Source organism: Streptomyces sp. CBMA152 (genome assembly GCF_014596475.1).
Lineage (GTDB): Bacteria > Actinomycetota > Actinomycetes > Streptomycetales > Streptomycetaceae > Streptomyces.
Map to the genome: position 1 here is coordinate 1 of NZ_MECJ01000014.1, position 57,671 is coordinate 57,671.

Annotated in this window: 49 protein-coding genes and 5 pseudogenes (1 of these 54 running past the window's edge); 21 read left to right on the forward strand and 33 right to left on the reverse strand. The window is 69.2% G+C overall.

The genetic code is table 11. The features are described 5' to 3' along the window. Positions 1-124: 124 nt before the first annotated feature. Positions 125-418: pseudogene (locus tag BG418_RS12750) on the forward strand (integrase core domain-containing protein); the annotation flags it as partial. Between the two features lie 299 nt (positions 419-717). On the opposite strand, the gene BG418_RS12755 reads toward BG418_RS12750, so the two are convergent. Together BG418_RS12755 and BG418_RS12760 are read right to left on the reverse strand one after the other, a co-directional pair. After that, a complete protein-coding gene (locus BG418_RS12755) occupies positions 718-1,245 on the reverse strand; it encodes a hypothetical protein (RefSeq protein ID WP_188273927.1) in 528 nt (175 codons plus the stop codon). 190 nt (positions 1,246-1,435) lie between these two features. Continuing rightward, complete coding sequence (locus BG418_RS12760; RefSeq protein ID WP_317453630.1) at positions 1,436-1,843, reverse strand: nuclear transport factor 2 family protein; 408 nt, start codon at positions 1,841-1,843, stop codon at positions 1,436-1,438. A gap of 433 nt (positions 1,844-2,276) precedes the next feature. On the opposite strand from BG418_RS12760, the gene BG418_RS12765 reads away from it, so the two are divergent. The 4 genes and pseudogenes from BG418_RS12765 to BG418_RS41165 all read left to right on the forward strand — a co-directional run. Continuing rightward, the gene (locus BG418_RS12765) at positions 2,277-2,816 is read left to right on the forward strand and encodes a transcriptional regulator (RefSeq protein ID WP_188273929.1); all 540 of its coding nucleotides are present in this window, start codon (positions 2,277-2,279) and stop codon (positions 2,814-2,816) included. After that, positions 2,813-4,099 (forward strand): MFS transporter, encoded by a 1,287-nt coding sequence (locus BG418_RS12770; RefSeq protein WP_188273930.1) that lies wholly within the window; start codon positions 2,813-2,815, stop codon positions 4,097-4,099. The genes BG418_RS12765 and BG418_RS12770 overlap by 4 nt, the downstream gene beginning before the upstream one ends. A 649-nt stretch (positions 4,100-4,748) precedes the next feature. Further along, positions 4,749-5,924, forward strand: coding sequence for an agmatine deiminase family protein (locus BG418_RS12775; RefSeq protein WP_188273931.1), 1,176 nt, complete (start codon positions 4,749-4,751; stop codon positions 5,922-5,924). 148 nt (positions 5,925-6,072) lie between these two features. Then, positions 6,073-6,321: pseudogene (locus BG418_RS41165) on the forward strand (5,10-methylene tetrahydromethanopterin reductase); the annotation flags it as partial. Positions 6,322-6,704: 383 nt separating this feature from the next. Here the strand turns inward: BG418_RS41165 and BG418_RS12785 are convergent. Both BG418_RS12785 and BG418_RS12790 read right to left on the reverse strand, forming a co-directional pair. Beyond that, the gene (locus BG418_RS12785) at positions 6,705-6,851 is read right to left on the reverse strand and encodes a hypothetical protein (protein ID WP_188273933.1); all 147 of its coding nucleotides are present in this window, start codon (positions 6,849-6,851) and stop codon (positions 6,705-6,707) included. A 365-nt stretch (positions 6,852-7,216) separates the two neighbouring features. Then, positions 7,217-7,444, reverse strand: coding sequence for a hypothetical protein (locus tag BG418_RS12790; RefSeq protein WP_188273934.1), 228 nt, complete (start codon positions 7,442-7,444; stop codon positions 7,217-7,219). A 202-nt stretch (positions 7,445-7,646) separates the two neighbouring features. Here BG418_RS12790 and BG418_RS12795 point away from each other — a divergent pair, with 202 nt between their 5' ends. Then, the gene (locus BG418_RS12795) at positions 7,647-8,459 is read left to right on the forward strand and encodes a hypothetical protein (RefSeq protein ID WP_188273935.1); all 813 of its coding nucleotides are present in this window, start codon (positions 7,647-7,649) and stop codon (positions 8,457-8,459) included. Positions 8,460-8,732: 273 nt separating this feature from the next. Then, entirely contained in the window at positions 8,733-9,377 is a 645-nt protein-coding gene (locus BG418_RS12800) for an SIMPL domain-containing protein (RefSeq protein ID WP_188273936.1), read from the forward strand. A gap of 460 nt (positions 9,378-9,837) precedes the next feature. Here BG418_RS12800 and BG418_RS41170 read toward each other — a convergent pair whose 3' ends face one another. Together BG418_RS41170 and BG418_RS12810 are read right to left on the reverse strand one after the other, a co-directional pair. Further along, the gene (locus BG418_RS41170; protein ID WP_398998570.1) at positions 9,838-10,119 is read right to left on the reverse strand and encodes a hypothetical protein; all 282 of its coding nucleotides are present in this window, start codon (positions 10,117-10,119) and stop codon (positions 9,838-9,840) included. A 508-nt stretch (positions 10,120-10,627) separates the two neighbouring features. Further along, positions 10,628-11,575 (reverse strand): hypothetical protein, encoded by a 948-nt coding sequence (locus BG418_RS12810; RefSeq protein WP_223184755.1) that lies wholly within the window; start codon positions 11,573-11,575, stop codon positions 10,628-10,630. A 384-nt stretch (positions 11,576-11,959) separates the two neighbouring features. Here BG418_RS12810 and BG418_RS12815 point away from each other — a divergent pair, with 384 nt between their 5' ends. Together BG418_RS12815 and BG418_RS12820 are read left to right on the forward strand one after the other, a co-directional pair. Continuing rightward, positions 11,960-12,181 carry a hypothetical protein gene (locus tag BG418_RS12815; RefSeq protein ID WP_188273938.1) on the forward strand — a complete coding sequence of 74 codons (222 nt, stop codon included), beginning with the start codon at positions 11,960-11,962 and terminating at the stop codon, positions 12,179-12,181. Continuing rightward, positions 12,178-12,873 carry a restriction endonuclease gene (locus tag BG418_RS12820; RefSeq protein ID WP_188273939.1) on the forward strand — a complete coding sequence of 232 codons (696 nt, stop codon included), beginning with the start codon at positions 12,178-12,180 and terminating at the stop codon, positions 12,871-12,873. The genes BG418_RS12815 and BG418_RS12820 overlap by 4 nt, the downstream gene beginning before the upstream one ends. A 269-nt stretch (positions 12,874-13,142) precedes the next feature. On the opposite strand, the gene BG418_RS12825 is transcribed toward BG418_RS12820, so the two are convergent. Next, positions 13,143-13,673 carry a hypothetical protein gene (locus BG418_RS12825; RefSeq protein WP_188273940.1) on the reverse strand — a complete coding sequence of 177 codons (531 nt, stop codon included), beginning with the start codon at positions 13,671-13,673 and terminating at the stop codon, positions 13,143-13,145. A gap of 89 nt (positions 13,674-13,762) precedes the next feature. Between BG418_RS12825 and BG418_RS12830 the strand changes: the two genes are divergently transcribed. Then, positions 13,763-14,128 carry a hypothetical protein gene (locus BG418_RS12830; protein WP_188273941.1) on the forward strand — a complete coding sequence of 122 codons (366 nt, stop codon included), beginning with the start codon at positions 13,763-13,765 and terminating at the stop codon, positions 14,126-14,128. 105 nt (positions 14,129-14,233) lie between these two features. On the opposite strand, the gene BG418_RS12835 is transcribed toward BG418_RS12830, so the two are convergent. After that, positions 14,234-14,872, reverse strand: coding sequence for a hypothetical protein (locus tag BG418_RS12835; protein WP_188273942.1), 639 nt, complete (start codon positions 14,870-14,872; stop codon positions 14,234-14,236). 1,137 nt (positions 14,873-16,009) lie between these two features. Here BG418_RS12835 and BG418_RS12840 point away from each other — a divergent pair. Next, on the forward strand, positions 16,010-17,062 hold the full coding sequence (locus BG418_RS12840; protein ID WP_223184756.1) for a hypothetical protein: 1,053 nt from the start codon (positions 16,010-16,012) through the stop codon (positions 17,060-17,062). A 144-nt stretch (positions 17,063-17,206) separates the two neighbouring features. Here the strand turns inward: BG418_RS12840 and BG418_RS12845 are convergent, their stop codons facing one another. Continuing rightward, positions 17,207-17,947 carry a histone-like nucleoid-structuring protein Lsr2 gene (locus BG418_RS12845; RefSeq protein WP_188273943.1) on the reverse strand — a complete coding sequence of 247 codons (741 nt, stop codon included), beginning with the start codon at positions 17,945-17,947 and terminating at the stop codon, positions 17,207-17,209. Between the two features lie 336 nt (positions 17,948-18,283). Between BG418_RS12845 and BG418_RS12850 the strand changes: the two genes are divergently transcribed. Beyond that, positions 18,284-18,733 (forward strand): hypothetical protein, encoded by a 450-nt coding sequence (locus BG418_RS12850; protein ID WP_188273944.1) that lies wholly within the window; start codon positions 18,284-18,286, stop codon positions 18,731-18,733. Positions 18,734-18,940: 207 nt separating this feature from the next. Here BG418_RS12850 and BG418_RS12855 read toward each other — a convergent pair whose 3' ends face one another. Continuing rightward, on the reverse strand, positions 18,941-19,783 hold the full coding sequence (locus BG418_RS12855; RefSeq protein WP_223184757.1) for a hypothetical protein: 843 nt from the start codon (positions 19,781-19,783) through the stop codon (positions 18,941-18,943). A 1,145-nt stretch (positions 19,784-20,928) separates the two neighbouring features. After that, on the reverse strand, positions 20,929-25,635 hold the full coding sequence (locus tag BG418_RS12860; protein WP_188273945.1) for an RICIN domain-containing protein: 4,707 nt from the start codon (positions 25,633-25,635) through the stop codon (positions 20,929-20,931). A gap of 441 nt (positions 25,636-26,076) precedes the next feature. Between BG418_RS12860 and BG418_RS40845 the strand changes: the two genes are divergently transcribed. Continuing rightward, complete coding sequence (locus tag BG418_RS40845) at positions 26,077-33,339, forward strand: polymorphic toxin-type HINT domain-containing protein (protein ID WP_188273946.1); 7,263 nt, start codon at positions 26,077-26,079, stop codon at positions 33,337-33,339. 86 nt (positions 33,340-33,425) lie between these two features. Then, complete coding sequence (locus BG418_RS12870) at positions 33,426-33,677, forward strand: hypothetical protein (RefSeq protein ID WP_188273947.1); 252 nt, start codon at positions 33,426-33,428, stop codon at positions 33,675-33,677. 650 nt (positions 33,678-34,327) lie between these two features. Here BG418_RS12870 and BG418_RS12875 read toward each other — a convergent pair. Next, positions 34,328-34,705 (reverse strand): annotated as a pseudogene (locus tag BG418_RS12875) (transposase); the annotation flags it as partial. Between the two features lie 397 nt (positions 34,706-35,102). Here BG418_RS12875 and BG418_RS12880 point away from each other — a divergent pair. Then, positions 35,103-36,338, forward strand: a complete 1,236-nt coding sequence (locus BG418_RS12880) for an IS110 family transposase (RefSeq protein ID WP_188273948.1) — start codon at positions 35,103-35,105, stop codon at positions 36,336-36,338. Positions 36,339-36,371: 33 nt separating this feature from the next. Here the strand turns inward: BG418_RS12880 and BG418_RS12885 are convergent. The 16 genes and pseudogenes from BG418_RS12885 to BG418_RS12955 form a co-directional block, all read right to left on the reverse strand. Further along, positions 36,372-36,743, reverse strand: a pseudogene (locus tag BG418_RS12885) (transposase family protein); the annotation flags it as partial. Positions 36,744-36,883: 140 nt separating this feature from the next. After that, positions 36,884-37,165, reverse strand: a complete 282-nt coding sequence (locus BG418_RS12890; protein ID WP_188273949.1) for a hypothetical protein — start codon at positions 37,163-37,165, stop codon at positions 36,884-36,886. Further along, a pseudogene (locus BG418_RS39835) lies at positions 37,164-37,322 on the reverse strand (alpha/beta fold hydrolase); the annotation flags it as partial. The pseudogene BG418_RS39835 and the gene BG418_RS12890, both read right to left, overlap by 2 nt. A gap of 183 nt (positions 37,323-37,505) precedes the next feature. Then, positions 37,506-38,255: a BTAD domain-containing putative transcriptional regulator gene (locus tag BG418_RS12895; RefSeq protein ID WP_188273950.1), complete on the reverse strand. Its 750-nt coding sequence runs from the start codon at positions 38,253-38,255 to the stop codon at positions 37,506-37,508. Positions 38,256-38,465: 210 nt separating this feature from the next. Then, positions 38,466-39,203: a 2-hydroxychromene-2-carboxylate isomerase gene (locus tag BG418_RS12900; protein WP_188273951.1), complete on the reverse strand. Its 738-nt coding sequence runs from the start codon at positions 39,201-39,203 to the stop codon at positions 38,466-38,468. Further along, the gene (locus BG418_RS12905) at positions 39,200-40,351 is read right to left on the reverse strand and encodes a beta-ketoacyl synthase N-terminal-like domain-containing protein (RefSeq protein WP_223184758.1); all 1,152 of its coding nucleotides are present in this window, start codon (positions 40,349-40,351) and stop codon (positions 39,200-39,202) included. Before BG418_RS12905 ends, BG418_RS12900 begins: the two co-directional genes overlap by 4 nt. Then, a complete protein-coding gene (locus BG418_RS12910; protein WP_188273952.1) occupies positions 40,348-41,556 on the reverse strand; it encodes a beta-ketoacyl synthase in 1,209 nt (402 codons plus the stop codon). The genes BG418_RS12905 and BG418_RS12910 overlap by 4 nt, the downstream gene beginning before the upstream one ends. Before the next feature lies 1 nt (position 41,557). Further along, a complete protein-coding gene (locus BG418_RS12915; protein ID WP_188273953.1) occupies positions 41,558-41,812 on the reverse strand; it encodes an acyl carrier protein in 255 nt (84 codons plus the stop codon). A gap of 44 nt (positions 41,813-41,856) precedes the next feature. Next, positions 41,857-42,597, reverse strand: a complete 741-nt coding sequence (fabG, locus tag BG418_RS12920) for a 3-oxoacyl-[acyl-carrier-protein] reductase (RefSeq protein WP_188273954.1) — start codon at positions 42,595-42,597, stop codon at positions 41,857-41,859. Beyond that, entirely contained in the window at positions 42,597-43,484 is an 888-nt protein-coding gene (locus BG418_RS12925; protein ID WP_188273955.1) for an arylamine N-acetyltransferase, read from the reverse strand. Before BG418_RS12925 ends, fabG (BG418_RS12920) begins: the two co-directional genes overlap by 1 nt. 255 nt (positions 43,485-43,739) lie before the next feature. Continuing rightward, positions 43,740-45,302, reverse strand: a complete 1,563-nt coding sequence (locus BG418_RS12930) for an MDR family MFS transporter (protein WP_317453632.1) — start codon at positions 45,300-45,302, stop codon at positions 43,740-43,742. 99 nt (positions 45,303-45,401) lie between these two features. Further along, positions 45,402-46,178, reverse strand: a complete 777-nt coding sequence (locus BG418_RS12935; RefSeq protein ID WP_188273956.1) for a thioesterase II family protein — start codon at positions 46,176-46,178, stop codon at positions 45,402-45,404. After that, entirely contained in the window at positions 46,175-46,618 is a 444-nt protein-coding gene (locus BG418_RS12940) for a MaoC/PaaZ C-terminal domain-containing protein (RefSeq protein WP_188273957.1), read from the reverse strand. The genes BG418_RS12935 and BG418_RS12940 overlap by 4 nt, the downstream gene beginning before the upstream one ends. Further along, positions 46,615-47,079 carry a MaoC family dehydratase N-terminal domain-containing protein gene (locus tag BG418_RS12945; protein ID WP_188273958.1) on the reverse strand — a complete coding sequence of 155 codons (465 nt, stop codon included), beginning with the start codon at positions 47,077-47,079 and terminating at the stop codon, positions 46,615-46,617. Before BG418_RS12945 ends, BG418_RS12940 begins: the two co-directional genes overlap by 4 nt. After that, a complete protein-coding gene (locus tag BG418_RS12950; RefSeq protein WP_317453633.1) occupies positions 47,076-48,509 on the reverse strand; it encodes a class I adenylate-forming enzyme family protein in 1,434 nt (477 codons plus the stop codon). Before BG418_RS12950 ends, BG418_RS12945 begins: the two co-directional genes overlap by 4 nt. Positions 48,510-48,523: 14 nt before the next feature. Continuing rightward, positions 48,524-49,642, reverse strand: coding sequence for a 3-dehydroquinate synthase II family protein (locus tag BG418_RS12955; RefSeq protein ID WP_188274023.1), 1,119 nt, complete (start codon positions 49,640-49,642; stop codon positions 48,524-48,526). Between the two features lie 295 nt (positions 49,643-49,937). Between BG418_RS12955 and BG418_RS12960 the strand changes: the two genes are divergently transcribed. From BG418_RS12960 to BG418_RS12985, 6 genes are read left to right on the forward strand one after another with little or no spacing between them, the layout of a single operon-like run. Further along, positions 49,938-50,717: a 2-amino-3,7-dideoxy-D-threo-hept-6-ulosonate synthase gene (locus BG418_RS12960; protein WP_262928581.1), complete on the forward strand. Its 780-nt coding sequence runs from the start codon at positions 49,938-49,940 to the stop codon at positions 50,715-50,717. A gap of 43 nt (positions 50,718-50,760) precedes the next feature. Then, positions 50,761-51,039, forward strand: a complete 279-nt coding sequence (locus tag BG418_RS12965; protein ID WP_188273960.1) for an acyl carrier protein — start codon at positions 50,761-50,763, stop codon at positions 51,037-51,039. After that, entirely contained in the window at positions 51,036-51,305 is a 270-nt protein-coding gene (locus BG418_RS12970; protein ID WP_188273961.1) for a hypothetical protein, read from the forward strand. Before BG418_RS12965 ends, BG418_RS12970 begins: the two co-directional genes overlap by 4 nt. Further along, on the forward strand, positions 51,295-52,512 hold the full coding sequence (locus BG418_RS12975) for a beta-ketoacyl synthase (RefSeq protein WP_188273962.1): 1,218 nt from the start codon (positions 51,295-51,297) through the stop codon (positions 52,510-52,512). The genes BG418_RS12970 and BG418_RS12975 overlap by 11 nt, the downstream gene beginning before the upstream one ends. 52 nt (positions 52,513-52,564) lie before the next feature. After that, positions 52,565-53,266, forward strand: a complete 702-nt coding sequence (locus BG418_RS12980; RefSeq protein ID WP_188273963.1) for a beta-ketoacyl synthase chain length factor — start codon at positions 52,565-52,567, stop codon at positions 53,264-53,266. Between the two features lie 41 nt (positions 53,267-53,307). Further along, complete coding sequence (locus BG418_RS12985; protein ID WP_223184760.1) at positions 53,308-54,423, forward strand: LLM class flavin-dependent oxidoreductase; 1,116 nt, start codon at positions 53,308-53,310, stop codon at positions 54,421-54,423. A 119-nt stretch (positions 54,424-54,542) separates the two neighbouring features. On the opposite strand, the gene fabG (BG418_RS12990) is transcribed toward BG418_RS12985, so the two are convergent. The 5 genes from fabG (BG418_RS12990) to BG418_RS13010 form a co-directional block, all read right to left on the reverse strand. After that, positions 54,543-55,247 carry a 3-oxoacyl-ACP reductase FabG gene (gene fabG, locus BG418_RS12990; protein WP_188273964.1) on the reverse strand — a complete coding sequence of 235 codons (705 nt, stop codon included), beginning with the start codon at positions 55,245-55,247 and terminating at the stop codon, positions 54,543-54,545. Between the two features lie 35 nt (positions 55,248-55,282). Further along, on the reverse strand, positions 55,283-55,819 hold the full coding sequence (locus tag BG418_RS12995) for a flavin reductase family protein (RefSeq protein ID WP_188273965.1): 537 nt from the start codon (positions 55,817-55,819) through the stop codon (positions 55,283-55,285). Positions 55,820-55,845: 26 nt separating this feature from the next. After that, entirely contained in the window at positions 55,846-56,238 is a 393-nt protein-coding gene (locus BG418_RS13000; RefSeq protein WP_188274025.1) for a PaaI family thioesterase, read from the reverse strand. Between the two features lie 274 nt (positions 56,239-56,512). Then, the gene (locus BG418_RS13005) at positions 56,513-57,139 is read right to left on the reverse strand and encodes a TetR-like C-terminal domain-containing protein (RefSeq protein WP_188273966.1); all 627 of its coding nucleotides are present in this window, start codon (positions 57,137-57,139) and stop codon (positions 56,513-56,515) included. Between the two features lie 19 nt (positions 57,140-57,158). Further along, positions 57,159-57,671, reverse strand: partial view of a response regulator transcription factor gene (locus BG418_RS13010; RefSeq protein WP_317453634.1) — the 3' portion only. It continues 180 nt past the right edge of the window; only the last 513 of its 693 coding nucleotides appear in the window; its start codon lies off the right edge, out of view; its stop codon occupies positions 57,159-57,161.

Genomic DNA, 57,671 nt, shown 5'->3' on the forward strand with positions numbered 1-57,671 from the left:
GCCGTCGCCATGGCGATCAACAACCGGCCCCGCAAGGTCCTCGGTTGGCGGACGCCGGCCGAGGTCTTCGAAGAACAGCTACGCTCGCTGCAACAACCCGGTGTTGCAACGACTGGTTGAACTCGCCCAATTCCGGTCCCGGAAGTTCGTCCGGGCCCTCGGCCATCACCGGATCGTCGGCTCGATAGGGCGGGTTGGGGCGGCCGGCGACAACGCGGCCATGGAGTCGTTCTTCAGTCTGCTGCAGAAGAACGTCCTCGACCGCCACAGCTGGGCCACCCGTCAAGAACTGCGAACCGCGATCGTGACCTGGATCGAGAAGACCTACCACCGGCGTCGCAGACAAGCCTCGCTCGGCCGGCTGACCCCCGTTGAATTCGAGACCGTCATGACCACACCGGCCCTCCGGGCCGCGTGACAGAACCTGTCACCCATACCTGCAGCAGACCCGAGGCGGTTCGTCAGCCGGTAGCTGGGACCGTTGATGGAGATCACGTCGCAGTGGTACAGAAGCCGGTCAGGGATCGATGGCAATCACCGAGGCCTCCCCCACGCCCTGACCCATCGGGTCGCCTCCGGCATCTCTGCCGCGGCCGAGCGAGGACCTGGCCCCACGGGCCACCGATCGTGCACGGCCACATCAGTCAGACCTGTGACCTATGGTTGGCCACTCTGAGGGTCATAGTTGGCCGCCGGATAGCCTCGACATCCGGCTGATCAACCGCCCGTCGCGAAGCCGTAAAGATCGCGAAGCCGAGCAGCGATGGCTCTCGTTGCTGCTTGGTTGGCTTCGAAGAACTCGCGGCGATGATTCGGATCGCTTCCAGACTCACGAGTCCAGTACATCGGGTAAGCGGCAGTTGTCAGACGCTCGACCGCTTCGATCACCGGAGGATGCAACAGCAGTGCGGACTCATGACTGCACCTCACGGTCGCGTGCATGGCCGCCGCTTTCAGCTCCTGCCCGCCATCGCTCTCGCGCCAGTCCAGACCCGCTGTTTGGGCCGTGGCCAGGTGTATGGCGATCGCGTTCACCCTACTCAGAAGGTCGTGAATGGCGGCGTGGACAGCCCGGAGCCCGTCACGTTCAAACGCCACTCGCTCCAGGTGAGCGACTTGTAGACGTTCAGCGTTGCGAACAGCCTGCACGTTCTGCGTCGTCCAGCGGTTACGGAACAGTTCAAGCAGGAAGCTTGCGAAGAAGCCGAGAACAAGCGTGACCAGGGGCAGCAGCACGTCGACCATGCCGCCCACCATCACCGACCTGGCTTGTGATGTCCACGGGTCGTTCAGAGCGCCCGACGTGCGCCGAGGCGCGATGGTTGGAACCGGTGATCCGTGTTGGCCTGGCTGCTCTCATGGTGCGTGACACGGTTGTTGGAACCGGTGTGCCAGGGTTGTTGAACCCAGTGGTCACTTGTCCCTTCGGGGGTCCTCAGCTCATCAGCTCGGGCGCGAAGTAGTCACGCAGCCGTGCGATCTTCCCGTCGCGGATGCGGAAGATCTGTACCAGCGAGACAGACGTGTCCACTGCGTCCCCGTCGAAGACCGTGTCGATCTCGGCGATGAACACGTCGGGGTCGGAGGTGGTGTGCAGCACGTACCCGGACTTCTCCAGGTTCGGCGAGCGGTCGTCGTTCACCGGTTGCGCGTAGTACGCCGCCATGGCGCTACGGATCTCCTCGCGACCCACCAGCCGTTTGGGGAAGGCGGCGCCGGCCGGCATGAGCGGTGCTTCGAAGACGCCGTCCGCGGTGAAGTTCTCGGCAAGGGCATCCGCGTTCCGGGTCATCGTGCCGGCGTAGAGGTAGCTCTCGAAGATTTCCCGCGGCGTTTTGGACACGGCGGCCTCCCTGGGATCGGAGCAGGAAGGCCACATCATCGCAGTGACACTTCCGGGAAGGGAGTTTCCGGCAACGATCACGTTCCGCCGGATCGACCGACCTCCAGTCGCCGCGCCAGACATGGGCGATCGCCACCCGGCCCAGCACGAACCGAATCGGCCGGGCCACACAACGACGCGCTGGGCCACCTAGCGCTCGTGCATAACTGCCGGCCACCTCACCGACACCCAGACACGCCTCACCCGCGCAGCCCGGTGATCGGTCGCCGACCACGGCGAAGCACCCCCGGTACACGAACTCGCGGCAGCCATCGGGCTCGCAGCCGCCCGCCTTGCGCAGGGGGCAGGGACCTTGCGCGCCGGAACCGTGGATTCCGGAAGAGCGTGCGGAATCCCCTTGCTTAATGGTCAAGAAACGTTGACCATTGGGGGCATGCCTACCGATGATCTTCCCGAGACGTTCCACGTCACCACGGACGAGCAGCTACGCGCCGTTTCCAATCTCACGCGTCACCGGATCATGGCCGTGCTCCGCTTCGAGCCCGCCACGATCACGCAGATCGCCGAGCGGGTGGGCCTTGCGAAGGGGAGTTCCAGCTACCACGTACGGCTGCTGGAGCGGGCCGGCCTGGTGAAGGTGGTACGGACGCGGAAGGTGCGTGGGGTCACCGAGCGGTACTACGCGATGGCCGCGCGGTCGATCGTGCTGCCGGATCCGGGCGAGGGAGGGCCGGACATGCTGATGCGGCATGCGGTGGCGGACCTGGAAGCAGCGCCGGCGGATGGCGAGCGGCACGTGCGGATGGCGCATCTGCGGCTCACCGCAGAGCAGTTCGCGCAGCTGGGGGCGCGGCTGGAGGCGCTGGCGGACGAGTACCGGGAGCTGTCCGACCCGTCGCTGCCGGACGCGTCACTCGTCTTCGCGCTCTTCCACCCGGCACAGCGCGCACAGGCCGAAGGGGACGCCAAGTGACTACAGATGTAAGGAAGTTGCCAGCTGGGTTCGGGCGGCTGTGGACCGCGCAGACCGTGTCCTCGCTCGGTGACGGGGTCTCCCATGCCGCGCTGCCGCTGCTCGCGTTGACGCTGACGCGGGACCCGATGGCGCTCGCCGTCGTCACGGCCGCCGGAACGCTGCCCTGGCTGCTCTTCGGGGTCCTCGGCGGTGCGCTGGTGGACCGCTGGGACCGCCGGCGCACGATGTGGGTCACGGACGCGGCCCGTGCCGTGCTGCTCACGGTACCGGCGGCAGCGGCCGCCCTCGACATGCTGAGCATCACGCTGCTCGCCGCCCTCGCCTTCCTCCTCGGCCTCGGCGGACTCTTCTTCGACACGGCCGCCACGGCCTACCTGCCGGATCTCCTCGGCCGCGACCCCGCCCTCCTGGAACGCGCCAACTCCCGCCTGCGCGCCACCCAGACCGCCGCGTCCGGCTTCGCCGGGCCGCCCGCAGGCAGCGCCCTGCTCGCACTCGGGCGGGCGGTTCCCCTGCTCACCGACGCCCTCTCGTTCGCGCTCTGCGCACTGCTCGTACGCTCGCTGCCCGCCACACCCCGCCCCGCACCGCAGGCCCGCGAGTCACTGCTGCGGCAAGCGCGGGCCGGTGCCTCGTACGTATTCAAGGACCAGCTGCTGCTCGGGCTCGCACTGCGCCCGGCGATCGGGAACATCGCCTTCCTCGCCGTGGAAACCGTACTCGCCCTCTTCGCCCACGACCGCCTCGGCATCGGCACCATCGGCTTCGGCCTGCTCCTCACTGCGGAGGCCACCGGCGGCCTGCTCGGCGCAAGCATCGCCTCCTTCCTCGGCCGGCGACTCGGCACCGGCACCGCACTCACCTGCACAGCCGCCCTCGAAGGACTCGCCGTCCTCGGCCTTGCCGCCGCCCCGAACGCATACGTGGCCGGCCTCACGCTCGCCGTCTGCGGGGCCGGCATGGGCGCCACCATGGTGCTCGCCCCCTCCCTCCGACAAGCGATCGTCCCCGCCCACCTCATGGGCCGGGTCGCCTCCACCTCCCGCATGCTCGCCATGTGCGCCGCCCCCATCGGCGCCTTCCTCGGCGGCTGGCTCGCCACCACCTACGACATACGCACCCCCCTCTACACCGCCGCCGCCCTCCTCCTCACCATGACCACCATCACCGCAACCATGACCACCAACCGCCGAGTCGAGGCAGCACTGCGCGCCGCCACCCCCACCAACAACCCACACCACCCAGAAACCCGGGACCCCGCTCAGGCCGGTGCCCTCTAGGGCTCCGTGAGGTCGTTGAGCCAGCACTGAGCCCAGCCCGGCACTCCTCGCCTCCGCCCCCGAGCGTCGGGCGCCTGCCTCCACGGGATGCGACGAGTGGCCCAGCGGGCCGGGTGAAGGTGACCACGGGGACGCTGACGCGATGAGGGAGCCATACAAGGAGTGCGCACCGCGTGCAGGGCAACCGATGCCCGTCACGTTCGATGTGCGCACAGGGTGCGGGTGAATCGGAGGTGGAGTCCACTGCCTCGCGCATCGTGGTGCGCGTCGTGCGGGGTGCGCAGAGCACGACACCGTCGGTGCGCAGCCAACCATCACCAGCGAACCCTCAGCGCGAGCCCGCCGAACGCACCGCGGGGGCCGGCCACCATATGACCGGCCCCGCTCATCACCCACCGGCCGACACACGCCAAATCTGCACAAGCCACCTCTCCCCACTCCCGCTCACGGCCGGCAGCAACCGCAGATGCGCGCGGCAGACGGCTCCAGGTGGCCCGGATGGACGGGCCGGGCACCGTGCGGTCACCGAGTCCGAAGTTCGTCGACTGGAACGAACCACACCCTCGACCCGTCTCCTCCAAGGGCACCGGATTCCAGGACGCGTACGTCGCGAACGGCGACCCGCCGACCAGAACACAGGAGTTTCCCCGTGACCTCTCCCCCCGTGTCCCGCCGCACCGCACTGCGCACGTTCGCCGGGATCGGCGTCCTTGCCCCGGCCTCCGCGGCCTGCGGTCCAGGGGACTCCCCGGCCCAACCGTCCTCCTCCTCGCCCGCCGCGGGCGAGACGCCCGCGGACCGCCGCTTCGGCGCCGAGTGGGACAGCCACGCGCGGACCTTCATGTCCTGGCCGGCGCTCGACTCGGTGTGGGGCGAGCAACTGCCGTCCGTACGCGAGGACATCGCCCGCGTGGCACGGGCCGTCGCGGAGTACGAGCCGGTGGTGCTGATGGCCCGGCCCGACCAGCAGGCAGCCGCCCAGAAGGCCTGCGGCTCCCAGGTCGAAGTGGTCCCTCTCGCCGTGGACGACCTGTGGGCCCGCGACACCGTGCCGGTGTTCGTGGAAGAGAACGGCCACACCCTGGGCGTCGACCTCAACTTCAGCGGCTGGGGCAACAAGCAGGTGCACACCAACGACGGCCAGGTCGGCCGCCTACTGCTCACCACGTACGACATCGCCCGTACCAAAGCACCGCTGGTCGCCGAGGGCGGCTCCTTCGAGACCGACGGCCAGGGCACCCTGCTGGTCACCGAGAGCTCCGTCGTCAACGGCAATCGCAACCCCGGCAAGACCCGCGACCGGATCGAGGACGAACTCAAGAGCAGCCTCGGCATCAAGAAGGTGCTCTGGCTGGCCGGGGTGCGGGGCAAGGACATCACCGACGCCCACGTCGACAGCATCGCCCGGTTCACCGCACCCGGGGTCGTCCTGGTCGACCAGGCCTTTCCCGCAAACCCGCCCGACGTCTGGTCCCGGGCGGCCGACCAGGCCCGGCAGGTCCTCAAGCAGGCAACGGACGCACGGGGCAGGCGACTTGAGATCGTCGACCTGCCTCAGCCCGACCTCGACAAGATCACCGGCCGCGGCGACGCGTTCGTCTCCACCTACACCAACTTCTACGTCGCCAACAGCGCTGTCTTCATGCCCCGCTTCGGCGACGCGCAGGCCGACGACCGCGCCAAGGGCATCCTGCAGGAACACTTCCCCAAGCGCGACGTCGTACCCGTGAAAATCGACACCATCGCCTCCGGCGGAGGCGGCATCCACTGCTCCACCCACGACCAACCCAGCAAACCCGGCAAGAGAGCAGGCACTGCCGGGTAATCACGCAACCCGCCCGGCCGAGACCTGCGCAAACGGAAGCCCCCTTGCGCAGCCCAACCCGCGGCCCCGCACCGAACGCCCGCGAGAACACTCACAGACCCGAACCCCCCGTCGCGTCGATCACCCGCCCCGTCACCCACCGCCCGTCCTGCGACACATCGGCGTGACCTCACCGGTGCTGCGCTCGGCCCCCGCCGCCGCGAGCGGGATCGCCGGCCTCAACGCCCTGGCACCGGGCCGGACCATCTGCGGAGCCAGCACCGCAAACACCGCCCGGCGCACCCCGGACATGCCGCCCACCACGGCATCCGCGCTGGAGAACTTCACCGCGGTACCGCAGGATCTGTGCGCCGGACGCTCAACCGAGTACCGCGAAGAAGACCAGGTCCGCGACATCGTCTTGCGCCCGCCGATCTTCGGCCCGTGCAGGGCGTCCCCGGTCCACAGCTCGTTGCCGCGGGTGGCCTCGAACCGGCCGAAGACGCTCTTGTCGCCGCTGGTGCCGGTCAGACCGCCGCGACGAAGTGCCGCTGGAGGGTGCGTTCGGTGGGCGACCAGCCCTGCGTCGTGCGCAGAATCCGCTGGATCTGCGCGGCCGCGGGCCGGGGTCTCCCGCTTCAGCGCGACCGCCGGCTCCAGCACCTCCGGCGGCGTCCTGGAGACCGCCTTGCGAGGCTCGGGCACCAGGGCGGCAAACCCCCCGCGGCGGTAGTGGCGGGTCCGCCGGTCTATCGTGCCCCTGGACACCTGCACCTGCCGACCGAACGGATCTGTGTGTTCTCACGCCGCCAACTCCCGTGCCCAGCAGCCTTGTTCGCGGATTGTCAGGCTGTCATCCAGCAGGTCATGGATCAGGGAACAGCGGAACAGACCGAGCTGCCGAGCCCACTCCGCCCGGCGGCGGTCCTCGTCCTCGCTTGATGCCATTGCGCGGACTCTCCTCGCATCTCGATCAGTGTCCGCCCCTCTCCGGACGGACACGATCAAGACTTCCGGCGCCTCCGATCGCCGCCCAGGGGCGGCCCGTGTTGATCAACAGGGGCGCTGAGTTCTCCGTGATCCAGGTGGCGATCTCCAGCCGAGCCTCGGCGCGGGTGGCGCACAGTGTGGGCACGAAGGATGCGACGGTGATCTCGGCCTCCCGTTGCCTTGACACGGTAGCCGTGGGCCGCTGATGAAGCGTCGGTGTTCTCGAAGTCCTCGGTGCCGTCTGGGTCCGTGGTGGGGCAGGCGTCCTGGCCGGTGCAGTGCAGATCCGCAGCCTCTGGACGACGAGGGTCACATCCTCGTCTTCAGGCGGTCCGGGCAGCCTGCTGACCGCGGGATCTCAACTCGCGGCGCAGCACCGCGACCCGCAGGATGGCGAGAGCGAGGAACACGAAGGCGAACGCGGCCCGCTGCCATCCTCCGATCCTGACGAACCAGTAGACACAGGCACCCCCGAGGAAGAGTGCGATGGCGATGAGCAGGGGTTCGCGGACCCAGAACGGCAGGATGCGGAGAATTACGTTCAGCAGCATCGGACCAGTGGATCAGTCACCCTCCCTTCGGCGCAGTGACGGAAGCCATACCTCCTCCCCGCAGGGAACACCATGGGGTATTCATGGCTATTTGGCCGGGTGGTGGCGGATGACGTAGGTTCACCTGGCACCCGCTGGTTCGAGGCTGACCCCTGCAATGGCCCAGGCCCCAAGGAGTGCTCCACCAACTCCTGGAGGTCTGATGCGCCGTCCCCTGATTCTGGCTGCCGCGGCCGCGCTGCTGTGCGCCGCGTGCACCCGCACGCACAGCGACGCCGGCGGCAGCGCGGACGCGGCAGCCGCCGTACGCGACGCGGTGACTGCCACCAGCCATACCAGCGCCCGCTTCACCACCGTTCTGGATGCCTGCGCCGTCACCGACTGGGCCTGCCGGGTGGAGGCGTCCGGGACCGTCGATCTGGCCTCCGGGAGCGGCCGGTTGACGGTCGGGGTCGCCCAGGCCGCCGTCCGTGCCGAGGAGGTCCTGCTCGGCGACCGCGTCTACATGCGCCCCGTCGTCGTCCAGGACACAGGCATCGACGTGGATCAGCGGTGGGCCGTGGGCGAGCGCCGCGCCGCCGAGGCCCACGCCCCGTTCCGTGCCCCGCTCAACGACCCGTCCCACTCGCTCGCCCAGGTCACACGCATGCAGGATGTGCGAGCCCGGGGCACTGAGGCGGTTCACGGCGTGCAGACCACCCGCTATCAGGGCACCCTCGACCATGCGGCCCTCACCCTGCGCCTGGCCAAGGAGGCACGGGCAAAGATCGAAGAGATGCGAGAGCTGTACGGGCGCGATCTGCCGGTCACCGCCGAGGCGTGGGTGGACACCCAGGGCCGCCTCGTCCAGGCCCGCTTCACCCTCAAGGACCGCCTGAAGGACAGCAAGACCACCCACGTCACCTACACACTCTCCCTCACCGAACTGGGCGCACCCGTCCGCGTCACGCCGCCGTCCGGCACCAAGAACGCCCCACCCCTGCACGACCAGATGCCCACGGCACTGACCGGCTGACCGGACATCCGCCACACCCCTCCTGCTGCACACCTGCCGGCACGCACCGTCGCCTGTCCACAGCAGGAGCCGCCCGGAGAGCCAACGCCATGGCCCGCGGAGGGCAGGGGCGGCCGGTCCCGCCCTGGATCGCGCGGAGAGCACGACCGCATCCCCGAACTCCTCGACCGAACCGACCTCCACTCTTGCTCAGGTATCGGTCGGTTGATGAGCAAGACAGCGGATCAGCGCACCTCGCCCCCGCGACGGGTGCCGCGTGGTTGACTACCGCGCATGCAGACCACGATCAACGCCCCCTGGGGTGTGACCAGTTACGGTGCGGCCAGCGTCCAGGCCGCCCCCGACCTCGCCCGCATCCGGCTCGGCATCGAGCAGACCGAGAGCTCGCCGCAGCAGGCCTTCACCGCCGCGCGCACGGCCATCTCCCGCCTGCGCGAGACCATACGAAGCCACGGTGTCCCGGATGGGCGGGTGTCGGCATCCCGGCTCAACCTCCAGACCGCATGGAACGGCTACGGCCCGGAGCGGACGTTCCTCGGCTACCGCTGCCGCGCCACCTTCGCCATCGACTACCGAGACCTCGACTCCCTGGAGCCGTTCCTGATCGCCGCCGTCGAGGCCGGCGCCAACGAGCTGGAAGGCGTCGACTTCGACATATCCACCAAGCCGGAACTACGGGCCCGGGCCCGCACCGCCGCCGTCCAGGCCGCCCGGGCCAAGGCCGAGCTGTACGCGCAGGCCGCCGGGGTGCGGCTGGGCCAGGTCCTCCACATCGAGGACGTCGACCCCGACAGCACCAGCGCCAGCCGCTACCGCGGACACAGCAACCCCGACAGCGCCTCCGACGCCGACCTCGCACCCGGCGCCGTCGTCGTCTCCGCCGCCGTCGTACTGGGATTCGCCATCGCCACCTCGTAGACCACGCCCAGCCAGCCGGGCCAACTCCCCCTGAGCCGGCCTACCTTCCGCGTGCGCGCACATCCATCACGGCAGTCGTCCAGCCCCGAGTGCCACGTCGGCCTTCGGCCGGAACATCTGGAGGAGGTCGTGTCATGGGCTGCGCGGTCGTCCGCCGTGAAAGACGGCGGGCCCGGCGCTGAAGCCGCGTGACGTAGAGACGTTCGGTAGCGCGCACTCGTGCCCTCATCGCCCCTGACGGCGAAGGCACGAGAACGCACTCAGCGGCGCTGGCCACAGCTCGGTGGGCTTCCCAGAGCGTGCCGGGGGATCGAATCGCTCCGGGTTTTCCCTGATCTGGGCATCGTTGCCGCTGCCCGGGCGCGGGCCTTGCACTGAGGCGTTCGATGCGCCAGGTCAGGACCTGGACGGGGTGGCGGGCGTTGTCCAGGGCACTCTGGCAGGCGGCTCGCTGCAGGAGTTACTTCGGCTCGTGGCCTGCCTTCTCGGCGTCCGCGAGCACAGTCGCGAGCGCGTCGAACGCCGGGTCCTGCAGGACCTGTTCCGTGTGGTCGGATACGGCCTGCCGGATGTAGCGGATGTGCCGCTCCACTGCCTGCTGGGGCGGTCGGCGCTGGGCGAGCACCGCCAGGGGTGTGGCTGCGGCCTGGTCGTAGGCGGCCTGGAGGTGGAGCAGGGCCTGGTGGGCGGCGGCCACCTGCTGGTCGTGATGGCGTAGCTGGTGCCAGCGGGCGGCGGCCATGACAGCGAGGATCGGGCGTCGAGGGGCATCGCCAGCAGGGCGCCGTCCCTGGGGGCCTCGCCAACGTTGACGTCAGGTTGGAAGAACCTCAGTGATCCTTTCAACCTGTATATCGACAACCATTCCTTTGAGGCCGCACTCCATAGACGATCGCGATAACGCTGTACGACGGGCCGTAGGTTGATGTGCCGCTCGCCGTGCCAACGGAAAGCAGATACATGTAGAGCCCCCACCATTCGGTGGGGGCTCTGTGCTACCCGCGGTGCAGTCTCTTGCGTGCCCAGAGGAACCCGATCAGCCCGCCCACAACAATCATGTACGCGGTCAACGGTCCATCTTTCAGTAGGAGGCCGGGTAGGGCGATCACAGTCGTGATGAGCAGCCATCCGCACCCGGCCACGACGAGATCCGCCGAATCAGGGCGGCGCCGCTCGTTCTGCACTCGTCTCCCCATTCTCAGAGTGCGCGGTTTCCTGCATCCCCGCGCACCCACGATAGCCGCTCGGGGCTAGGCGCAGTGGATCGTGGCTGTGTTGGAACTGATGTTGTGGTCCCCCCAGTACCCGTTGCTGTTGCGCAGGGTCGCGTTACCGATGTCCTCTCGGTAGATCCAGCCACTGATGGTGAGCCGTGAGCACTGGTAGTGCAGAAGGAGCGGAAAGGTCTGGCCCTGCGTGTTCGTGTACCCCCGGACGTCCTTCGTCTTCCAGATGCCCAGCCCCTGGTACTGGCGCAGGGAGGCTTCGAAGTTGCCTTTGCCTTTCTGGTCGCACCGCATCAGCGCATCGGCCTGGATGCGCAGGGAACCCCCGTGCAGGAAGGGCGCCTTGCTGTGGATCAGCTGGCACTGCGGCTTGGCTGCCGGGGCGAAACCTGGTGCCGGTGAGTGCGAGGCCCGGACATTGCGTTCGTCGACCGTGGTCGCCCAGCGCACCATGTCCTCGCTGCTGTAGGTGTCCTGCGCCGAGAGAGCCGGGGCTTCCCACAGGGTGAGCTGACCATCCATGGTCAAAGTGCTCACCCTCACTCCATCGTTGCCCGCAGCAGTAAACAGCTGACTGCCGCTGGGGAGCGTGCTCGCCTGCGTTGTGTCGCCATCAGACGCAAGCACCGAGGACGGCACGTCACCGTCGACGGTCACGCGGGTGATGTTGAGCGGGCGCACGGCATTCTCGTCCCCGAGGCTGAACGTGAGCGTCTGCCCGACCTTCTCGTACTCGGCGACGGCGGGCGCCTGCATGAGGTTGAGTCCGGTCGTCTTGGCCAACAGGTCGGCGAGTTCCCACACACTGCCGCCCTCGGCAGGCGACACTTCACCGACAGGTGCCATTGACTGTGGGTCCGCGCCACCTTGTTCGGCGTACTCAGCTGCGCTGACGATGTGAGGTGTCGATTCCGTGCGCGTGGCCGGTGAGCCGTCGGCGGCAGAAGCGCCGACAACAGTGCTGGCCATCACGATGCCGGCTATCAGGACTGTGATGCTCGTCCGTGCGAGACAAGGGACAGTTCTCTGTTTCAAGTTGTGTTCCCCTCCGTGGTCCGGTCGCCGGTCATCCAGCGCTGGTCAGGCGTGGCGGCGATCGATCGGGGAAAACGCTACCCATATCGCACAGTTGTTCGCTAGCCGTTTCCGCCTCGGCGGCGGAAACGGCTGAAGTCGATCGGCCAGGGCCGTGAAGACGCAGAGTGCTGACGTCAGGGAATCACGGATGCGGGTCCGCGCTGACCGAAAGGTTGGCACTCTTGGTGATCGAGTCCGGACTCGGTGTCAGTGGCGCGTGCTGTCATGCGACTTGTGTGGGGATACGCCAACAACCTTCAACAAGGGGGGAGTTCCTTCATGGCGATACAGGTGAAGGCGCACGATCGGGGCGGGGTTCCTGTACGGGCCCACACCCGTTCCTATCCCGGCTCGGGGCGCCAGCTCACGATCGCGGGCATCGGGCCACTCCTGGTCTGGGATGCCTCGGAGGGCGGCATCACATTCGAGGGCGAGGCCAGGACACCTCCGGCGTACCGCTCGACTTCCACCGCTCCCGTGCAGCCGGGAGCGGACCGGTGAGCCGCCGCAGTCCGGTGCGGCGTACTTACCGGCGCCGCCCGGCCCGTCGTTCCAGGAAGCAGGACGAGCGAGCAGCACTGGCGGTAGCCGGGGTCGTCGCGGTCGGCTTGGTCGTCGCCGCCGTGCAGTGGCTGCTCGCGCACTGGTGGGTTCTTGCCCTGGCGGGCGTGTTTGCTGGCGGCGGTGGTGTCCTCTGGTACCAGCAAGTCCGCCGGCGGGCCCAGTGGGCGCGCGTACGCGCTCAGGCTCTGCGTCTGCGTATCGCCGAGATAGATGCCCTGGACCATCGTGCGTTCGAGTTCGCCATACGGGACTTGATGCGCCGCGACGGTTGCAAAGCCGAGCAGCTCGGTGGTGCGGGCGACAACGCCTGTGACGTACGTGCCATCGACCCGGTCGGCCGGGTCTGGGCCATCCAGTGCAAGCACCGCCGAGACGGCGACCGGGGTTCCGCTGTCGGCGTCGGCGTGCTGCAGCAGGTCAACGGCACTGCCCGGCAGATACACGGGGCAGATATCGCCGTCGTCCTCACCAACGGCCGCTTCTCCTCGAAAGCCATCCCCTGGGGTAAAGAACACCACATTCACCTCGTCGACCGCCGCACCCTCGGTGAATGGGCAGCGGGTTCGCGCCCCCTGTGGGATCTGCTGGACCGCATCCCGCCCCCAGGCCGCCCCAGCCCTCTGTTCTGAGCTGCGGGACGGCGGAGGGCGGGGGCCGTGACGGCGGCTCATGAGTGGGCCGCCGTTGTGCGGCCGGTTAGTCCTGTCCGTGCTCGACGGCGGTGCACGGGCGTCCGTCGCGGCGGTAATAGCGCGAGGGGCCGTCGTGGTGGTCTCGAAGTCCAGGTCGGTGAGGAGAACAACGACGTCGGGGCGAAATGGAGGGCTGGGGCATGGGTGATTCCTTGTGCGGTGTCGTGTGATCGGTTCGGACTTGTGAGTGGTGTGCCGGACGGTGGTCAGTGGCGTGTGCGGCTCGTGCTCGGCTGCGGTGCCGGCGACGGTGCCACGGGTGCGGAGCGGGGTGTCTGGGGTCCCTGGGTGGCGTGTTGCCTGTACCAGGCGAGAAGGCGTGCGGGGCGTCGGGCGTCGTCGAGGGGGCGTTGGTCGGCGGCCTTGCGGAGGGTTTCGGTGAGGTCATGGGCGTTTGCGTCGGTTCGCGCGAGCATCGCCGCGAGGGCGTCCCAGTCGGGTGCGGCGAGGATCTTCTCGGCGTGCTCGGGAAGAGTGACGCGGACGGCGTGTTCGTAGCGGAGCTGAGTGGTGGCACTGGTGGGTGCCACTCGCGTCAGGGTGGCCAGGGGAATGACGGCTGCCTGGTCCGCGACAACTTGGAGGTGGGTGAGGGCTTCGCGTGCCGCAGTGACCTGCTGGTCGTAGCGTTGTAGGTCGTGCCAGCGGGCGGTGGCGGTGACGGCGAGGACGATCGTGTCGAGGAGCAGGACCAGGAGGGTGCCGTCCGGGTTCTGGGGTGGTGGGGTGCGGAGCATGTCCTTGACGGCTCCGCGCAGCCAGGCGGCGTGGTGGTTTCGGGCGCGAATACGGGAGCGGGAGGTTCTCCGGCCCCGGCGAGCACGATGTGGCTGATGTCCGGGTCACGGTCACGGCCCTGACCCCAGCCCGGCTGCCGGCGGGCACGGAAGACGTCACCACGCAGGCGCTGGGCAGCGCGGGCAACCCGGTCAGCCGGTTCCGCAGGTTCTCCGCGGTCCGCCTCACCAACCCCAACCACTACCCCGTCCACGTCCGGGTCTCCTACCTCGTCTACGACAAGCCACCCGAAGGCCAGAGCCAACAGGTCACCTCGCTCACCCCCACCGGTGATCTCACCGAAGTCCCCGCAGACGGACACACCGACCTGACCGTGCCCAGTGATGCCGCCACCGCCGTCGACCGCTACTCCAACGGACCAGCGGTCAGCATCAAGGCGTACTTCTCCCAGTGACCCCGCGCGGAACAAAGGCCAGGGCGCAGCCCACTCGCTCCCCTCACCGAGTACATCGGCACCTGTTCCGCTGACGTTGTGAACCGGTGAGTGGCGACTTCGTGTTCACGCTGCGGGAACGCGGGTGTCGTTGCGGACTTTGACGGTCATGTCGGCGTCCTCGTCGAGGGTGAGGCCCGTGTCAGGGCGGGTGTCGTCGCGGACCGAGACCATGCCCAGAGTGCTGTGATCAGCCCAGATGCAGCTTGAGTTGGTCGTGGCGGGGCCCGACGGATGGGCAGATTGGACGGCCTTGAACATCTGGCACTTCATCACGGCATCGCCGAGCCCGCTCCGGGACATCTCGCGGGGAGCGCCGAGGCCGGTGACGATGACGAGCGTTTTGTCGGCGGCTGCCTGGCGGGCGCCCCAGGCGAACGCGCGGTCGACAGCCTGTGCGGGGTTGTCGATCGTGCCCCAGGCTCCGTTGAACACCATCAACTGCCTGGATGCGGAGGAGTAGTAGTGAGCTCCCGTGGCTTGCGGGTTGCGGATCCCGTCGGCGGCGTACCCCGCGATTTCGTTATTGGTGATCGGGACACCGACCTGGGGATCGTAGACGAAAGCGCCACCGATGATGCTCGGGGGCGTCGTCAGCTTGTCTCCAACCGTTGGGGCGGCGGCCGGGCGGCTCTTGCCCCGGCCCAACACGTAACCGGTGGCGCCCACCGCGCAGAACACCACCACGAGCACCGTCGCCAGCACTACGGTCCTCGTGCGTACGCCCGTCCGCACCGGCGGCGCCACCGCCTCGTACGGGGGCGGTCCGAACGCGGGTGGCGGCGGACCATAGGGGCCCGGCTGATGGTGGCTCATGTGTGGGCAGTGCCTCCCGGGGCGGATCCGATCACTCCATCCTCGCCCACGAGGCCGCGTCGCCCGCAGGCAGGGGCACCGTTCACGCCACGACGGCCATACCCACCCACATGGCCACCCCGCCCACACCACTCCCACCCCACTGGAGGTCCGCCGAACGGGACAAAGACGCGATGACGATGCACGGCCTGGACACAGCAGACCGCAAGCGGCTGCCAACCGAACGCCGGGCCGAACTCCGGCACTTGTGCCGCCGGACAGCCGACGGACAGTCCGAGGCCTGGCGGTGAGCGCTGGTGGTGTCCCCTCTCATTTACACCGACAAGCCCCGCCGCGCGGTACCGATCGAGGCGACCGGCGACATGCGACCGCGGGAAGCAGCCGAGACCTTCAGCCGCTACTTCCACCACGAGATCCATTTCGACGTCCCGCCGTTCCCGGCTGAGCACATCCCCTACAACGGTGCCAGCCCGTCCTTGAACACCGGCCCTACGCCATCGCGAACTTCGGCATGACGGGCCCGCGGAACCTCGTGGATGACATCGAGATGAAGAAGGCGATGTCCCCCGGCTGCGGGAGGGGGAGCCGATCTCGTTGCGGATGATCGCGGAGCATCCGAGTGCGTGGGTGAGGGTGGCCTTCCCGGTGCCGGGCCCGGCGCTGACGACGGTCAGGTCGATAGACCCGTGGTCGCGTCATGGCACCACCATCATGACAGGTCAGAGGCCTTCTGCGTAGGACGAACGGCACAGGGGGCAAGGGTTGTTCGGTCGTCTTCCAGGACCCCAGAATCTCCGCTGTGAATGACTCGGGGAAAGTGGATCAGGACGACATTCTGTGGGCCCGGAACGTGCTGCTCGCTTCCGGACGACGCACCCCACGCGAGGAGGTCGACACCTACCGGGTACTTGCCCGGGTCAGCCCCGCTGCCTACCTGCCTCGCCTGGTCAACACCCTGCAACGGCTGACTTACGACACCAGCACCGGTACACGGCACCCAGCCTCTCTCGCACTGTGCGAGAGGCGGTGGCCGCAGCACGGTCCATCGATCCGGCTGAACCTGCCCGTGAGGATGTCCTGTACCGAGCGCTCGACGCCTGCCAGCGCCAGCTGTACACCGCGGGCCGGCGCGTCGAAGGACTCGCCATGCGGGCCGAGATGCTCGCCATCGGTCGCGCGCAGGCCGCATTGTCCCGAGAGCCCGAGGTCAAAGGGCTGCACGACTGGGCCATGGGTCTGTCCGAGGAAGGCCGCTATGCCGAATCCGCCGATGCGATGGCCGAGCTGGTCGCGGCGATGCTGCCCCGCGGACCCAGCGGTGGAGCACTCGCCTGGTCGCTCCTGGCCTGGATCGCCGCTCTGGCTGACGCCGGCCGCTTCGACGAAGCACTCGCCGCGTTCGCCACCCTCGTCAGCATGGAAGCACTCGAGGCCGCGAACGACCGCGGCTCCATGGCCTGCCATCTCTACTCCCTCATCGGATACGCACGGATGCTGGACACCTGTGGACGAGGCGAACAGGCCGCCGCCGTACGGCAGGAGGCGCTCGCCCTGCTGACCGAGCTGGCCGCCACCGGCGAGCGCAGGTGGGGCAGCTATCAGGCGTCCTTCTGGGCGGTCCTGCTGCCTCTCTGCGGTGCCGACAGCGAGCGGCCGGCACCAGGTGAGCCCCGGCCGCCTTCGGGAACAACACCTATGCGGTGGTCACCCGATGTCAAGCAGCGCTACGCCGACAGCCTTATCGCCCTGCGTGAAGAGGTGGACAACCTTGCTGTGCCGGCCGCCGAAGACCCCGAGCAACATCTGGCCGAACTCGTGCGACTGCACCGGGTTCTCACTGTCCGATGTGCCACCTACTGGGAGGACCGCACCCATCTGTTCGCAGAGAAGGTGCGCTCTCTGTTCGACGAGGGAGTATCCCTGGCCCGCCAGCTGTCCCAGCAGCAAACGGCAGACGGAACCTCGGCATTGGCCGAGACCCTGATGGACCGTACGACCTTCCACGTCGCAGCCAACGAGTTCGAACCCGCCCTCAACGACTATCGCCGCGCCCTGAGCTGCCTGGGGGAAGCCAACTGACACGGGTTAACCCGACGCACGCCGGAACCCGTGCGCACGGTCGGCGTGCGCCAGGTCGCGGCACATCGCCCCTCAGCCACAACGTCCCATACGAATGGCTGTGGCCAACCGAGGGTCGTTGACCGGTACGGCCGGCTCCCGTGCTCACCTCCGTGACACTTCGTAAGCCTCGCGGATGTCTGAGGGGATACGCCCGCGGTCATTGACGAGATAGCCGTTGGTGCGGGCCCACAGGCGTATCGGCTCGTCCTCCGGACGGGGATCGAGCTCACGGAGTCTTGCGGGCCTGCCTGGGCTTCTCCAGTCTCCCGAGGAGACTCCTTCCAGCCGGTCCGCCGCGTCCTGGAAGAAGGCGAACAGCGAGGCGTATGCGCCTTCTTCAGGACCGGATGCTTCAGTCCACGTTCCGATGGTTCCGTTGACCGTGTCCACAAACGTCCCGTAGAAGCCGTCGCGCTCCGCGGCGATGGGCACCCACTCACGGCGCCAGAACGGACAGTCCGGGTCGGACGGTTCCCTCTTCTCCGCGTCCATCCGGCTGAGGTAGACCCGCTGGATGTCCGTCAGGCCGAGAAGGAGAGGGCCGCTGGGGATGACCCCGCCGCACCCCAGCGCCACCAGACACGATGAGACATCGGGCTGCCTGCCGGCATCGATGTCGTTCGCCAGAAGCCACTGCCGCATCTCCCTCGGCAGCTTCAGACCCATGCGCACTTCGGCTCGGCTGATGGCCGTCGGACTCCCCGGACCGCCGAGGGCAGCGAACACTGCGGGATCGTGCCGCTCAAGCCACGCGATCACCCGACCCCACGCCTCCCGTACATCTCCTGCCTCACTGGCACCCGGGGAACTCTGCCCGGTCTCCCGGACGGTGAAGTCGTCCATCCGACGACGCGACAACCACTGATCATCCATAGGCAGACCGTAAGCGGGACCACTGACAACGACCGGCTCGGAACGAGTCACCGCAGATCATCCACAGCACCAAGCCGGCCGGGCCAGTGCAGCCCGCCTGCCCCGGCCCCATCCCCACTCGCGCACACCGGCACAAACGAATGTGCGGTTGTCAGAGCGACGTGATACTCACTACCTCATTGGGGGCGTTGACCCGGCGACCCGACGAGGCACGACGCGCCGACCGTTCGGGACGCAGCACCGTGGGTTCCACGGGCCGGGACAACTTGGCACGTTCATCACATCATTGAGGGGGAAGAGCAGTACATGCACCAGAATCGGCGCACCATGGCCGTCGCGAGCGCCGGGCTCTTGGCCGCGGTGGCCCTGACGGCCTGCAGCAGCAACGAGAGCACGAGCAACAACACCGACAAGGCTTCCGACAAGCCCAGCAGCGCCCCGACAGGCACGAGCAAAGACCTCGCCGGGATGTGGCTTCCTGCGGACGGGAACAAGGAGTGGGCTCTGCTGTTCACGAGTCAGCGGACCACCACTCTCACGGGCAGGCACTTCTGCACCGGCCCCTTCGCCGAGGAGGCCGGGGCGACCGTCCTCAAGCTCACGTGCGCGGACGGAGAGACCGCGTATACCGCGGGCACGGTCAAACGCACCGGGGACAAGATCGAGGTGAGCTGGGCGGGCGGCGAGAGACAGGAGTACGTCCGGGCACCTCGCGCGAAGGCGACAGGACTGCCCACCACGATGCCGACCCCGTGACTCCTGGCGCTGTTCGCCCCGGCTCGTCGTCGGCCGACCGGCTGTCTGCGCAGCGCAGCGTGGATGCGTGACCCGCGCGAACACCGGCGACGCCCGCGTTCTCGCCTTGCTGTCCGCCTTGGCTCCGCACGCGGTTGTCGCACACCGCGGGAGCCCGTCCCCACGTAACGGCGGCGCTGCCAGGGACCTCGGCTCACGGCCGGGTCGCTAGCCGAGCTGCCGCAGCACCGCGGCGATGTTGGCCCGGTACGTCCGCAGCGCCCGCAGCCCGGCCGCGTAGCGGTCGCGATGTTGTGCGATGTCCGCGGCCTGGTTCCGGGCCCGTACGGCGTGCCAGAGTTCGGCCGTGTGGTGGCGGCGCTTGCAGGTGACGTCGGCGACCGCGGTGGCCCGTTCCCGCTGTGTCTGCAGGGTGTTTCCGTTACTGGCCCGTTGCCAGGCGCCGTCCGCGTAGGCGGCGACGGGGTCGGGGTAGCGGGTGAATCCCTGGTCTGCCACACAGCGGGACCACACCTCGAAGGCCGCGCGCAGGCGTGGGTCGCGCTTGACCGCCTTGTCGACCTCGACGGCTCGTTGGCCGGCATAGGGCCAGTCCTTTTGCAGGTCGATGCCGCGCATCAACCGCCGGTTGGTCTCAGCGCTGCAGGCGGGCAGGTCCGCATACTCGGCGTCAGTCATCCTGCGGCCCTTCGGCCGAGGCATCAGCGATTTCTCGGGGTCCCAGCCGTATCCCCAGCGGCGGGCGGCGGCGAGGTCGAGGACTCCGTAGTCGGTACTGACCGCGGCGGCGACGATGGGGTCGGTGGGATAGCGGGGATCCAGCGGGTAGTCCGGGTGGCCGCGACCGGCCATGCACTGGCGAACCAGCAACGCCGACGCCCGCTGGGATCGCTCGTAGTCCTTGGACGTCGAGTCGTAACGGTCGGCCGGGAGAGGGCCGAGACCCGACACCGTGCGGGCAGCCTCGGAACGTTCCGGGCCCGAGGCGCAGACCGCCGCCAGCACCGCCACCACCACGGCACTTGGCCGCCACCACCCCCGCATCGCCATACGAACGGATGCTAGCGGCCCGCGTATGCACGGTTGGCCGGGGCCCCGGCGACTCAGCCGGGCGATGAGCCGGGCGAAAGGCCCGTGTCCCAGCGGCTCCTGAAGGCCACCGCGCGCCGCCCTTCCGTCGTCGGAACCGCCGGACGGGCTCTCCGCGCCTCCTCGGACCGCTCGGATCCTGTAGCGCGATGGAGGCGAATGACGTTCTGCAGCAAGGAGATTGGCTTGATGGGCCACCAGCGAAGCCCGGCCCGACTGTCGGACCCACCCTCTGGAGTCCGGACCGATGGGGCTGGTACCGGGGGCGGCGCGGCCACCGCACGCGCCACGCCTGTCCCCGACCGGGCGGCCCCGGATGCCCAGATGGATCAGTCAGGGCATCGAACAGCACCGCTGGCTCAGGCAGTTGATCCGCCACCGTAGCGTCGCTGTTCGGGACGTGGACATGGTGATCAGCAAGCGTATCGATCGTGGACCCCGGCACACGAGAGCGGCTCCTGACGATCGTCGGCTTCAAACATCTTGATCATCAGGAGCCGTTGCTCGTGCCGGAGAACCGGGGCCACCGCACCACCAGGGCGATCACGATGCACCGGCCGTCTTGTCATCCGAGAACGCATGCGCCCCGCCGGGTCACCGCGCCCGGCTGCGGTGGATTCCGGATCAGAACATCAGGCGGTAGGTGTGGTAGCCCCAGCCGATCTTGCGGCGCCCAGCAGGCCGACATCATCGCCCGCGACAAGGCCAGCGTGCTCGCCGAGACGTTGTTGCCTCCGACTATGCCGAGGAGCTGCTGCTCATGGAGAAGGGCGGGGAGCACGATTACCGTGATCTTCCGTGGAGGCAGGTTCCGTCACCGCGCAGCGATCTTGTTCAGATACCCGCGCAGCGCTTCCCCGATGGGGGCAGGGAGTCATGGACAGAGCTCGCCCCCAAGACCGTTCCCTGCACGGAACGCCGCGAGGAGCCGTGTAGCGCTCCCCATTCATCGTCACTGGTCAAGGCCGTTCCGTACCCAGATGGAGTTCCTGCCCGTCTCTGCTGGGTCCCGGGAGTTCGCGCGCGGGTGCGGGGCGGGAAGCGAACGGTGGCCTGCCCCTGTTGGGGCAGGCCACCGTTGGTGGGTCAGATGTCGTCGGTGCTGGTTACAGGTACCACGTCTGGGCGGGGTAGGCGGGGTCGGTGGCGTGGGTCCATTGCTGGGCGGGGGCGCCGTCGTCCTTGCGGGCGTCGGCGATCTCCAGGGCCTTGCCGCTGTTGGTGTTGGTGATGCTCAGCCGCCCTGTGCTGCCGACGCGTTGGATGGTCCACTGCTGGGTGGCGATGCCGCCGCAGGTCCACTGCTGAGCACGAGCGCCGTTGTCGGGGCTTGAGTTGCTGATCTCCAGGCACTTCCCGCTGTTCGTGTTGTGGATCTCGTAGACGTTGGGCGTCGATGTCGGGCGGAACTCCCAGCGGGAACCGGGCTGGCCCGCGCAGGCCCACTGCTGGGCCAGGGCGCCGTCGGCGCTGCTGGAGTCGGCGATCTCCAGGCAGGTTCCGCTGTTGAGGTTGTGGAGGTAGACGGTGGTCAGCACGGGGACCGTCGGGGTCTTTCCGTTGTCCGGGAGCGGGGCGGGCGTCGGCAGCGCGGCGGCGTTGAGGACCGGGGTGGTCCAGCGCTGCGCGGGAGTCGGTGCGCACCCCCAGAGCTGCAGTTGGGTGCCGTTGGTGAAGGAGTTGTCCGGCCGGTCGATGCAGCGTCCGGAGGCTGGGTGGAAGTAGCTTCCGTCGGCCAGCTCCTGCCATTGCTGACTCGCGGTTCCCGCGCAGGTCATCAACTGGAGTGGAGTGCCGTTGGCAGTGCCGCTGTTGGCGGGTTGGACACACTTGCCCTGGACGCGGAGGCTGCCGTCGTCCCGGAGCTCGAACTTCTGCGCGTCGGTCGGACCGCAGCCCCAGATCTGGATCCTGTTGCCCTCGGTGGTCAGTGCGTTGTTGTTGTCGATGCAGGTTCCCGTCCCGGTCGTAGCGCTGATCGGTCCTGTGGTGCCAGGGGCGGTGACGGAGGCCGCGTACGGGTAGAGCGCGAGGTTGCTGACACCGCCGTGCAGGCCCTTGCCCGCAGGGTCGGGCTTGCCGCCCGTTTGGTAGCGACCGAGGGCGAGAGGGCCTGTGGGAGTCGGGCTGGCTGCGGCGTCGTGGCGGCCGGAGCCGATGAGGATGCCGTCGGAGTACAGGCTCATCCGGCCGCTCGTGGCGTCATAGACGGCGGTGAGCCTGGTCCACACGCTCGGCTTGATGCGGGCCTGCTCATTGATGACTGAGGTGCTGTCGTAAGACCAACTTGAGCTGGTGTACTTGGTGTTGGAGATGGCGAAGCGCCAGTAGCTGCCGTTCATCTCGGGGAAGAGCATGAAGTCACTGCCCTGGGTGCCGTCCTGGCTGAGAACGACGCCGCCGGCTTCCGCGGCCATCGCCCAGGTGGTGATGGTGAAGCTCTTGGTCGTGTCGATCACCGGCGTGCTGGTGGTGATCGTCGCCCCGGCGTTCTGGAAGGCGGCGTAGTCGTTGTTGCGGCCATCGATGGTGGCCGTCGGCCACATGATGCCGTTGGCGGTGGCCGGGTAGTTGCCCACACTGCTGGTGACGGTTCCGTTGCCGCTCTGCCCGGTCAGCGTCCAGGCGGCCTTGGGCGCGTTGAGGTTGCCCTGCGGGACGACATCGGCGGCGAAGCCGGTCACCTTCGGGAAAGGAGTTGCGCTGGTGGGGGCGTTACCTGTGCCGTTCCAGGAGACGAGCTGCTGATTGCTGTCGACTGCCCACAGGTCCGGGATGCCGTCGCCGTTGAGGTCGCCGTCGGAGCCGACGCGCGGGTAGCGCTTGGGGTCGATGGTCGCCAGGACCGAGCCCTGGGAGGGGGCGGTGAATCCGGTGAGGACGGGGGCGTCCTTGGTGCCCGTGATCGGGAAGGCACGGATGGTGCCGTCACCCTTGGAACGGGCCCACAGGGTGGGGAAGTCGTCCCCGTTGGCGCGGCCCGGGGCGATCAGGTCGTAGTTGGCCCACTGCTGGTCGTTGGCCGAGAGCAGGACGGCTTGGCCCAGGTGGTTGCTGCTGTCGCGCAGGGCCAGCCAGAGCCGTCCGTTCTCCACGAACAGCAGCGAGGTGCGCGGCAGGGCGTACTGGCCGGTGCCCTGGGTGGTGCCGGAGTCACCGGTCGGTGAGCCGAGCGCCGCGATCTGAGTGACGTTGGACCAGTCGCTGCCGTAGCCGTAGGCCGCGCAGGACAGGTCCGCGGAGCTTGCATCGACACAGGCTGTGGGCTTGCCGACCTGAACGGCCGCCTGGCCGTCGAATCGGCCTCCGTTGGTGTCGTTGAGGTAGTCGTAGAGCGTGGCGGCGCCGGGCTGGTGGGCCAGGATGTCGTCGACGTTCTTGCTGGCGAGGCTGCCCCGGTGGGTGATCTGGATGCCGTTCCAGCCGTTGTTGCCGGGGGCCGCTTGGATACGGGCGTTGGGCGCTGTGTTGGGGTCGGTGCCGCCACCGATCTGGCGGAGGTTGCCGGCGCTGTCGGGCAGCAGGACGTCCGGGATGGAATCGCCGGTGACGTCGCCGAAGACGGGGCGGGGGCCGCTCAGGTCGGACGGCGCGTAGTAGCTGTAGACGGCGGGCTGGGACATGTTGCCCGCGTTGTCCTGGGTTTGTAGATAGACGAAGTTCGTGCCCCAGTGCGGCGGCGTGATCTTGATGTCGGCCTTGCCGCCGGAGAGCTTGACGATGCCCTTGGCGGAGTCGGTGCACTTCCAGCCGGTGGCGGCCGCCTGGACGGGGTCGGTGGTCCAGCGGGCGCACGCGAGCCCGGAACTGCGGCCGCCGTCAGTGGGCGCGGGGTCAGTACCGGTGAGGGTGAAGGTGCCTTCCTGGCCGGCCTTGAGAGGCTGGGCGTTGAGGGTGCCCGAGGGAGGGAAGTCGCTGGAGGTGACGGCTGCGGTGGGCGGGGTGCGGTCGACGCGGAAGTAGCACCTGCCGCTCGGGTCGCTCGACAGCGTGCCGTCCGTGGTGATCGCCTGCCAGCCGTACTGGTGGCCGTCGATGAGGCTGCCGGAGTTGACGGTGACGTCGCCGCCGGAGTTCCAGCCCGTGGTGAAGGTGGGGCCCTTGTCGCCGTTGTCGTTGTCCCACAGCTTGAACGTCGTGTTCAGCTGCTCGTTGGTGCGCGAGTTGGTGCTCGCTGTCAGCGCCGTACTGGTGGCCCCTATCCAGCCGGGTGCCCCCGCGGGGGTGCAGGTGTCGTACGAGCCTGTGCCCGCGAAACCCGGGGTCGGGCTGGTGCGGAGGTTGCCGATGGTCGGGGTGATGTCATAGGTGACAACGACGTGCGGGGCATCGGAGCCCTTCGATGTGAAGCGCTGCCGGTAGTACTTGTTGTTCTCGTCGTCGGGGGCGAGACCGAAGGAGAAGTTGGGCCAGCGGTTGGCTGCGGCCCGCTTCATCGTCGAGGTCACGTTGTACGCGATGCTGCCGGTGCCCGAGATCGAGAGACTCGAACCGATCTTGGAACAGCCACTCATGACCGAATCGGTATCGGTCCCGCATGGCTGCTGCTTCCAACTGGTCGGATCGCTGATCGTGCTGGTCTCGTACAAGCCCATAGGGGTGCTGGTGGACGGGCTGGAGGAGGCGATGACCGTGGCGTACAGACGTGCGTCGAGGACGGTGGCTCCGTAGAACTTGGAGTCGATGCCGACCTGGAAGTAGGCACGGGTTCGACCCTCGGGGTCGCACGGGTGCTCGGTGTCGACGTAGCCGCAGTAGCCCGTGGCCGGCGTGTCCTGGCCGTACTGGGTGCCCCTGTACTCGTTCGTATACGGATACGCCTCCTGCACCTGGGCCCAGGCTTGCAGGGTGTTGTCGGCCGACGGGTTCCAGCCCGGGTCGATGAACCATGGCCCGGTGCCCTTGCCCAGCAGCGTGGCATCGGGAACGAGGTCGATACCCGTCGTGTCGGCGGTAGCGGTGACCTTGGCGACAGTGGCGCCCGCGCCGGGGCCGTCCGCAGAGGAGCCAACTGTCTGAGCGTCGGCGGATGTGGCCTGCGCGGCGCGGCGGGCGAGAGACTTGGGCGCGGCTGCCTGCGTGGTGGCTGTGGTCGAGTCCCACATGACGGGACTGGGCGCGGAGAAGCGGGCCCGGTTCTGGGCGTCGGCAGCCTTGAGGTTACCTGCCGCGTCGGCGCTCACCGCCAACCCGTCGGCCACCACGTCGAGATGGACCTTCTTGACTGCGGGGTTGGCAGCGGCCTGCGCGGTGTGCACGATCAGCACCTGCCGCCAGCCGCCCAACGGGGTCGCGGTCAACTCCAGGTCGACATCGGGCAGTACGGCCTTGTAGAGGGCGCTGTCACCGTCGAGGGTCGGCTTGGGCAGTGTGAACGGTGCCTTGATGGCGAGCTTTTTGCCGTCGCCTGTGGTCATGGTGGCCATCGGCCCGTCTCCGCCACCTGAGAACACCAGCTGCGAGGGCACGGTGGCCGGGGAGACGGTGCCGTCCGTGTTCGCACGCAGTGTCGCGTCGATGTCCTGCCATGTGCCGTCGGCGGACTTGACGCGCAAGGGGCTGGACGAGGTGTCGGTGCTGAGCGTGCCGTCGGGGTTGGCGACCGTTCGCGAGTTCTCCGACGTCATGAACCCGATGACCACGGGCTTCCCGGTGCTCTTGGCCTCCGCGCGTGCCGCGTCGAGGGCCTTCTCGTCACCGGTGGACTCCTTGGCGGGCGGGGTCGGCCAGGTGGAGTCGGCCGGGCCGTGTTCTGGGCCGCCGTCGGCGACCGCCACAGGCGCGGCGAGGACGCCGATGCCCAGCGAGAGCACGACGGCACCGGCAATCGGTCCCAGCGGCGCGCGGATGGCCCGCCGCTGAGGTGAGGCCCCCGGCCTCGGTATCCGTGGATGGAGAAGTGATGGCCTCAAGGTGGAGGTCCTCGCTGTGGTCTGTGAGTGAGCAGAGGTCAGGCGCACAGTTCCTTCACAGCGTTCTGCCTGTCAATGGTGCCGATTTGCGGAATGCCCCTTGTGCCCCATGAGCTGACACAGTGCCCCCAGGCGTGACATTGGCCACGTGATCGGAATATTAAATTCCTCTGTACGTATCGAACTGATGCTCCATAAGGTGCCGCTTACCCCGGCTGTGATCCACCGGGTGTTTTCGCGTTTCTGCATGTTTTTCTTTCTTCTGTGTCCTGTGGGGGGAACCAGTTGTCTCGTCGGGGTGGGCTTTTCACGCGCTCGAATACCGGGCGTTCGCGGATTGCCGTGGTCGCCGCTCTGTCGGTGCTGTTCGCCGGGCTCGGCCTCCCCGCTGTCGAGGCGAAGGAGGCGCCCCCGAAGGTCTGGACGCCGCCGAACACCCCGCTGCCCGACACCAGGCCGGTCAAGGGCTCAAACCTCAAGTCGTCCACTGCCAAGACGCACACTGGTAAGAGATGGTCGCCACCTGCCGCAAGTGACACCCCGTCGGGTACGGCGACAGCCGTCGTGGCCAACTCCCTGTCCGGCAAGGCCGTGTCGCGGAGTGCGGGCAAGGCCCCAGCGCTCGCGCAGGCCGGCAAATTGCCGGTCTGGATTGCTCCGGGACAGAGCCCGGATCGCGCGGCCAGGAGTTCTTCTGCCGCTTCTCCGCAGGGCAGTGACTCCGCCCTGCGCGTCGAGGTAGCGGACACGGCCAAGGCCCGCAGGGTGGGTGTCAACGGCGCGCTCGTATCGCTGACCGACACCGGATCCGGCGCGGCCCCCGGGAAGGTCCAGGTCGGCCTGGACGTCTCCGCATGGACCAAGACCGCCGGCGCCAACTGGGCCGACCGCGCCCGTGTCGTCCAGCTTCCCGGCTGCGCGCTGACCACGCCCAAGGCCGCGGGCTGTATGCAGCGCACCCCGGTCGCCGCGCACACGGATTCTTCCGGCCGACTGGTGGCCGAGGTCGCGATGCCGTGGGGCATGGCGCGTGAGACCGCCAAGTCACCGCTGTCCAGCTCTGTCGCCGCCCCGCAGAACCTCGCCGCGCAGAGCGTGGTGCTGGCAGTGGAGCCCGGCCCGGTGGGATCCAGCGGCGACTTCAAGGCCTCTCCGCTCAGCCCCTCGGCTTCCTGGCAGGCGGGCGCCAACGCGGGCAACTTCACCTACGGCTACACCGTGGAGGTCCCCTCCGCCCTCGCCGGCCCCGCCCCCAGCCTTTCGCTGGGCTACGACTCCTCGTCCGTGGACGGCAAGACCGCCTCCACCAACGCCCAGGCCAGCTGGATCGGCGACGGCTGGGGATACCACCCGGGCTCGATCTCCCGTACGTACAAGAGCTGCGACGACGCGGGAGTCAAGGGCTCCGGAGACGAGTGCTGGGGCGGCGACCTGCTGAACCTCTCGCTCGCCGGGCATGCCGGCCAGCTGGTGCGCGACGACACCTCCTGTGTGTGGCACCTGCAGGGCGAGGACGGCACCAAGGTCGAGCGGCTGACCGGCCTGGACAACGGCGCCTGGAAGGGCGAGGGCTGGAAGGTCACCACCACCGACGGCACCCAGTTCTACTTCGGCGCCAACCACCTGCCCGGCGGTGACGGCAGCGACACCGCCGCGGGCTCCGTCTCCACCGTGCCCGTCTACTGGCCCGGCGACGCGGACAAGTGCCTCGGCACCGGCTCCGCCGACAAGGGCACCTGGTCGCAGATGGGCTGGCAATGGAACCTCGACTATGTCGTCGACCCGCACCAGAACCTGATCAACTACCGCTACGCGCAGGAGGACAACTACTACGCGCGCGGCGGCGGCCAGAACAACGGCAACGGCACCCTCACCAAGTACCAGCGCGCCAGCTACCCGACCTGGATCGGCTACGGCCAGCGCCTGCCGGACCAGATCGCGGCCAAGGGCAAGGCCAACCCCGCCGCCCAGGTGTGGTTCCGTCCCGATGAGCGCTGCTTCGCCAAGGACACGATCACCTGCGCCGAGTCCCAGCGCACCAAGGACAACGCCAAGTACTGGCCCGACACTCCGCTCGACCAGAACTGCGCCGGCAGTGGTCAGTGTCTGAACCTGTCGCCCACGTTCTGGACCACCAAGCGCCTCAAGCGGATCGACACCGAGGTCCTTGATGGCACCACCTACCGCGGCGTCGACTCCTTCGCCCTCAACCAGTCCTTCCAGGACCCGGGCGACGGCAGTTCCCCGTCGCTGTGGCTGGACTCCGTCCAGCGCACCGGCTCCAACGGCAAGACCACCCCCATCACCCTGCCCGCGGTCTCCTTCCAGCCGCTGCAGATCGCCAACCGGGTCGACGGCAACGTCGTACGCCCCGACGGCACCGAGGCCACGGCGTCCCTCTTCAACCGCCCGCGCATCCAGACGATCACCACCGAAACTGGCGGCAAGATCAATGTCGTCTACCGGCCCGCGGAGTGCTCCCGGCTCAACCACACGATGCCGTCCTCCGAGGACCACAACACGATGGCCTGCATGCCGGTCAAGTGGTACTTGCCCGGCCAGTCCTACCCCGACCCCGTGAGCGACTGGTTCAACAAGACCGTCGTCCAGAGCGTCACCGAACAGGACACGTTCGCCACCGCCCCCACCAAGGTCACCGACTACGAGTACGGCGGCGGCATCGCCTGGCACCGCAACGACTCCGAGCTGACGCAGTCCAAGACCCGCACCTGGGACCAGTTCCGCGGCTACGCCACCGTCACCACCCGCACCGGCTCCGGCAACCTGACCGAAGCCCCGCGCACCAAGACCGTCTCCACCTACTTCCGCGGCATGGACGGCGACGTCCTCGCCGACGGCTCCAAGCGCAGTGTCACCGTCGACACCGGTGCCCTGGACGGAAGCACCAAGGTCCAGAGCCTCACCGACGACAACGTCCTTTCCGGCTTCGTCCGCCAGAGCCTGACGTACGACCGCGACGGCGGCAGTGTGATCGGTGACGAGGTCAGCACTCCCTGGCAGGGTCCTGTCACCGCGACCCGCGCCCAGTCCGGCGGAATGCCGGACATCACCGCCCGCGCCGTCAACACCGCCAAGGTCACCACCCACTCCAAGCTGGCCGACGGCAGCTGGCGCACATCCGAGCGCACGTCCACCTACGACAGCTCGCTCGCCGCACGCCCGGTCCAGATCGACGACAACAGCGACGTCGACCACCCCGAGAAGCGGCTGTGCACCAGCTTCACCTACGCCATGGGCCTCGACTTCACGCCCAGGCCTCTCGCCGCGCGCACCCGGATCCTCTCCGGTGCCTGCGACCAGGCGGCCACCTCCTCGAACACGGTTGCCGACACCCGCGTCTACTTCGACAACCTGCCTCTCGGCAAGGCCAATGCCACCGGGGAGCAGACCTCCACCGAGGTCCTGGAGCGCTACGCCGCCGACGGCAGCCCGGTGTACCGCAAGAACGCCGCCACCACCTTCGACGCCTACGGCCGCGTCACCAGCACCACCGACCCCACCCGCACCGACGCCACCCACCCGGACGGCGCGGTCACCAAGACCGAGTTCAGCCCGTCCACCGGTGCCCTGCCCAGTCAGGTCACCCACACCAATCCGCTCGGCTGGAAGACCGTCACCACCCTCGACACCGGCCGCTCGCTGCCGCTGAAGGCCACCGACGAGAACAGCCGCGTCAGCGAGCAGGACTACGACGCCCTCGGCCGCGTCGTCGCCGCCTGGCAGCCCGACAGCGACCGCTCGACCGGCGCACCCGCCGACCGCAAGTTCTCCTACGCGATGAACGGCACCAACGCCCCGTCCACCGTGCTCAGCCAAGCCCGCATGCAGGACGGCAACTACACCTCGTCCTTCACCATCTACGACGGCCTCGGCCGGATCCGGCAGACCCAGGCCACCACCCCCTCGGGCGTGTTCGGCCGGACGATCACGGATGCCCTCTTCGACTCGCACGGCTGGCAGACCAAGACCAGCGCGGCGTACTACAACGACGAAGCCGCCCCCTCCGGGGCGCTGTTCCTGCCCAACGGCGGAGTCAACCCGGACAGCAAGATCCCCGCGCAGACCGTGCAGGTCTACGACGGCATGGGCCGCACCACGGCCTCGGTCTTCCAGTCGTACGGCATCGAGCAGTGGCGTACGAAGACCGACTACCCCGGCGCCGACGAGGTCCGCACTACCCCGCCCGCCGGTGGCTACGCCAGCTCCACCATCACCGACGGCCTCGGCCAGACGGTGGCGCTGCGCCAGTACCAGAGCAACACCCCGACCGGCCCGTACGACGAGACCACCTACGGCCACAACGCCCAGGGCAAGGAGCTGTGGCGCAAGGACTCCGCGGGCAACCAGTGGACCTTCGCCTACGACCTGCTCGGCCGCATGGTCAGCTCCACCGACCCGGACTCGGGCGCCGCGAGCACCGTCTACGACGACACCAAGAACCTGGTCACCGCGACGGACGCGCGAGGCAAGAGCGCCACCACCGTGGTCGACCTCTTGGGCCGCACCACCGCGACGTATGAGGGCACCTCAATCGACCCGGCCAAGCAGGTCGGCAAGTTCACCTACGACACGCTGGCCCTCGGCAAGCCCGCTGCCGCCACCCGCTTCGTCGGCGGCGCCTCCGGCAGCGCGTACACATCGGAGGTCACCGGCTACGACAAGGGCTATCGCCCGTTCGGCACCAAGACCACCATCCCGGCCTCCGAAGGCAAGCTCGCGGGAACCTATACGAGCACCAACACCTATGACGCCTTCGGCTACCTGAAGACGACCAAGCTGCCCGCCCTCCCGGGCGTCGGCCTGGGCACCGAGACGCTGACCTTCGGCACCGACGTGATGGGCAACCAGACCTCGCTCGACAGCACCATCGGATTCACCAACGTCCCGTACGTGGCGGATCTGCGCTACGACCCCTACGGCCGCACCATTCGCACCACTGTCGGTGACACCGGTGCCCAGATCGTGTCCACCCTGGACTACGACAACTCGACCGGCCGTGTGATCCGCTCGATCCTCGACAAGCAGAACGCGCCGACCGCGAGCGTCGACGTCAACGAGTACACCTACAACCCGCTGGGCCAGGTCACCTCCGTCCGCGACACCCAGGACGGCAAGGCCGTCGACCAGCAGTGCTTCACCCACGACTACCTCGGCCGGCTCACCCAGGCCTGGACCGACACCGGCACCCAGACCACCGCCCCCCAGCCCAGCGTCCGCGGCATCGGCTCCTGCGCCAACAGCAGCGGTCCGGCGATCGACGGCGCGGGCAAGCCGAGCGTCGGAGGCCCCGCCCCGTACTGGCAGCAGTACACCTTCGACAAGCTCGGCAACCGGACCAAGCTCGTCAAGAAGGACGTCACCGGCGCGACGGCCCAGGATGTGACGGTCACTCAGGCCTTCGGCACCGGCCCGAACACCCCCTCCTCCGACCCGAAGACGGGCGGCGGCACGGGCGGCCCGCACGCCTTGATGGCCTCCACGGAGACCGGCCCCTCCGGCACCACGGCCACCTCATACACGTACGACGCGGCCGGCAACACCGCATCCATCACCGGCACACCCGGCACCAAGACGCTGACCTGGGACGGCCAGGGCAAACTCGACAAGATCACCGGCACCAGCCAGAGCGCGGGCACGAGCTACCTGTACGACACCCAGGGCAACCAGCTCATCCGCCGCGACCCCGGCAAGACCACCCTCAACCTCGGCGCCGACCAGCTCACTCTCGACACCGCCGGCGGCACCGTCACCAACGTCCGCACCTATGCAGCCCCCGGCGGCCTGTCGATCACCCGCACCACCACAGGCGGCAAGTCCACCCTGGCCTACCAGGGATCGGACCCGCACGGCACCAACGGCATCCAGTTCAACTCCTATGACCTGTCCCAGGTCCGCCGCCCCGCCGATCCCTTCGGCAACGACCGCGGCACCCAGCCGGCAGAGGGCAGTTGGGCGGGCGACAAGGGCTTCGTCGGCGGCACCAAGGAGAAGGCGACCGGCTTCACGCTGCTCGGGGCACGCGAGTACGACCCGAAAACCGCGCGGTTCATCAGCCCCGACCCCGTCGTGGACGGCGGCGACCCACAGCAGTGGAACGCCTACGCCTACGCCAACAACAGCCCGGTCAACAAGGCTGACGCCAACGGCCTGGAGGTGAAATGCGACACGACGGAAGAATGCATTGGCCTCGGCCAGTACCGCGCGGAGCAGGAGAAGAAGAAGGCCGGTGAGAGCGACGAAGAGATCAGCACCGGAACCGCGCTGGACGAGGCCAACACCACCGTCACCCAGGGCAAGACGAAGCGCGACGACCTGATGAAGAAGGTCATCCACATCGTCGGTGACCTCATCGGCTACAACGACGCCCGCGACTGCTTCACCAAGGGCGACGTCATGGCCTGCCTCAACACCGCGCTCGGCTCGGTGCCCTGGGGCAAGCTCTTCAAAGCCATCAAGGTCGGCATCAAGGCATTCAAGATCTACAAAGAGATCAACAAGACCTACGACGCCATCCGGGCCGCCGAACGCACAGCAGCCGAAGCGGCCAGGGCCTATGCCAAGGCGAAGAAGGCCGGCGACGAAGCCCGCGCCGCAGAAAAGGCGGCGGCCAAGGCGGCCAAAGAGAAAGCCGCCAAGGAGACAGCCACCGACGCGGCAGGCACCGAGTCAAAGGCCGCCAGAGGTGAAGCCGACGCCGAAGCCAGGGGCGCGGGCGAAGGCAAGGAAGCGCCCACCAAGTGCGACAGCTTCCCCACGGGCACGCGGGTCATGATGGCCGACGGCACCACCAAGGCCATCCAGGACATCCACGACGGCGACACGGTCCTGGCCACCGACCCCCAGACCGGCCAGACCCGCCCCGAAACCGTCACGACCACCATCACCACCCCCGACGACAAGGACTTCACCGACCTCACCCTCACCGACGACGCCAACCCCCGCGGCCCCCCGGCCAAGATCACCTCCACCCACCACCACCCCTACTGGAGCCAGACCCGCCACCAGTGGGTCGACGCCGGTGAACTCCACGCCGGCGAACATCTCCGCCAGCCGGAAGGTGCTTCGCTCACCGTCACGGCGGTCCGCAACTACCAGTACGCCGTCACCACCCATAACCTCACCGTCGCACAACTCCACACGTACTATGTGCTGGCTGGGGCCACCCCGGTACTCGTCCATAACTGTGGTGGTACTGCCACCGTTTCGTATGACCCCGATATGGGGTCTACCGGACACGCCATAATTCGAATCGATATGGCCGATGGTCGATCGCAGATTACCGAGCAGGTAATTAATGGAATTCCTTCCAGGCCGGGCCAGTACAACGGTCTTCCTACCACAGGTGCGCACGCGTTCCCCGAAGACCTCGGTCCTAACACGAGGAGTCTCACCTTCGATCTGCCGAACGCAGAAGCTGCCTACGGGGCTCAAAGGAGAACCATTGATGCGGACCTCGGAGCGTACGACGGAATGGACAATAGCTGCGTGACCTACTGTGTTGACATCCTGCGGGCTGGTGGGGTCAACCTCCCGGAAGGGCGTCGCGGGATGGCTGTACTACGAGGAAGGATGAACAGAGGGTGAGTCAACCAGGTAGCCCGTCCGAGTACATCAAGGTCTTGGCTGAGATTATCGCCAGCCCGAGAGTCGGCGGATTGCACCTTCGCAGAGTGGGCGAACTTCTCATCGCGCGCGAAGAATTGAATGAGCGGTTCCTGGATGCCGACAGGCGTAAATTCTCCGATGTCGAATTCGATGACATCGTGATCAAGTCGTCAGAGCTTGATGACGAATATGTTCGAGTGTGGCGAGCCTGTGAAGAGGCGACTCGGGAATGGCGCCACTCTGAAGGTCTGCCGGCACTGGCCCTCGCGCTGAAGCAAGCCGCCGATTACTACCATGGCGTTGCATCCGCGGCCTGATACTGAACAGGAATGTAAATCGAGCGGCCCCACCAGGTTCATTCTGGTGGGGCGCTCGCTTGCGCTGGGGGCTCCTGACGACAGTGGGCAAGGGAGCAGTTTGAGAATGAATGGCATGTCCGCTGTTGACGGTCCCGTTTCGACCGGAAGTGACGATCTTCGCTCCATCGTGGAAGAGATTCTTAGCCATGACCGAATTGCGAGATTTGAAGTAGACGACCTAGCGATTCGGTTGATGGCTAGTGATCACCGCTTCGATTGGTGGTACAGCACTGTCGTAAAACGAGGTCTGGCGCGCATCTGGTGTAGTCCGACAGATCTCATCATCGATTACGTTGACCTCATCGAGCACCTCAGAAATGACCGGGATCGATGGCATGATGGATCGATATCAGATGACGGATTCGTCGCGACCCTTAGGGGCGTAGTGGAGAGATTGGAGGATTGGGTTAGGCGTGCTCCCAACCCTCCATGGGAATCGAGTGTTGCGGGCTGATTCCCAATCTTGTTGCTGCCGTTGAGGCCGAAAGGTTGAGGTGACAGCGGGAGCTGGTGGGTCTACGTACCGGGCGGCCGCCACCGCATGCGCCCTCCATAGCGCCCGGCCCGGCTCCGCCACCTGCCCGTATTGGACTCCCCGCATCAGGTACGAGGTTGTGCAGGCGGGCGACGCCGAGCATCGCGTGGTGTACGCCATCTCCTTTGAGCCGGCAGTCTCGGAGGATTTTCCAGGTCTTCGTGCGTGCGAAGACGTGCTCCACACGAGCGCGGACCTGCTTGTGGGACGTGTTGTGCGCTTCCTTCCAGCCGGGCAGTTCTTCTCCTTTGTGGCGGTGGGGCATGACGAGTCCGGTGCCCGGGGAGCTGCCGTCGGCGATCGTTGTAGTCAGCCCGACAGCAGCCTTGGCTCCGGATTCCACCCATGCCTTGCAATCGTTGCGGTTGCCCGGCAAGGGTCGACCGATGATGACGACCAGGCGGCTGTCGGCGTCGATGACTACCTGGTGGTTGGTGGAGTACCGGTAGTTCTAATAGGTCATCGGTGAGCCCGAGCACGGCAGTGCAAGGGCTCCGATGCGAGGTGGAAGCCTGCCGCCATTCTGGGGCTTTGATCCCTGTGTTCAGGCCGGCTCTGCCTCGCCTGCGTCCTGCCGGGTGGAGACCTTCGGTAGTTCCGGGACCTTGATCTCTCGTCAAAGACCGGTCCTGCCCGGCAGGAGCTCGGATCCAGGTTTCATGTCCTCAGGCCGTCGACAGGGGCCACCTCTCAGCAGTTCGCGAGCCATGAGCTCTCCAACAGACCGAGGTCCCTGTCGGCCGCTGGAGACACGAACGGCTCATGAGATGGCGTGCCTTGAGCACTTCTATTAGAGCGCCGCGTGCTCCGCACAGGTCCAACCTGCAGGTTCATACGGAGGCACAGGGTTGAACAAGATCTTCTGCGGCATTGACTGGGCGGAAGGGCATCACGACATTGCCCTGGTCGACCAGGACGGAACCCAAGTTGCAAAGCTACGGATCAGTGACGACAGCGCCGGCTTCCACGCGCTGATGGAACTTCTGGCTCAGCACGGTGACAGCGCAGCAGAACCGACCCCGGTCGCCATCGAGACGCCCCGCGGGCTTCTCGTCGCCGCCTTGCGGGCCACCGGCCGCCAGATTTACGCAATCAATCCATTGGCCGCGGCCCGATACCGCGACCGCGCCAGCGTCTCCCGAGCCAAGTCCGATGCAGCAGACGCCCGGGTTCTGGCCAACATCCTCCGGACCGACCGGCATGCCCACCGGCCTCTGCCCGACGACAGCGAAGCAGGGCAGGCCGTCGCCGTCCTGGCCCGCGCTCACCAGGACGCCATCTGGGACCGGCAACAGATGATCAACCGGCTCCGGTCCCACCTGCGCGAGTACTATCCAGCCGCCCTCACTGCCTTTCACGGCGCCGGAAAGCCCGGACTCGACTCGCTGCGCGCCCGCATGATCTTGACTGCCGCACCCACGCCGGCCGACGCCGCCAAGCTCACCCGCAGCCAACTGCGCGCGTTACTCAAGCGCGGTGAGCGTCCACGTTGCGGGATCGAAGCCGAGGTCGAGCGACTTCGGACAGTCTTCCGCGCGGACTCCCTGCGGCAGCTGCCGCAGGTCGAACAGGCCCTGGGACAGCAGGCAGTGGCACTCATCCGGCAGGTCGACGCCGCTTGCGTCAGCGTGGCCCAGTTGGCGGTGGCGACGGAAGAGGCATTCCTCGCGCACCCGGATGCCGAGATCATCACCAGTTTCCCGGGGCTCTCCGTGCTCTCTGGAGCACGCATTCTCGCCGAGATCGGAGACGACCGCGAACGCTTCGCGGACGCCAGAGCCATGAAGGCATACGCCGGCGCGGCTCCTGTTACACGGGCCTCCGGCCGAAGCCACGTGGTTGTGGCTCGAGCCGTCAAGAACCAGCGACTGGCATCAGCCGGGCACATGTGGGCCTTCGCAGCCCTGCGCACGCAGGCTCCACGAGCCCACTACGACCGTCGGCGAGCTGGTGGAGAACGCCATACCGCAGCTCTCAGAAACTTGTTCAACAAACTGCTCGGCTGCCTCTACCACTGTCTGCGGCACCGCGCGCTGTTCGACCCCGATCGCGCCTTCGCGCCGCCTATGGACCTTGCTGCCTGAGCATCTCCTTGACCAACCAACGACATGAGATGTCTTCGACTGCTCGGCGATCGTGTGGTCGCGCGTGGGCACCAGGGTGCCGTCCACGATGAGCACGGTGTCCTTGCGGAATCTCTGACGGGATTGGAGCGCCAGCTGCGGGCCGAGGTGGTTGATGATACGGTCCGCAGCCGACTTGGAGATGCCGAACAGCGGAGCGAGTTGGCGGAGCGTCAAATTCGTGCGCCAGTAGGCCGCAACCAGCAACAGTCTGTCTTCCAGAGACACACCCCAGGGTCTTCCGCGGTGGACAGCGTCGGCTTCCGTGCGTCGCAGTGCAGCCAACAGTTTGCTGAACCGTCGAGGGCTCAGCCCGGTGAACGGGGGTATCCAGGACAGCTCCGACGCCGTGATCACACCAGCCACACCGGGATCATCACATCAGAATTGGCCCGACGGCGAGACGATCGTTGCAGCTACGCTTCCACGGCACAGCTGGTGTCGGGCAAGGGGGAGATCGTGAAGCGACCACTGCTGTTTCTCGATGTGGACGGGCCGCTCAACCCCTATGACAGCCCTTGGCCCGGGATGATCATTTTTTGGGAGGCCTTCCCGTTATATGTGCCGTTGAGGTTTCCGTACCACTTGGTGGAGCCCTGGTAGCCGTAATACGGGAAGGCGTCCCAGGTCTCTCCCCAGCCGCTGTAGTAATACACGCGCGCTTCGTAATCGGTGTAGTTGTAGAGCGAGGCTGCCGGGTTCTTGACCGGCAGCCCTTGGCCGTATCGGCCGTCAGATTCGAAGTAGTAACGGGCGCAGCCCTGGGAGGGGCACGCGGTGGGGTCCATGTCGTGGTTGTAGGAGACTCAGACCCTCGGCGAGGGAGTCCCATTCGCCCCTGTGCCCGGCCAGGCCGTGCAGCAGAACGACAGGCGGCCCGTCTCCGCCCCCGTCACGGCAGTCAAGGCGGACGCCGTCGCGGGGCTGGGCGCCGCCGGTGAACATCGCCCTGTTCACCGGGGTCCACAACAGCAGGCCGGGGTGGCTGCGGGCGTGATCGCGCCGTTCGCCGTCCCGAGTGCGGCCGCTGTCCTCCCATGTGACGCATGTGCATGACCGTCACAAGGGGGCGCGGGGATCGCCGGGGCTACGGCTGGTGCCGATCGCTCCGGCGAGCGAGACCCGTGGTCAGCCGGTGAGCAGCTCCCGCTGCAGATCGCGCAGCCGGGCGGCCGGCTCCAGGCCGAGTTCCTCGCGCAGGGTGCGGCGCGCGTCCTGGTAGACCTCCAGGGCGTCGGCCCGTCGGCCGCACTCGCGCAGGGCGATGATCTCCTTCTCCCAGAGTCCCTCCCGCAGCGGATGGGCGTCGCGCAGGGCACGTACCTCGGAGAGGGTGTCCAGGTAGCGGCCCAGGCGGTGGCTGACGTCGATGCGCATCTCGGCGGCGGCGAGGCGGGCCTCTTCGAGGCGGGCGACCTCGGCCACCACCGACGGCGCGGACGGCACGCCCTCCAGGGGTGCGCCCCGCCAGAGGGCGAGTGCCTCGCCGAGGGTGTCGAAGGCCCCGGAGAGGTCGTCGCAGACGAACTGCTCCTGGCCCCTCACGGCCAGTTCCTTGAAGCAGCGGGCGTCGAGCCGCGCGGACCCGCAGCTCAGGCTGTAGCCGGTGGTCCGGGTCACGAGGACGCTGTGGCCGCGGTCGCCGAGCTGGCGGCGCAGCCGCATCACGTACTGATGGACCAGGTTGCGCTGGTCGCCCTGGCGGCCCCGGCCGTCGTACCAGATCTCGTCGATGATGCGGCTGAGCGGGACCACCCGGCCACGGGCCGCGAGCAGGACCGCGAACAGAGTTCTCACCTTGGGTATTTCGACCGCTTTCCAGTCCACCGGTGTCGCGTGCGATATCTCCATGGGGCCCAGCAACCTGATCTCCAGCACTCGTCGACTCCGCTCACACACTCACCTTGTTTGTGGGCGTCAGGTAGCCGGCGAGCGCGCGTACACCCCGTCTCGCCTCCCCGTTACCCCCCGTGGGCCACAGCTTCGCAGAAAGGAAACCATCAACCGGGATTTGGCCGAATGAAGGCGGTAAGTCGGCGTCCACTGGCCGAAGTTGGACTGGTCACCGCCGGCGGCCGGGACAACGACTCAGCCGCACCCACCGGCGGTGTCGTGGTCATATGCACCGATTCGGTTCAGCACCCCGACCGGCAGCCCGCTTTTCTCCGCGTCCTCGTCCGCGGTATCCGTACCGGCTTCCCCAAGACCGGCCTCGGTGACGTCCCGGAGGAATCCGTCGAGGCGGTCGAGACCCCAGTAGCGGCGGCGACCGTACGTGAAGTACGGGATACCGAAGGCGTCGTCCTCGTGGACCTGTTGCAGACAGTCCAGTCCCTCCGCCCGGATCGCCGGATCGTCCACCGCGCCGACCAGCGGTGCCGGGTCGAGCCCGGCCTCCTCGGCGACGGCCCGCAGTACACCCGGGTCGCAGATGTTCGCGCCGCGCTCCCACCGGGCCGCCACGAGCGCGGCGAGCAGCCGCCGGTCCTGGCCTAGGCGGCGGGCCGCGAGCCAGGCCAGGTGCGGGACCTCCCACCAGGGGTCGATGTCCACGGGCCAGGACACCTTGATCCCCCGTGCCTCGGTGAGGCGCTTGACGTCCTGCAGGATGTACAGGTGCTTGGCCTTGCTCATCGGGATGTACGGGAAGGGAGCACCGCGCGCATCCAGTTCCTTGCGGGAGGGCCCGTCGGGCTCCCACCACGGGCGGTACTCGACGACCTCGGGCGCCTGCGGGAAGCGGGCCTCAAGGTCCCGCAGGGCCAGCCAGCTGTAGGGGCTGCGGAAGGAGAAGTACAGGACGGGACGGGCGGGCCTGCGGCTCACCGCTGCCACCCCCTGACCACGGCCGCGCCGAACGCCCCGTCGGCGGTGCACGAGGTGATGAGGGCGGGCCTGCCGTCGAGCGCGGCGGCGCGCCGGTGGTGGGCGAGAACGGCGGCGAGCTGCAGTCCGCCCTGCGCGGCCCCGCAGTCGCCGACCAGGCGCGTCACCGGCAGCCGCAAGGCCGCGTCCGGACCGTCGGCGGCGCCGAGCACGAGTGCGAGCACCTCGTGCTCCGGCTCCGACTCCGCCTCGCCGTGGCCCGGCGCGACGGCCCACAGGTCCCCCGGCGCCACCCCGGCCCGCGCGAGCGCCTGCCGTACGCAGCCCGCGAAGGCGGTGACGAAGCCCGGCCGGTCGTCGGGGTCGGCCGACCCCGTGAGCACAGCGAGGATCTCCGCCTCGGGCCGCCGGTCCGTCCCGGCCAGGGCAGCGCCGCGCTCCACCGCGAACACGGCGGCGCCCTCGCCGACCGGCGCCCTCCCGCCGCCGAGGTGGGCCAGCCACGCGCTGTGCGGGCTGAACTCCTCGACCGCTCCCACCAGGAGGGTGTTCGCGTCGCCCCAGCTCAGGCTGCGCAAGGCGTAGCGAAGGGCGGCAAGATGGGCCGTCCGGCCGCCCGCGATGGTGGTGTTGACGCCCTTCAGGCCGAACCAGATGGCGGCCTGCCCCGCGGCGCAGTTCATCACGGCGTTCGGAAAGAGCACCGGGTTGACCAGGTAGGGGCGGTCCTGCGTGATGGTGTCGCGGCTGAAGTCGCTGGTGGACTTCACGCTGCCGCTGGTGGTGCCGAGGACGAGGCCCACGTCGGCGCGGTTGCCGTCCGTCACCGTGATCGCGGTGTCCCGCAGCGCTTCGTCACAGGCGACCAGGGCGAGCCCGGTGGCCCGGTCGAAGAACCGGGTGCCTTTGCGTCCGAGGAGCTCCTTGGCCCGGAAGTCGGGCAGCGCGAAGGCCCGTTCGGCCGGCAGCTTCTCCTCGTACATCCCCGTGACCTCGACGAGCGCGTCGCGTTCCTCGACGAAGGCCGCGCTGAACGCGTCGGCCCCGATACCGAGCGGGGAGACGACGCCCCAGCCCGTGACATAGAGCGCGTCCGCGTCGAGCGCGTCCGGCTCGCGCGCCGCGGCGGTGGCCTGACGCTCCATCATGCGACCTCCCCCAGGATGGTGATGGCGTTGTTCCCTCCGAACGCGAACCCGTTGTTCTGCACCACCCGCAGCCGTGCCGGGCGCGCCGCGTTGGGCACCGGGTCGATCGCGGGCAGCTGCGGATCGGGGTTGCTGAAGTTGATCGTCGGCGGCATGAACCCGCCCGCGATGCCCAGGGCGCAGGCGATGGCGCCGAAGCCGCTCGCCGCGCCCATGGTGTGTCCGAGCATCGACTTCACGGAGCTCATCGGCGGCGGGGTGTCGCCGAAGATCTCCCGCACCGCCCGGGTCTCGGCCGCGTCGTTGGCCGGTGTCCCGGTGCCGTGCGCACAGATGTAGTCGACCTGTTCGGCGTCGATGCCGGCGCTGCGGTGGGCGCGGCGCATGCAGGCGGCGATACTCGACGAGTCCGGGGCCACCATGTGCCCGGCGTCGCAGTTGAGCCCGTAGCCGAGCACCTCTGCGTAGATCCGGGCGCCGCGCCGCTCCGCGCTGTCCAGCGGCTCCAGGAAGAGGGCCGCACCGCCCTCGCCGGTGAGCATGCCCTCACGGTCGCGGTCGAAGGGCGAGCAGCGCTCCTCGGTCATCGCGCCGAGCCGGTAGAACCCGGCGTGCGACCACCGGTACACGCCCTCCGCGCCGCCCGCGATCATGTAGTCGGCGTCGTCCGCGGCGATGGCGGTGTAGGCGTAGCCGAGCGCGTAGTTGCTCGCCGAGCAGGCCGTGGAGATGGTCAACGCCTCGCCGGTGAGGCCGAGTTCACGGTTGACCGCGACGGCGAGCCGGGAGGAGGGCACCTGCCGGGCGAGCTCGGGCCGCCAGCTCTCGAAGCCGCCCGCCACCTCCTGCTCGGAAAGTTGCTCGACCGCCCCGGCCTCTCCTCCGGTGGTGCCGATGCAGGACCCGGCGCGCGCGGCGGCGAGTCGGCGCGGGTCGATCCCCGCGTCCTGGACGGCGAGCCGGGCCGCGGCCGCCGCGAACTGGCTGCTGCGCCCCCACTCCTCGGGCCGGATCCGCCGCACGTGGTCGCCCGCCGCGAAGCCGGGCACCTCGCCGGCCATGCGGTACGGGAACCCGGAGGCGTCGAAGGAGGAGATCGGCGAGATGCCGCTGCGCCCCTGACGCAGGCCCTCGGCGAAGGCGTCGGCTCCCGTTCCGATGCTGGATATCGGGCCGAGGCCCGTGATGACGACCCTGCGCTTCATGTCAGGCGTCCAGCGCCGCGCGCTCGGCGACCACGTCGTACACGGCCCGCAGGTTGACCATCCTGGGCAGCTCCGACTGCGGGATCTCGATGCCGTAGCGCTTCTCCAGGCGGGCCAGGATCTCGATGGCCCGCAGCGAGTCGCCGTCGTGGTCCTCGACGAAGTGGCTGGTCTCGGTCATCTCCTCGGGCTCGATCTCCAGCGAATCCGCGACGATCTCCCGGATCTCGTCCAGGTGCTGCTGCGTGGCGGGCATGGTGTCTCCTCGGGTCGAGTGGTTGTCCTGCGCTGCCGGCCGGGTCATTGCGAGTAGCCGCCGTCGACCTGGACGATCTGTCCGGTGATGTACGCGGCCCGTTCGGAGACCAGGAAGGCGACCAGGTCGGTGACGTGCGCGACCTCGCCGAAGGCCCGCAGCGGGATGGTTTCCAGGGCCTTCTTGCGGACCTTCTCGGTCAGCTCCCGGGTCATGTCGGTCTCGATGAAGCCGGGGGCCACGGCGTTCACCCGGATCCCGTAGCGGCCGAGTTCCCGGGACAGCGAGCGGGTCAGGAGGTTCACGCCGCCCTTGGAGGCCGCGTAGTTCGTCTGGGTCGCGTTGCCGTAGACCCCGGCCACGGACGAGACGTTGACGATGACTCCTCTGCGGCGCTTCATCTGACCGAAGGCCACGCAGTGGCTGAAGTGGTAGGTGCCCGTGAGGTTGGTGGCGATGACCTCGCCCCAGTCCTCGGGGGGCATCAGGACCAGGGGGTTGTCGCGGGTGATCCCGGCATTGTTGACCAGGACCTCGACGGGTCCGAGCGCCGCCTCGGCCGCGGTGACGAACTCCTTGACCTCGCCGGCATCGGTGACGTCGCAGCGTTCGGCGAAGCACCGGGCCCCGGCCGCGGTGACCGCCCGCCGGGTCTCCTGTGCGGCCTCCTTGTCCGAGCGGAAGCAGAAGGCGACGTCGTGGCCCTCCTCGGCGAGGCGCACGGCGATGCCGCGGCCGATTCCCCGGGAGGCCCCGGTCACCAGCGCGAGCGGCTTGTCGGGCATCACTGTTCCTCTTTCCGTGCGAGCAGGCTGCGGCGCGGGGAACGGTCGGCACGGGCGGTCTCCCAGTGCCGCACCGCGTCGCCGACCAGGTGCTCATGACCTTCGAAGATCCGGCGGAACAGTTCCTCTGCGCGCGCCGGCGTCTCGACGTACTCGGCGCTGACCCGGCCCTTGAAGGCCCGCAGATGGTTCTCGCCGACCATGATCAGCTTTCCGCCCGGTACATTCCGTGCGCACAGGACCGTGCCGATCAGCGGGGAGTCCTCCGCCCTCAGATGGAAGTCGACGATCCACTCGTAGTCGCTGCGCTGCTGTGCCTCGTCGCGGTACCGGTACACCGGGGTCCAGCTGCCGTCCGGTTCCTGGCGCGAGACGGTCGGATGGCCGTCCTCCTCGGTCACCCGGAACGTCCAGCCGTCCTGCTGCTGCGGTGTGCCGTCGGCCCGCAGGGGCTCGGTGAAGGTGACCATCAGGAAGCCCACGTCGACGAGGTGGTCCACGCCGTCCACGGTGACGATCAGCAGCAGGTGGTCCCAGGCCTCCCACCACTCGCCGCTGACCTTCCAGATCTGGGCGGGCACCAGGCGGGTCCGGAAACCGATGTGGCGCAGCAGCTCGCCGAACAAAGGCGTGGACTCCAGGCAGTTGCCGCCGCGCCCCCGAGCGACCAGCTTGGCGAACGACGCCGTGTGGTCGAGCACCGGCAGCACCCCGTCGAAGGTCTGAAGCATCTCGTACGGGACGGACCGCAGATGGGCCGTGTGCAGGGCGCGCAGGCACTCCAGCGAGGGGGCGAGGTCGCCATGGTGGCCTATGCGGTCCAGGTAATCCCGCCACGGCAGTGTCGCGGTCTCCAAGTCGTCCTCCGCAGGGCTGTGTTGAGGCATGGACAGGCCCTGGGGGCAGGGCGGTGTGAAGGGGGCTGGCGGATCGCTTGGGCGTCCGGCTCCCTTGCATTGTGGGTGTCGCCGCTCCTCGCCGGCAGGCTCGACCGCCCTGCTCGAAAGGGCACCCCGGGGCAGCACCCCGGTAGGCATGCGAAACACCGCTGGGCGGCGCATGACTGGCATGCGCCGCCCAGCGGTTTCGCCGGTGAGATGCAGGGCGGCGAGAGCCGGGGGATGTCCTCTCGCCGCCCTGTCTCACCCGGTATTGACAGCCGATTCGTCGGCGCGGGTGGTCATGTCCTTGCCGTCCTCGGCTGCCGCGTCGCCGCCCCGGGCCGGTGCCGGCAGCGCGGCGCGCCCGGGCAGGAAGAGGCAGGGCACGATCGCGAGCGCGGTGAACACCAGCGCCCACCAGAACGGCGGCCCGAAGGAGGTCGCCAGGTCCTTGGCCATGTGGCTGCCCGGCATCACCTGGGCGAGCGGCGGGCCGCCCGCCGGCAGCCGGTCCTCGATGTGCTGCTGCAGGACCACGGCGAGCACCGCCGTGCCGAGCGAGGAGGCGACGCGCTGGAAGACGTTGAAGCCGCTGGTGGCCTTCGGCGCGAGCTCCCTGGGCACGCTGCTGAACGCCACCGTCATCGTCGGCAGCATCGAGGCGCCGAGACCGAGGCCGCGGACGATCATGGCCACGCTCAGGAACACCTGGTTGGGGTCGGAGTCGATGAGCGCGAACGGGATGGTGCCGATCACGGCGAGGACGACGCCCGACACGCTCAGCCAGCGGGCGCCGAGCATCGCGGTGAGCGGGTTCATCAGGACGACGCCGATCAGGAAGCCGATGCTCTGCGGCAGCAGGAGCAGCGCGGACTTCGTGACGCTGGATCCGTGCACCAGCTGGAAGTACATCGGCAGCGGGATCATCACGCCGTACATCGCGAAACTCAGGGAGAGGTTCGCCAGCGTCCCGTTGCGGAAGGCGGAGCGCTTGAACAGCCGTAGGTCCACGAGGGGTTCGAGGCGGACCCGCAGCGCGCGCAGGGCGAAGACCGCGAGCACCACGACCCCGGCGACCAGGGCGAGGATCGTGCGGGTGTCGCCGAATCCGCCCTTTGCGCCGGCCTCCGACAGGCCGTACAGGAACGCGGTCAGACCGGGCATGAGCAGCAGCATGCCCACCACGTCGAGCTTGGCGTCCTTGTCGGGCGCCACGACGTTGTTCGCCTTCAGGGCGACGAGCACGATGGTGATCAGGCAGAACGGCACGTTGATGAAGAACAGCCAGCGCCAGCTGAGATGGTCCACCAGGACGCCGCCGAGCGACGGGCCGACGAGCGGCGCGAACATCGACGGGATCGAGACGATGCCCATCAGGCGGCCGAGCCGCTGCGGTCCGGCGGCCTGGGCGAGCAGCGCCTGGCCGACCGGGACCGCCAGGCCGCCGCCGATGCCCTGCAGCAGCCGGAAGGCGATCAGGCTGGACGTCGACCAGGCGAGCCCGGCGAGCACCGAGCCGAGAAGGAACAGCACTTGGGCGAGGATCACCATCTGCTTGGCGCCGAACCGCGCGGCGGCCCAGCCGCTGAGCGGGATCGCCGCCGAGAGGGCCAGCAGATAACCGGTCACCACCCACTGCACGGTGGAGATCGAGGAGTCGAAGTTGCGGGCGAGCGGCCCGATGGCGACGTTGATGATCGTACTGTCGAGCAGACTGGCGAAACCGCCGAAGGCCATGATCGCGCTGAGCCACCACAGCTCGGGGGTGATGCGGCCGGAGTCCGCCCCGCTCTCGGGCCCGGACGGCGCCTGTTCTGTGCTCACGACGGCATGCTCCCCTTCGACGGTTCATCGACCACGAGCTGATCCCGTTGGCATCGTTCCACAACACTTGTCGTCTGCACAACAGATGTTGTCTACTGGTCAGATGTCGGGCAGGAGCCGTGCCGTGATCACATCGAGGACGGCGCGGGTCGCCGCGTCCTCGGAGAGGAAGAAATGCCCGCCCGGCACCTCGGAGAGCACGAAACGCGCGTCCGTCTCGGCCGCCCAGCCGTGCATCGCGGCACGCGGCACCAGCGCGTCGTCGGCCCCGGCGAAGCCGTGTACCGGAACGGCGAGCCGCACCCCCGGGTCACACCGGAACCCGGCCACCAGGGCGAGATCGGCCCGCAGCGCCGGCAGCAGCGACTCCAGGAGCACCGGGGCGTCCAGCACCGACGCCGGGGTACCGCCGGCCTCCCGCAGCCACTGCACCAGTTCGGCGTCCGAGCCGCGCCACGCCGCATCGGGGCGCACCGACGCGGGTGGCGGACCCGCCCCCACGAACAGCGCGGCCGGTGGGCGCAACCAGGGCGCCCGGGCGATCTCATGGGCCAGGGCGCAGCCCAGCAGGCCGCCCATGCTGTGGCCGTAGATGCCGTACGGACGGTCCAGATACGGGGCGAGCGCAGCGGTCAGCCCCTTGGCGAGCAACCGGGCGTCGTCGACGGCCGGCTCGTCCAGCCGGCTGCCGTGCCCCGGCAGCCGCACGGCGACGACCTCAAGGCGCCGCCCGTCGGCGCCGTGCACCGGGCGCCGCGTCCAGTGCCGGAAGGCGGCGGCGCTGCCACCGGCGTACGGCAGGCAGAACAGCCGGGCCGCCACCTCGTCCCCGGCCGATGGCGTCGGCCGCAGCCACGGCTCGGCCGCCCGGCTCATGGCCGCGAAGCGCCCGGCAGCCGGACCAGCGCCTCGCCGCGCACCGTGAGTGTGCCCTGTTCCACCAGCCGTACGGCGAGGGCCAGTCGGGCCGTGCGGCCGTGCGGTCCGCCGTCCTCGACCGCCTTGACCCGGGCCGTGCAGCGCAACCGGGCCGGGACCGTGGTGACCGCGACGAAGGACGCCCGCAGGGACAGGACGTCCTGCACCGGCACCCACTCCACCAGCAGCCGGCCCAGCAGCGCCATCGAGAGCATCCCGTGCGCGATGACGTCGTCGAGGCCCGCGGCACGCGCCGCCGACGGATCCAGATGGATCGGGTTGGGGTCGCCGTACGCCTCGGCGAAGGCCGCGAGCGTGGCGCGGTCGATCTGTTCCGGCAGCAGATCGGGCAGCTGGGCGCCGGGTTCCACCGCAGCGAGCGAGAACTCCGTACTCACCTCTCCCCCTCCCCCACAGGGCCGGCCCCCGAGTCGGTGACCGGCACGAGAACGACCTGACGCAGCTCGGCGACCCGCTCCCCGGCGCGGGTGACCGCCGTCTCGCGCACCACGAACTGCAGCGGGCCCCGGACCCTGATGTCCGTGATCACCGGCGCGAAGGTGAGCGCGTCCCCGGCGTACACCTGCGCATGGTGGATGAACCCCTGCTCGACATGGCGCACATCGGTCAGGCGTACGCCCATCTCGGCCAGGAAGTCGCCGGGTTCGTCGCGTTCCAGACCCGCCAGCAGTGCGGGCGGCAGCGGCAGATCCCGGTGCCCGGCGGTGCGCGCCGCGTCCAGGTCGCCAAAGACCGCTCCGCTCAGGCCGATGGCCGACGCGTAGCGGCGCAGCCGCTCGCGCTCCACCACCACCGTGTACGGCGGCAGGGCGGCGCCCGCGAAACGTCGGTCGATCACCGAAACGCCGCCTGCCGCGGCCGTTCCCTGGCCGCGTGCAGCAGCTCGCGGTTGCGGATCAGCTTGCCGTTGGAGGTGCGCGGCAGTACCCGCGGGAAGTGGAAGGCCTTGGGGATCTTGTGCGGACTGAGCCGCTCGCGGCACCAGGCGAGCAGCTCGGTGCTGGTCACCCGGGTGCTGCCGGACACCACGAGATGCGCCTCGATGGCCTGCCCGTAGACCACCACCGCCTCGGCCACCGCCTCATGGGCCAGGAGGACCGCCTCCACCTCGGTGAGATCGACCTTGAGCCCGCCGATCGCGACGACCGAGTCGGCGCGGCCGGTGACGGTGAGCACCCCGGTGTCCGGTGCGAGGGTGCACAGGTCGTGGGTGTCGAGCCAGCCGTCGGCGTACCGGTCCCCGTGGTCCCCGAACAGATAGGGACTTTCGGACAGCCGGACCCGGAGCGTGCCGCCGGTGACCGCGGTCGACATCCCCGGCGCCGCCACCCCGACAGCGGGCGGCGGCTGGGCTCCGGCCAGATCGGTGGCGATGATGCCGACCTCGCTCATGCCGTACGCCTGCCCGATCCGCACGCCGTAGCGCCGCTCGAACCGCTCGAAGACCTCGCCGGGCAGGATCTCCCCGCCGCTCACCGCCAGCCGCAGCGCCGGCGGTACGTCACTCCCCTCGCTGCGGCCGAGCAGATCGAAGTGGGCGGGGACTCCGAACACCGCGGCGAGCCTGCGCTCCAGGAGCATCTGGTGCAGCTCCTTGCGGTGCGGGCGGCGCGGGAAGTGCAGCGCCGCGCCCGCGTCGAGCCCGTGCAGCACCCCGCCGATGAGGCCGAAGGAGTGCACCAGCGAGCTGAGCAGCAGCACGCCCTCGCCACGCCGCGGCATGTCCGACAGCCGCGCGAACCGCTCGATCTCGGCCAGCAGCGACGGACCGGTACGCCCGATCACCTTGGGCAGTCCCGTGGACCCGGAGCTGAACTGGACCAGCCGGTGCGCGGTGCGGGCGGCGAGCCCCCAGCGACGGGGCGTCACCACGACCTCGCACTCGTCCCGGAACGACACCACGCGCAGCGGCCCCTCCCCCGTACCGAGGTGGAACTGGGGCTCGCAGACCTCCAGAAGACGGGTGGTCTCCGTCTCGGTCAGCCGCGGGTCGAGCAGCATCACCTGGGCGCCCGCGCCCCACAGCGCGAACACCGACCACAACAGCGTGAAGCTGGGCGGTAGTTGCACCGCCACGGTGCTGCCACGGCGGATGCCATGGGCACCGAGGACCTCGCCGATACGGGCGGTCTGCGTGCGCAGACCGGCCCGGGTCACCGCCTGCTGGCCGTGCGCCCACAGTTCGGCGTCGAGCCCGGTGTCGGCCAGCCGCGCCGCCAGCCAGTCGTCGAAGTCCCCGGCGGGGCGCACATCCTTCCTGGAATCCACTGAGCCGCCACCCCTCACTTCTCGATGCAGAACTCGCCCACGGGCCAGCCGACGTGACGCTTGTCGGTGGCGACGTAGCCGAGCAGCTTGTCGCCCGGCTTGAGCTCGGTGCAGTTCAGCACCTTCGCGCCGGGGCCGAGGATGCGCACGTGCCAGTCGTCCTGGAGCGCCAGGCTGACCTCGACGCCGTCGTCGGACGTGGCCCGGACGGTCAGCAGCGGGCGGGACTCCAGCTTGACCCGGGCCACCACGATCCGCCGGGTGCGGCCGTCCGCCGTCACACCGAGGACGGTGCTGCCCGCCTGGAGTTCGCTGAGGTAGTTGGTGCGGTTGTCCGCACCGAGCACGTACGAGCTCAGGGTGCCGGCGTTCACCCGGAACGGCCGGGTCGGCATGTACGGCAGCGGGTGCGTCTCGCTCACGCACAGCACGAAGCCGTGGGCGTACGAGCCGACGAGGATGCCCTCGTCCTTCTCGAAGTGGCTGCAGGTGTCGACGCAGATCCGGTCGCCCAGGCCGCTGTGCTCGATGGACTGCACGGTCAGCGTGGTCAGTTCGAGGTCCGGGGTGCTCGCCTGCAGCAGCGAGTCGAGACCGAAGACGTCATTGGCGTCCTTGGCCGCGAGCAGCAGCCCGTCCGACCCCTTCTCCAGTACGTCGACGATGATGCCGGCCTCTTCCAGGTCGGCGGCCTCGCAGATCAGCCGGCCCGGGCTCTTGTCGGCGGCGGCGATCACGATCTCCAGCGGGATCTTGGTCGGGTCGCGGAACTTCACCAGGGTGTGCTCCAGCTGCTGCGCCGCCGCACAGGCCAGGCGCAGCGTCGGATCGTCCACCACGTCGACGAACGCGCCGTGGCGGGCCGGGGCGTCGGCCGCGACCAGCCTCAGTTTGTCCAGCTCGGCCACGGTGGCGACCTCGGTGAGCACCACGTCGGCCACATCGGCGGCCTCCGGCTCCAGCACCCCGTCCCGGCCCACCACGAGGACCTTCTGCACGGTGGGCGGCAGCGTCCTGAGGACCTCCAGGCCGGCGTCGACGACCCCGGCCAGGCCGGCGTGGATCGCCGCGTCCACGACCCCTTCCCGCCGGCTCTCCTCGACGCAGCGAATGTCGATCCAGGCGAACTTCACAGTACCCATCCCCATCCAGCCCTCTCCACGGTGGCCTTGCGACCGGCCAGTACCGATCCCGCGACGGAAGGCTCCCAGCGGCCCGGGCCGCGCCGACAGCCTCGAAAGGGCTGCTCGTCGGACGGCGCGGCGGGCCCTGCCGGATAGCCGTTCGGCTACCCCCATCGACGCCGCCGGGCGCACTCGCTGAGGCACGCCGTTCGAGGGGGCGCGGCCACCGCGCGCGGCGCGAGACTCGGTCCCGCAGCAGATTTCCGGCTCTCTAGGGGTGGTCATGACATCAAGGTCCGATGGGATGGCGGTCCGCCTTGCGCGACTGGCCCGGCACACCGAGGGACGCTATCTCTTCGTACCGATGGACCACTCGGTGGCCGACGGCCCGATCGTGGCCGCGGGACGCTTCAACGGGCTCGTGCGCACCGCGGTGGCGGGCGGCGCCGACGCCGTCGTGATGCACAAGGGACGGGCGGCGAGTCTCGATCCGGCTCTGCTGCGCGACTGCGCCCTCATCGTCCATCTGAGCGCCAGTACGGCACACGCCGCCGACGCCGACGCCAAAGTCCTTGTCGGCAGCGTCGAGGAGGCCGTCCAGCTCGGGGCCGACGCGGTCAGTGTGCACGTCAACATCGGCTCCGACACGGAGAAGCAGCAGCTCGCCGACCTCGGCGCGGTCGCGGACGGCTGCCGGCGCTGGGGCGTGCCGCTGCTGGCGATGATCTATCCGCGCGGGCCGCGGATCACCGACCCGCACGACCCGGTGCTCCTGTCGCACGTCGTGAACGTGGCGGCGGACCTGGGTGCCTCCCTGGTGAAGACCACCTGGTCGGCGCCGATGGAGCGGCTGGCCGACGTGGTCGAGAGCTGCCCGATCCCCGTCCTGGTGGCCGGCGGCCCACGCAAGGGCGACGCGGCCCTCGCCGAATTCGCCGCGCGCGCGATCGGCGCCGGCTGCGCCGGACTCGCGGTGGGCCGCGGCTTCTTCGAGAGCCCCACGCCCGCCAGCGTCATCCGCACGCTGTCGGCCGCGGTGCACGAGTCCCCGAGGCCCGCCGTGCAGCCGGTGCCGGCCGGCTGACCCGGCCGCCCTCCACCGTCGAACACCCACCTACGGAGACGCCATGCATGAGGAAACCCGAGAGTTCATCCTGACGGTGGTCAGGGACATCATCAACCTGCCGCTGCCCGGCCGCGTCGACGACAGCCTGCCGCTCGGCGAGGAGGGCCTCGGCCTCGAATCGCTCGCCATGATCGAGCTGGTGCTGCAACTCGAAGGCGAGTACGGCATCGACCTCCCGGAGGAGGACCTCGAACCCCAACTCGTCCCGGATCTCGGTGCGTTCGTGAACGTGGTCGTCGAACGGCGGGCGGCCCTGACGACGGGCAGTGCGGCCAAGTGATCACCGACACCGAGGTGGCCCGGCTGCTGCACGACAGCGGTCACCTTCTCGACGAGTGGGACAGCGACACCGAGATCGCGCTGGACTCGCTGACGTTCGTCTGGCTGGTGCATCTGCTGGAGGAGCGGCACGGCATCGTCGTCACGTCCGAGATCGAGGAGGAACTGGCCACCAGCGACTCGATCGGCGCGCTGCACCGGCAGTTGCTGCGGATGCAGTCGCGGGGTGGTCCCGGCCTGCCCGAGGAGGTGCGCCATGGCGCGTGAGCGCAACAGCCTGGGCGACGTGGTCGTCACCGGGTACGGCGTCCTCACCGCCTTCGGCTTCGGCGCCGAGGCGCTGCGCGACGGCGTCTTCGCGGGCAGGCCCGGCTTCACCCCGGTCAGCCGCTTCGACACCGAGCCGTTCCACGCGAAGAAGGCCGCGACGTACGAGGGCGAGGGCCCTGAGATCCCCGGCGTCCCGGTCAAGCCGGGCTACACGCCGACCCAGGCCGAGGTGCTGCGCGCCTGCACGGCCGAGGCACTGCGCATGGCGGGCACCGATGCCCCGGGCGCGCCGGTGCTGATCGGCACCAACGGCGACCACAGCGCGAGCCGTTCGTTCTGGACGGACCACGCGCACGAGCGGGTGCCGCAGGACCGGCGGACCCTCGACAGCGTGCCGGCCCGGCTGCCGCACCAGCTCGCCGAGGAGTTCGGCCTGGGCACCACCCGGCTCGCCTTCGTCAACGCCTGTGTCGCCTCGACCAATGCCATCGCGCACGGCGCGGCCCTCATCCGGCGCGGCACGGCCGACACCGTGGTGTGCGGCGGCGCGTATCTGGTGACGGAGGACGTCTTCGCCAAGTTCGACTCCGGCAAGGCGTTGAGCAGGGAGGGTGTCGTGCGACCCTTCGCGGCCGGCCGGGCCGGGCTGCTGCAGGGCGACGGGGCGGCGGTGCTCGTCCTGGAGTCGGCGCGGCGGGCCGAGGCGCGGGGCGCCGAGGCACTGGCCGAGGTGGCCGGCTGGGGCATGGCCGCGGACGCGTACCACGTCATCAAGCCGCACCCCAGGGGCGAGGGCCTGGCCCGCGCGGCCGGCGCCGCGCTGCGCACGGCGGGCGTGGCGCCCGAGCGGATCGGCTACGTCAACGCGCACGGCACCGGGACGCCCCTGAACGACGTGGCCGAGACCGCGGCCCTGCACCGGATCTTCGGCGCGGACGCACCGGGTGTCCCGGTGAGCTCCACCAAGAGCAGCACCGGTCACATGCTGGAGGCCACCGGAGCGGTGGAGGCCGTCATCTGTCTGCTCGCGCTGCGTGAGGGCCTGCTGCCTCCGACGATCGGCTACCAACAGGCCGACCCCGACTGCGACCTGGACTATGTGCCGGGCCGGGCCCGCCGCGCCGACCTCACCCACGTCCTGTCGCTGAACGCGGCGTTCGGGGGCGTGAACGCCGCGCTCGTGCTCAAGCGGACCGCCGCGTAGGCGGGCCGCGCCGAGCGTCCCCGGTACCACCCCACCGAAAGGAACCACGCGCATGACCACCCTGCTCGCCCCGCCGCGCACGATCGCGGCAGCGGCCTGCCGGGCGCCCTGGGGGCCTGCGGCCGCCGGACTGCCCGGCGCGGCACCGGCCGAACTGCCCGGCGTGCCCGGCTTCGTACTGTCCCGGTTCAACCCGCTGATCGCCGACGTCGTCGTGGGCTGTCTCGGCGAGCCGGGCTCGGACGGCGACCTGACCGCGGGGGCCGGTGCGTCGACCGCGGTCGTCCTGGCCACCACGTACGGCGACACCACGACGTCGGATGTGGCGACCCAGCGCCTGGTCGCCGGCCAGGTGCACAGCCCACTGCTGTTCTTCCAGTCGGTGACCACCTCCATCCTGGGCCATCTGACCAAGCGGTACGGCGTCACGGGACCGCTCAGCTGCCTGTCGACGGGCAGCGAACCGGCCCTGGCCGCACTGGAGTTCGCGGATGTCCTGCTCGACGACGAGGACATGTCACAGGTCCTGGTCGTCGGCGTCGAGACGGCGGCCAACGAGCGCGTCGACTGGGTGCGGGAACACGTCGGGACGGAAACCCTCTTCGGCCCGCTCCCGCACGGCGACGCCGCCGTGGCGCTGCTGCTGCGCGCCGACCGGCCCCATGAGGCGGTCGGCGCGCGCCTGTCCACCGACCGGTGGCCCCCGTACGGCTGGCTGTCGCCACTCGCCGAACTGGCCGCACCGCACATGTAGTTCCCCCCCATGACCCGTCCATGACGTATGAGGAGCCCGCATTGAACCGCATCAGCCGGATGGACTTCGGCGCCTTCCTCTCCCCTCTGCACCCGCTCGGCGAGGACCCGGCCCTGACCCTGTGGCGCGACCTGGAGCTGGCCCAGTGGCTCGATGAGCTCGGGTTCGCCGAACTGTGGGTCGGTGAGCACCACTCGGCAGGCTGGGGCACGGTCAGTTCGCCCGAGCTGTTCATCGCCACGGCAGCCGAGCGGACCCGGCACATCCGGTTCGGCACGGGTGTGGTGAGCCTGCCGTACCACCACCCGTACATGGTCGCGTCCCGCGCCGTGCAGCTGGACCAGCTGACCCGGGGGCGCCTCACCCTCGGCGTCGGCGCCGGGTCGATCCCCGTCGACATGCACCTTCTGGGCATCGACCCGGCGGACACCCGTCGCCGTACCGCCGAGTCGCTGGAGGTGATCCTGCAGCTCCTTCAGGGCGAGAAGCCGGTCACGCGGCGCACCGACTGGTTCGAACTCCACGACGCGCGGCTGCAGTTGCGTCCCTATGCGGCCGCCGGACTGCCGCTGGCGGTGTCCAGTGCCACCTCGCCGTTCGGCATGCGCCTTGCCGGGCAGCACGGCATCACGCCGATCTCGTTCGGGGTGCCGCCGCGGCCCGGCAGCCAGATCGGCGACCTGGTCGGCCAGTGGCGGCACGCGGAGGAGGCGGCGGCCGAGCACGGGCGGACCGTCGACCGCGCCGACTGGCGGGTGAGCCTGGCCGTGCAAGTGTCGGAGAGCCGCGCCCAGGCGCTGGACGAGATAGTCGACGGCTGGATGCGCTACCGCAACGAGTACTGGTCGATGCTCGGGGCGCCCCCGGTGCACTCGGCCGCCGAGGCCCGCAAGGCCCTGGAAGAGGCGATCGAGAGGCGATCGGTGATCATCGGATCGCCGGACGACTGTGTGCGGGCCATCAACGACATCCAGGACATCGTCGGCGGCTTCGGCCGGCTCCTGGTCACCGTCATGGACTGGGCGGGGCGCGAGCAGATGAAGCGGAGCTTCGAACTCCTGGCCCGCTTCGTGCGCCCCCACTTCACCGGGGCCCTCGACGGCGTCACCGATTCCGCGGCGTGGGCGACGGAACTGGCGGCCACGTTCCGCGGATAGGGCGCCGTACGGGGCGCGCTCGCACACCGAAGTGCTCGGTTGCCGAAGGGATCCCCTTCGGCAACCGAGCACTTCCGAGCTTCCCGCCATCGGTCAACTGCCGGGCGGAAAGGGCGAGTTCAGTGCCCCATGCCCAGTCCCCCGTCGACGGGGACGACCGCTCCGGTGACATAGGACGCCCCGGGCGACGCCAGCCACACCACCGCGGACGCCACCTCGGCGGGGTCGGCGATCCGGCCGAGCGGCACGTCACCGGTCATCCGGGCGCGCCGTTCCTCGGACAGCTTCGCGGTCATGTCGGTCTCCACCAGGCCGGGGGCGACCACGTTGACCGTGATGCCGCGCGAGCCCAGCTCACGGGCCAGGGACCGGGCGAGGCCCACGAGAGCGGCCTTGCTCGCCGCGTAGTTGGCCTGTCCCTCGGAGCCGCGCAGCCCCGCGACCGAGGAGATCAGCACGATCCGCCCCTGCCGTTTGCGCAGCATTGCGGCCGCGGCCCGTCTGCTGGTGCGGAAGGCGCCGCCGAGGTTGGTCTCCAGAACCTTGAAGAACTGCGGATCGGTCATCCGCAGCAGCAGCTTGTCGTCGGTGATGCCGGCGTTCGACACCAGGACATCGACGGGCCCCTGCACCCGCTCCACCTCGTCGAACGCCCGGGCCACCTGCTCGGAGTCGGTGATGTCGCAGGACACCCCCCACAGCCCCTCGGGCACCCCCGAGCCCCGGTGCGTGACCGCCACCGCATCCCCCTGCGCCTGGAAGGCACGGGCGATGGCCAGGCCGATGCCCCGGTTTCCGCCCGTGACGAGTACCGATCGCGTCATTCAACACACCTCACTTGGACGGGGATCGACAGGGTTCAGGCACGCAGGCCGGTGTAGGCACCGCGGTGGTAGACAAGCGGCGGCCGCACCGGGTCCGCCACCCTCAGGGCGCGCACCAGGCCCAGGTAGAGGACGTGGTCACCGCCCGGGTAGCGGTGCTCGGTGGTGCACTCCAGGGACACCAGGGCCTCGGGCACCAGCAGATGGCCGCCCTGCCCGACGACGGCGGAGCCGAGCAGGCGCTGCGCGGCGAGCCCGCTGGGCCGGTCGCGCGTCGCGAACCGCCGGGAGAGCTCGTGCTGGTCCTGGGAGAGGATGTTGACCCCGAAGCCGCCCGCACCGTCGATGGCCGCCACCAGACGGCCCCCGGCGTTGACGCTCACCAGGACGAGAATCGGGTCGAGGGAGATCGAGGTGACCGAACTGGCGGTCATCGCCTCGGTGTCGGCCCCCTGGCCGACGGTGATGACGGCGATGCCGGTGGGGAACAGGCCCATGGCCTCCTTGAACGCCTCCGGGGCGGGACCGTCCGGGACAGTGGTGCCCTCCACCCGTGCCGTTTGCGTAGCCATCGCTCCTCTTCTCCTTAGGGCGTGCGTCAGCGCTTGTGCACCAGGCAGGTCAGACGGGCCGTGCAGGTGGGCCGCCCCTTGTCGTCGGTGATCTCGATCTGGTACGTCGCCACGCTGCTGCCGAGGTGCAGGGGCGTGCAGACCCCGGTGACCAGCCCCGAGCGCGCCGATCGGTGGTGGGTGCAGGACAGTTCGAGTCCCGCCACCGCTCCGCGCGGCGCCACCCACAGGCTGGCCGCGACCGAGCCGAGCGTCTCCGCGAGCACCGCGTTCGCGCCGCCGTGCAGCCATCCGTAGGGCTGCATGTTGCCCCGCACCGGCATCGTCGCGACCACCCGCTCGGGCTCGGCCGAGACGACCTCGATGCCCATCCGCGCGGCCAGTTGCTCGTCGGCCAGCTCCGCGGGCGCGGACAGCATGCTGCCGCGCACGGGCGAGTCCTGCGCCGCCGTGCCGGACGCGTCGACCGCCAGACGATTGCTCCCCATGAATCCTTCTCCCGGGTGTGGTGGTGCGCACCTGCGTCGCCTCGGCTGCGCACGCCCACGATCCCGGTACGGGCGCGGCGGGCCAAGGCCCCCACGAGCTGGCCGTTCGGGCAGGTGACACGGCCCCGGCGGCGGACAGCACGGCAGGAGGCCCGCCGCGTACCTTCCGCGGCGGGCCTCCTGCTGTGCGCTGTTCCCGGTTCTCCTACGGGGCGGGGCGCCCGACCATGTGCAGCCCCCGCCACGCGTGCTCCGCTGCCTCCTCGGCGGACAGCTGCTGCGGCTGGAACAGCCAGCAGCTGACCAGGCCGATGAACGCCCCGGCCGAGCAGTGCGCCCGCAGCTCGACGCCCGCCTCGTCGGGCCTGCCGACCCCGGCGTCCGCCAACTGGCCCGCGACCTGCTCGGCGAGGAGCTGGCGCAGCCGGCTGACGAAGCGGGCGGACCCGCAAGGCCCGAGCATCCGCCGGTACAGCGTGATGTCGCCCTCGATGTGGCGGAACATGTCGACGAACTCCCCCGGCATGGCGGCCGGGAGCACGACCAGCGGGCAGCGGGCGGCCAGGCCAACCAGTTTGGCGAGTTCGTCCTCCATCGCGTCGAGCATCAGCTCGTCCAGGTCGCGGTAGTGCTGGTACACCGTGGCCCGGTTGATCGTCGCCCGCTCGGCCACGTGCGCGATGGTGATGGTCTGCAGTTCCTGCTCGGCCGCGAGCTCCAGGGCGGCGGCCCGCAGGAGCCCGCGGGTGCGCAGGATCCGGGGATCGACGCGCCGCTGCGCGGACTGTGCGGACCCTGCGGGCTGTGCCGTCTTCGCGGTCGATGCGGACATCGCTCCAGGCTACCCCACCCTAGGCGACATGTGTCGTGAAGTGGCCGCCGGTGCCGGGGCCCTGTCCGACGCCGGAGAGCAGTCCGTCCTCCATCGCCCGGACCACGGCGAGCGTCCGGTTGGGACAGTTCAGCTTGGCCAGCACATTGCCGACCAGGCGCTTGACTCCGTGCTCGGAGATCTGCAGCCGCCGGGCGGCCTGCTTGTTGCTCAGGCCCTCGGCCACCAGGTGGAGCACCTCCAGCTCACGGGGCGTGAGCACCGTGCCGGGCGGGCCCCAGGGCCGCACATCGGCGGGCGCCGGCTGGGCCTGGCGCAGCACCCTGCGCACGAGCGTGGCCGACACATAGAACTTGTCGGCCAGGATGTCGGCCACGGCATCGGCGAAGACCCTCGGGGTCAGCCCCGACCAGTCGACCAGCGCGTGGACACAGGAGTGGGTGCTCTGCGGCAGGTCGACCCCGTCCGCCCCGTCGACGAGGAGCAGCAGTCGTACACCGCGGGCGCCGAGGTTCTCCGCCAGCGCGAGGGT

Bases quoted from the DNA above. Each gene is read 5' to 3' on its own strand.
- BG418_RS12755 (WP_188273927.1), bottom strand. From the start codon at position 1,245: ATGGTCGACGTGCTGCTGCCCCTGGTCACGCTTGTTCTCGGCTTCTTC.
- BG418_RS12765 (WP_188273929.1), top strand. From the start codon at position 2,277: ATGCCTACCGATGATCTTCCCGAGACGTTCCACGTCACCACGGACGAG.
- BG418_RS12785 (WP_188273933.1), bottom strand. From the start codon at position 6,851: ATGGCATCAAGCGAGGACGAGGACCGCCGCCGGGCGGAGTGGGCTCGG.
- BG418_RS12790 (WP_188273934.1), bottom strand. From the start codon at position 7,444: ATGCTGCTGAACGTAATTCTCCGCATCCTGCCGTTCTGGGTCCGCGAA.
- BG418_RS12795 (WP_188273935.1), top strand. From the start codon at position 7,647: ATGCGCCGTCCCCTGATTCTGGCTGCCGCGGCCGCGCTGCTGTGCGCC.
- BG418_RS12800 (WP_188273936.1), top strand. From the start codon at position 8,733: ATGCAGACCACGATCAACGCCCCCTGGGGTGTGACCAGTTACGGTGCG.
- BG418_RS41170 (WP_398998570.1), bottom strand. From the start codon at position 10,119: ATGGCCGCCGCCCGCTGGCACCAGCTACGCCATCACGACCAGCAGGTG.
- BG418_RS12815 (WP_188273938.1), top strand. From the start codon at position 11,960: ATGGCGATACAGGTGAAGGCGCACGATCGGGGCGGGGTTCCTGTACGG.
- BG418_RS12825 (WP_188273940.1), bottom strand. From the start codon at position 13,673: ATGCTCCGCACCCCACCACCCCAGAACCCGGACGGCACCCTCCTGGTC.
- BG418_RS12845 (WP_188273943.1), bottom strand. From the start codon at position 17,947: ATGGACGACTTCACCGTCCGGGAGACCGGGCAGAGTTCCCCGGGTGCC.
- BG418_RS12850 (WP_188273944.1), top strand. From the start codon at position 18,284: ATGCACCAGAATCGGCGCACCATGGCCGTCGCGAGCGCCGGGCTCTTG.
- BG418_RS12855 (WP_223184757.1), bottom strand. From the start codon at position 19,783: ATGGCGATGCGGGGGTGGTGGCGGCCAAGTGCCGTGGTGGTGGCGGTG.
- BG418_RS12890 (WP_188273949.1), bottom strand. From the start codon at position 37,165: ATGGACCCCACCGCGTGCCCCTCCCAGGGCTGCGCCCGTTACTACTTC.
- BG418_RS12905 (WP_223184758.1), bottom strand. From the start codon at position 40,351: ATGATGGAGCGTCAGGCCACCGCCGCGGCGCGCGAGCCGGACGCGCTC.
- BG418_RS12910 (WP_188273952.1), bottom strand. From the start codon at position 41,556: ATGAAGCGCAGGGTCGTCATCACGGGCCTCGGCCCGATATCCAGCATC.
- BG418_RS12915 (WP_188273953.1), bottom strand. From the start codon at position 41,812: ATGCCCGCCACGCAGCAGCACCTGGACGAGATCCGGGAGATCGTCGCG.
- fabG (WP_188273954.1), bottom strand. From the start codon at position 42,597: ATGCCCGACAAGCCGCTCGCGCTGGTGACCGGGGCCTCCCGGGGAATC.
- BG418_RS12925 (WP_188273955.1), bottom strand. From the start codon at position 43,484: ATGCCTCAACACAGCCCTGCGGAGGACGACTTGGAGACCGCGACACTG.
- BG418_RS12935 (WP_188273956.1), bottom strand. From the start codon at position 46,178: ATGAGCCGGGCGGCCGAGCCGTGGCTGCGGCCGACGCCATCGGCCGGG.
- BG418_RS12960 (WP_262928581.1), top strand. From the start codon at position 49,938: ATGGCGGTCCGCCTTGCGCGACTGGCCCGGCACACCGAGGGACGCTAT.
- BG418_RS12965 (WP_188273960.1), top strand. From the start codon at position 50,761: ATGCATGAGGAAACCCGAGAGTTCATCCTGACGGTGGTCAGGGACATC.
- BG418_RS12975 (WP_188273962.1), top strand. From the start codon at position 51,295: ATGGCGCGTGAGCGCAACAGCCTGGGCGACGTGGTCGTCACCGGGTAC.
- BG418_RS12980 (WP_188273963.1), top strand. From the start codon at position 52,565: ATGACCACCCTGCTCGCCCCGCCGCGCACGATCGCGGCAGCGGCCTGC.
- fabG (WP_188273964.1), bottom strand. From the start codon at position 55,247: ATGACGCGATCGGTACTCGTCACGGGCGGAAACCGGGGCATCGGCCTG.
- BG418_RS12995 (WP_188273965.1), bottom strand. From the start codon at position 55,819: ATGGCTACGCAAACGGCACGGGTGGAGGGCACCACTGTCCCGGACGGT.
- BG418_RS13000 (WP_188274025.1), bottom strand. From the start codon at position 56,238: ATGCTGTCCGCGCCCGCGGAGCTGGCCGACGAGCAACTGGCCGCGCGG.
- BG418_RS13005 (WP_188273966.1), bottom strand. From the start codon at position 57,139: ATGTCCGCATCGACCGCGAAGACGGCACAGCCCGCAGGGTCCGCACAG.